At 70.8% G+C, this 56,776-nt stretch carries 52 protein-coding genes (2 of these 52 only partly in view); 31 read left to right on the forward strand and 21 right to left on the reverse strand.

Going from position 1 to position 56,776, the window contains the following annotated elements:
• The 8 genes in view from ACQP2T_RS14285 to ACQP2T_RS14320 are tightly spaced (at most 55 nt apart) and all read left to right on the forward strand, a layout consistent with a single transcriptional unit that may run on beyond the window.
• Nucleotides 1-158, forward strand: the final stretch of a protein-coding gene (locus tag ACQP2T_RS14285) for an ABC transporter substrate-binding protein (RefSeq protein WP_433516632.1). It extends 988 nt beyond the left edge of the window; only the last 158 of its 1,146 coding nucleotides appear in the window; its start codon lies off the left edge, out of view; the stop codon is at nt 156-158.
• Between the two features lie 17 nt (nt 159-175).
• On the forward strand, nt 176-1,924 hold the full coding sequence (locus tag ACQP2T_RS14290; RefSeq protein ID WP_433516633.1) for an ABC transporter permease: 1,749 nt from the start codon (nt 176-178) through the stop codon (nt 1,922-1,924).
• A complete protein-coding gene (locus ACQP2T_RS14295) occupies nt 1,917-3,026 on the forward strand; it encodes an ABC transporter ATP-binding protein (RefSeq protein WP_433516634.1) in 1,110 nt (369 codons plus the stop codon). The genes ACQP2T_RS14290 and ACQP2T_RS14295 overlap by 8 nt, the downstream gene beginning before the upstream one ends.
• A complete protein-coding gene (locus tag ACQP2T_RS14300; RefSeq protein ID WP_433516635.1) occupies nt 3,023-4,105 on the forward strand; it encodes an isocitrate/isopropylmalate dehydrogenase family protein in 1,083 nt (360 codons plus the stop codon). Before ACQP2T_RS14295 ends, ACQP2T_RS14300 begins: the two co-directional genes overlap by 4 nt.
• Nucleotides 4,102-4,749: an aspartate/glutamate racemase family protein gene (locus ACQP2T_RS14305; RefSeq protein ID WP_433516636.1), complete on the forward strand. Its 648-nt coding sequence runs from the start codon at nt 4,102-4,104 to the stop codon at nt 4,747-4,749. The genes ACQP2T_RS14300 and ACQP2T_RS14305 overlap by 4 nt, the downstream gene beginning before the upstream one ends.
• On the forward strand, nt 4,746-5,843 hold the full coding sequence (locus tag ACQP2T_RS14310; RefSeq protein ID WP_433516637.1) for an Ldh family oxidoreductase: 1,098 nt from the start codon (nt 4,746-4,748) through the stop codon (nt 5,841-5,843). Before ACQP2T_RS14305 ends, ACQP2T_RS14310 begins: the two co-directional genes overlap by 4 nt.
• Complete coding sequence (acnA, locus tag ACQP2T_RS14315) at nt 5,840-8,428, forward strand: aconitate hydratase AcnA (protein WP_433516638.1); 2,589 nt, start codon at nt 5,840-5,842, stop codon at nt 8,426-8,428. Before ACQP2T_RS14310 ends, acnA begins: the two co-directional genes overlap by 4 nt.
• Before the next feature lie 55 nt (nt 8,429-8,483).
• On the forward strand, nt 8,484-8,741 hold the full coding sequence (locus tag ACQP2T_RS14320) for an antitoxin (RefSeq protein WP_433516639.1): 258 nt from the start codon (nt 8,484-8,486) through the stop codon (nt 8,739-8,741).
• Between the two features lie 88 nt (nt 8,742-8,829).
• Here ACQP2T_RS14320 and ACQP2T_RS14325 read toward each other — a convergent pair whose 3' ends face one another.
• Nucleotides 8,830-11,001, reverse strand: coding sequence for a helicase-associated domain-containing protein (locus ACQP2T_RS14325; protein ID WP_433516640.1), 2,172 nt, complete (start codon nt 10,999-11,001; stop codon nt 8,830-8,832).
• A gap of 114 nt (nt 11,002-11,115) precedes the next feature.
• Here ACQP2T_RS14325 and ACQP2T_RS14330 point away from each other — a divergent pair, with 114 nt between their 5' ends.
• The gene (locus ACQP2T_RS14330) at nt 11,116-12,351 is read left to right on the forward strand and encodes a PP2C family protein-serine/threonine phosphatase (RefSeq protein ID WP_433516641.1); all 1,236 of its coding nucleotides are present in this window, start codon (nt 11,116-11,118) and stop codon (nt 12,349-12,351) included.
• 34 nt (nt 12,352-12,385) lie between these two features.
• Nucleotides 12,386-13,873, forward strand: a complete 1,488-nt coding sequence (locus tag ACQP2T_RS14335) for a cobyric acid synthase (RefSeq protein WP_433516642.1) — start codon at nt 12,386-12,388, stop codon at nt 13,871-13,873.
• On the opposite strand, the gene ACQP2T_RS14340 is transcribed toward ACQP2T_RS14335, so the two are convergent.
• Both ACQP2T_RS14340 and ACQP2T_RS14345 read right to left on the reverse strand, forming a co-directional pair.
• Entirely contained in the window at nt 13,860-14,870 is a 1,011-nt protein-coding gene (locus tag ACQP2T_RS14340; RefSeq protein ID WP_433516643.1) for a 1-acyl-sn-glycerol-3-phosphate acyltransferase, read from the reverse strand. The two genes, ACQP2T_RS14335 and ACQP2T_RS14340, sit on opposite strands and share 14 nt — an antisense overlap.
• 29 nt (nt 14,871-14,899) lie before the next feature.
• Complete coding sequence (locus tag ACQP2T_RS14345) at nt 14,900-15,712, reverse strand: patatin-like phospholipase family protein (protein WP_433516644.1); 813 nt, start codon at nt 15,710-15,712, stop codon at nt 14,900-14,902.
• A 75-nt stretch (nt 15,713-15,787) separates the two neighbouring features.
• Between ACQP2T_RS14345 and ACQP2T_RS14350 the strand changes: the two genes are divergently transcribed.
• The 4 genes from ACQP2T_RS14350 to ACQP2T_RS14365 all read left to right on the forward strand — a co-directional run bounded on the left by ACQP2T_RS14350 (nt 15,788) and on the right by ACQP2T_RS14365 (nt 20,051).
• A complete protein-coding gene (locus tag ACQP2T_RS14350) occupies nt 15,788-16,513 on the forward strand; it encodes a DUF3592 domain-containing protein (protein WP_433516645.1) in 726 nt (241 codons plus the stop codon).
• 138 nt (nt 16,514-16,651) lie between these two features.
• A complete protein-coding gene (locus ACQP2T_RS14355) occupies nt 16,652-17,329 on the forward strand; it encodes a vWA domain-containing protein (protein WP_433519773.1) in 678 nt (225 codons plus the stop codon).
• A 23-nt stretch (nt 17,330-17,352) separates the two neighbouring features.
• Nucleotides 17,353-18,282, forward strand: coding sequence for a protein phosphatase 2C domain-containing protein (locus tag ACQP2T_RS14360; RefSeq protein WP_433516646.1), 930 nt, complete (start codon nt 17,353-17,355; stop codon nt 18,280-18,282).
• Nucleotides 18,279-20,051 carry a hypothetical protein gene (locus ACQP2T_RS14365; RefSeq protein ID WP_433516647.1) on the forward strand — a complete coding sequence of 591 codons (1,773 nt, stop codon included), beginning with the start codon at nt 18,279-18,281 and terminating at the stop codon, nt 20,049-20,051. The genes ACQP2T_RS14360 and ACQP2T_RS14365 overlap by 4 nt, the downstream gene beginning before the upstream one ends.
• 35 nt (nt 20,052-20,086) lie before the next feature.
• Here the strand turns inward: ACQP2T_RS14365 and ACQP2T_RS14370 are convergent, their stop codons facing one another.
• The 11 genes from ACQP2T_RS14370 to ACQP2T_RS14420 all read right to left on the reverse strand — a co-directional run bounded on the left by ACQP2T_RS14370 (nt 20,087) and on the right by ACQP2T_RS14420 (nt 30,918).
• Entirely contained in the window at nt 20,087-20,698 is a 612-nt protein-coding gene (locus ACQP2T_RS14370; protein ID WP_433516648.1) for a LysE family translocator, read from the reverse strand.
• Between the two features lie 75 nt (nt 20,699-20,773).
• On the reverse strand, nt 20,774-21,721 hold the full coding sequence (locus ACQP2T_RS14375) for a quinone oxidoreductase family protein (protein WP_433516649.1): 948 nt from the start codon (nt 21,719-21,721) through the stop codon (nt 20,774-20,776).
• A 59-nt stretch (nt 21,722-21,780) separates the two neighbouring features.
• Nucleotides 21,781-22,635 carry a Vgb family protein gene (locus tag ACQP2T_RS14380; protein ID WP_433516650.1) on the reverse strand — a complete coding sequence of 285 codons (855 nt, stop codon included), beginning with the start codon at nt 22,633-22,635 and terminating at the stop codon, nt 21,781-21,783.
• A 6-nt stretch (nt 22,636-22,641) separates the two neighbouring features.
• The gene (locus tag ACQP2T_RS14385) at nt 22,642-24,348 is read right to left on the reverse strand and encodes a serine/threonine-protein kinase (RefSeq protein WP_433516651.1); all 1,707 of its coding nucleotides are present in this window, start codon (nt 24,346-24,348) and stop codon (nt 22,642-22,644) included.
• An 11-nt stretch (nt 24,349-24,359) separates the two neighbouring features.
• Entirely contained in the window at nt 24,360-24,935 is a 576-nt protein-coding gene (locus ACQP2T_RS14390; RefSeq protein WP_433516652.1) for an RloB family protein, read from the reverse strand.
• 62 nt (nt 24,936-24,997) lie between these two features.
• Complete coding sequence (locus ACQP2T_RS14395) at nt 24,998-26,263, reverse strand: AAA family ATPase (RefSeq protein ID WP_433516653.1); 1,266 nt, start codon at nt 26,261-26,263, stop codon at nt 24,998-25,000.
• 67 nt (nt 26,264-26,330) lie between these two features.
• Nucleotides 26,331-26,939: an HAD family hydrolase gene (locus ACQP2T_RS14400; RefSeq protein ID WP_433516654.1), complete on the reverse strand. Its 609-nt coding sequence runs from the start codon at nt 26,937-26,939 to the stop codon at nt 26,331-26,333.
• A gap of 100 nt (nt 26,940-27,039) precedes the next feature.
• Nucleotides 27,040-28,116, reverse strand: a complete 1,077-nt coding sequence (locus ACQP2T_RS14405; RefSeq protein ID WP_433516655.1) for an ABC transporter ATP-binding protein — start codon at nt 28,114-28,116, stop codon at nt 27,040-27,042.
• Nucleotides 28,113-28,964: an ABC transporter permease gene (locus ACQP2T_RS14410; RefSeq protein ID WP_433516656.1), complete on the reverse strand. Its 852-nt coding sequence runs from the start codon at nt 28,962-28,964 to the stop codon at nt 28,113-28,115. The genes ACQP2T_RS14405 and ACQP2T_RS14410 overlap by 4 nt, the downstream gene beginning before the upstream one ends.
• Nucleotides 28,952-29,770 (reverse strand): ABC transporter permease, encoded by an 819-nt coding sequence (locus ACQP2T_RS14415; RefSeq protein ID WP_433516657.1) that lies wholly within the window; start codon nt 29,768-29,770, stop codon nt 28,952-28,954. The genes ACQP2T_RS14410 and ACQP2T_RS14415 overlap by 13 nt, the downstream gene beginning before the upstream one ends.
• Nucleotides 29,767-30,918 (reverse strand): ABC transporter substrate-binding protein, encoded by a 1,152-nt coding sequence (locus ACQP2T_RS14420; protein WP_433516658.1) that lies wholly within the window; start codon nt 30,916-30,918, stop codon nt 29,767-29,769. Before ACQP2T_RS14420 ends, ACQP2T_RS14415 begins: the two co-directional genes overlap by 4 nt.
• Before the next feature lie 112 nt (nt 30,919-31,030).
• Between ACQP2T_RS14420 and ACQP2T_RS14425 the strand changes: the two genes are divergently transcribed.
• The 3 genes from ACQP2T_RS14425 (at nt 31,031) to ACQP2T_RS14435 (ending at nt 35,743) form a co-directional block, all read left to right on the forward strand.
• Entirely contained in the window at nt 31,031-31,777 is a 747-nt protein-coding gene (locus tag ACQP2T_RS14425; RefSeq protein ID WP_433516659.1) for a GntR family transcriptional regulator, read from the forward strand.
• Nucleotides 31,778-31,856: 79 nt separating this feature from the next.
• Nucleotides 31,857-32,123, forward strand: a complete 267-nt coding sequence (locus tag ACQP2T_RS14430) for a DUF6504 family protein (RefSeq protein WP_225292491.1) — start codon at nt 31,857-31,859, stop codon at nt 32,121-32,123.
• A complete protein-coding gene (locus tag ACQP2T_RS14435; RefSeq protein ID WP_433519774.1) occupies nt 32,123-35,743 on the forward strand; it encodes a DNA polymerase III subunit alpha in 3,621 nt (1,206 codons plus the stop codon). The genes ACQP2T_RS14430 and ACQP2T_RS14435 overlap by 1 nt, the downstream gene beginning before the upstream one ends.
• Before the next feature lie 184 nt (nt 35,744-35,927).
• On the opposite strand, the gene ACQP2T_RS14440 is transcribed toward ACQP2T_RS14435, so the two are convergent.
• Together ACQP2T_RS14440 and ACQP2T_RS14445 are read right to left on the reverse strand one after the other, a co-directional pair.
• Entirely contained in the window at nt 35,928-36,659 is a 732-nt protein-coding gene (locus tag ACQP2T_RS14440) for a DUF4328 domain-containing protein (protein WP_433516660.1), read from the reverse strand.
• 63 nt (nt 36,660-36,722) lie between these two features.
• A complete protein-coding gene (locus ACQP2T_RS14445) occupies nt 36,723-37,373 on the reverse strand; it encodes a response regulator transcription factor (protein WP_358183259.1) in 651 nt (216 codons plus the stop codon).
• A gap of 135 nt (nt 37,374-37,508) precedes the next feature.
• Here ACQP2T_RS14445 and ACQP2T_RS14450 point away from each other — a divergent pair, with 135 nt between their 5' ends.
• Both ACQP2T_RS14450 and ACQP2T_RS14455 read left to right on the forward strand, forming a co-directional pair.
• Nucleotides 37,509-38,186, forward strand: a complete 678-nt coding sequence (locus ACQP2T_RS14450) for an ABC transporter ATP-binding protein (RefSeq protein ID WP_357953625.1) — start codon at nt 37,509-37,511, stop codon at nt 38,184-38,186.
• 43 nt (nt 38,187-38,229) lie between these two features.
• Nucleotides 38,230-40,167 carry an FtsX-like permease family protein gene (locus tag ACQP2T_RS14455; protein ID WP_433516661.1) on the forward strand — a complete coding sequence of 646 codons (1,938 nt, stop codon included), beginning with the start codon at nt 38,230-38,232 and terminating at the stop codon, nt 40,165-40,167.
• A 110-nt stretch (nt 40,168-40,277) separates the two neighbouring features.
• Here the strand turns inward: ACQP2T_RS14455 and ACQP2T_RS14460 are convergent, their stop codons facing one another.
• Entirely contained in the window at nt 40,278-41,279 is a 1,002-nt protein-coding gene (locus tag ACQP2T_RS14460; RefSeq protein WP_433516662.1) for an LLM class F420-dependent oxidoreductase, read from the reverse strand.
• 144 nt (nt 41,280-41,423) lie between these two features.
• Here ACQP2T_RS14460 and ACQP2T_RS14465 point away from each other — a divergent pair, with 144 nt between their 5' ends.
• Nucleotides 41,424-42,803, forward strand: coding sequence for a sulfatase family protein (locus ACQP2T_RS14465; protein WP_433516663.1), 1,380 nt, complete (start codon nt 41,424-41,426; stop codon nt 42,801-42,803).
• Here the strand turns inward: ACQP2T_RS14465 and ACQP2T_RS14470 are convergent.
• Nucleotides 42,792-43,553 carry a helix-turn-helix domain-containing protein gene (locus ACQP2T_RS14470; protein WP_433516664.1) on the reverse strand — a complete coding sequence of 254 codons (762 nt, stop codon included), beginning with the start codon at nt 43,551-43,553 and terminating at the stop codon, nt 42,792-42,794. The two genes, ACQP2T_RS14465 and ACQP2T_RS14470, sit on opposite strands and share 12 nt — an antisense overlap.
• 52 nt (nt 43,554-43,605) lie before the next feature.
• Between ACQP2T_RS14470 and ACQP2T_RS14475 the strand changes: the two genes are divergently transcribed.
• Nucleotides 43,606-44,448, forward strand: a complete 843-nt coding sequence (locus ACQP2T_RS14475) for an NAD(P)H-binding protein (protein ID WP_433516665.1) — start codon at nt 43,606-43,608, stop codon at nt 44,446-44,448.
• 24 nt (nt 44,449-44,472) lie between these two features.
• Here ACQP2T_RS14475 and ACQP2T_RS14480 read toward each other — a convergent pair whose 3' ends face one another.
• Nucleotides 44,473-45,165, reverse strand: coding sequence for a FadR/GntR family transcriptional regulator (locus tag ACQP2T_RS14480; RefSeq protein ID WP_433516666.1), 693 nt, complete (start codon nt 45,163-45,165; stop codon nt 44,473-44,475).
• 69 nt (nt 45,166-45,234) lie between these two features.
• On the opposite strand from ACQP2T_RS14480, the gene ACQP2T_RS14485 reads away from it, so the two are divergent.
• Genes ACQP2T_RS14485 through ACQP2T_RS14495 form a run of 3 tightly spaced genes read left to right on the forward strand, consistent with a single transcriptional unit; the run spans nt 45,235 to nt 47,931 of the window.
• The gene (locus ACQP2T_RS14485) at nt 45,235-45,972 is read left to right on the forward strand and encodes a (Fe-S)-binding protein (protein ID WP_433516667.1); all 738 of its coding nucleotides are present in this window, start codon (nt 45,235-45,237) and stop codon (nt 45,970-45,972) included.
• Nucleotides 45,969-47,360, forward strand: coding sequence for a lactate utilization protein B (locus tag ACQP2T_RS14490; RefSeq protein ID WP_433516668.1), 1,392 nt, complete (start codon nt 45,969-45,971; stop codon nt 47,358-47,360). The genes ACQP2T_RS14485 and ACQP2T_RS14490 overlap by 4 nt, the downstream gene beginning before the upstream one ends.
• A complete protein-coding gene (locus ACQP2T_RS14495; protein ID WP_433516669.1) occupies nt 47,347-47,931 on the forward strand; it encodes a LutC/YkgG family protein in 585 nt (194 codons plus the stop codon). The genes ACQP2T_RS14490 and ACQP2T_RS14495 overlap by 14 nt, the downstream gene beginning before the upstream one ends.
• Here the strand turns inward: ACQP2T_RS14495 and ACQP2T_RS14500 are convergent.
• Nucleotides 47,921-48,934 (reverse strand): Vms1/Ankzf1 family peptidyl-tRNA hydrolase, encoded by a 1,014-nt coding sequence (locus ACQP2T_RS14500; RefSeq protein ID WP_433516670.1) that lies wholly within the window; start codon nt 48,932-48,934, stop codon nt 47,921-47,923. The genes ACQP2T_RS14495 and ACQP2T_RS14500 overlap by 11 nt on opposite strands.
• Nucleotides 48,935-48,937: 3 nt before the next feature.
• On the reverse strand, nt 48,938-49,153 hold the full coding sequence (locus ACQP2T_RS14505; RefSeq protein WP_433516671.1) for a DUF2795 domain-containing protein: 216 nt from the start codon (nt 49,151-49,153) through the stop codon (nt 48,938-48,940).
• Nucleotides 49,154-49,242: 89 nt separating this feature from the next.
• Between ACQP2T_RS14505 and ACQP2T_RS14510 the strand changes: the two genes are divergently transcribed.
• From ACQP2T_RS14510 to ACQP2T_RS14540, 7 genes are all read left to right on the forward strand, one after another.
• Nucleotides 49,243-50,307 (forward strand): GNAT family N-acetyltransferase, encoded by a 1,065-nt coding sequence (locus ACQP2T_RS14510; protein WP_433516672.1) that lies wholly within the window; start codon nt 49,243-49,245, stop codon nt 50,305-50,307.
• 126 nt (nt 50,308-50,433) lie between these two features.
• The gene (locus tag ACQP2T_RS14515) at nt 50,434-51,609 is read left to right on the forward strand and encodes a bifunctional cobalt-precorrin-7 (C(5))-methyltransferase/cobalt-precorrin-6B (C(15))-methyltransferase (RefSeq protein WP_433516673.1); all 1,176 of its coding nucleotides are present in this window, start codon (nt 50,434-50,436) and stop codon (nt 51,607-51,609) included.
• Nucleotides 51,610-51,674: 65 nt separating this feature from the next.
• On the forward strand, nt 51,675-52,517 hold the full coding sequence (locus ACQP2T_RS14520; RefSeq protein ID WP_364002020.1) for a sirohydrochlorin chelatase: 843 nt from the start codon (nt 51,675-51,677) through the stop codon (nt 52,515-52,517).
• Nucleotides 52,518-52,537: 20 nt separating this feature from the next.
• Nucleotides 52,538-53,608, forward strand: a complete 1,071-nt coding sequence (gene cobT, locus ACQP2T_RS14525) for a nicotinate-nucleotide--dimethylbenzimidazole phosphoribosyltransferase (protein WP_433516674.1) — start codon at nt 52,538-52,540, stop codon at nt 53,606-53,608.
• Between the two features lie 10 nt (nt 53,609-53,618).
• Nucleotides 53,619-54,632 (forward strand): agmatinase, encoded by a 1,014-nt coding sequence (gene speB, locus ACQP2T_RS14530; protein ID WP_433516675.1) that lies wholly within the window; start codon nt 53,619-53,621, stop codon nt 54,630-54,632.
• A gap of 69 nt (nt 54,633-54,701) precedes the next feature.
• Entirely contained in the window at nt 54,702-55,934 is a 1,233-nt protein-coding gene (cobA, locus tag ACQP2T_RS14535) for a uroporphyrinogen-III C-methyltransferase (protein ID WP_433516676.1), read from the forward strand.
• Nucleotides 55,931-56,776, forward strand: the beginning of a protein-coding gene (locus ACQP2T_RS14540; RefSeq protein ID WP_433516677.1) for a dynamin family protein. It continues 1,668 nt past the right edge of the window; the window shows 846 of its 2,514 coding nt (coding positions 1-846); its start codon is at nt 55,931-55,933; the stop codon falls past the right edge of the window. Before cobA ends, ACQP2T_RS14540 begins: the two co-directional genes overlap by 4 nt.

Raw genomic sequence — 56,776 nt, forward strand, 5'->3', positions numbered from 1 at the left:
ATCGCGACGGGGTCCCCGCCGGTGACGGCCTGCACACCTACCAGGAGCTCGTGAAGTCGGTCGGCGAGGCCAACGTCATCGTCGCCAAGTACGCGAAAGTCCCCGACGCCCAGGTCAAGTCCTTCACCGCCAAGTGGAACGGCCCGCTCGGTCGCTGACCGTGAAAGGAGCGAAAGTGACCACCCTGTCCCCGCCGCGTCAGACGGCGCATCCGCCGCCGCGCTACCGCAGGCCGCTGGGGCTGGCGCGGGAGAGCTGGCTGCAGTACGGCGTGCTGCTCCTGCTCGCCGTACTGGTGCTGGCACCGGTCGTCCCGACGCTCTACCAGTCCTTCCTGGACCGGCCCCTGTACGAGGCGGGCGGCGTGCTGAGCGCCGGCAACTACGCGCGACTGTTCACCGAGGCGGGCTTCGGCCACGTCGTGCTCAACACGGCGCTGTTCGCCGGGCTCACCACCGTGCTCAGCCTGCTGATCGCGGTGCCGATGGCCGTGGTGGTGGTCCGCACCAAGCTGCCCGGCGGCCGGGTGTTCGCCGCCGCCATGCAGTGGCCGTTCTTCATCTCCTCGCTGATCCTCGGTTTCGGCTGGATCACCATGTACGGCCCGGCCGGGTTCGTCAGCGTCGAGGTGCGCAGGGCCCTCGGCTTCCTGCCGTGGAACCTGTACTCCATCCCCGGCATGGCGGTGACCGAGGCCGTGGCGCTGGCCCCCATCGCCTACACCTTCTGCGCCAACGCCCTGCGTCAGAGCGACGCCTCGCTGGAGGCCGCCGCCCAGGTGTGCGGGGCCGGGCCGCTGCGCATCCTGCGCTCGGTGATCCTGCCGCTGCTGCGCCCGCCCATCGTCTACAGCTCGATCCTGCTGGTCAGCATGGCGGTCGAGACGTTGAGCGTGCCGCTGCTGTTCGGCCAGCCGGTGGGCATCGACGTCTTCTCGACCTTCCTCTACCGCAACGGCCTGCAGTCGATCAGCCCGGACTACGGAGTGCTCGGCGCGGCGTCGGCGATCATCCTGCTGGTCACGATCAGCCTGGTGGCCCTGCAGGCCAAGCTGCTGAAGAACGCCCAGCGGTTCGTCTCCGTACGCGGGAAGGCCACCCGGCCGCGCCGCCTGGACCTGGGCTGGCTGAAGTGGGTGAGCGTGGCCGTCATCGGCTTCTATGTGGTGATGGGCGCCCTGGTGCCCATCGGCGGCCTGATCTTCCGCTCCTTCACGCAGATCTTCACGCCGCTGCAGTCACCGTTCAAGACCCTCACCGGCGACAACTACGAGCGGATCTTCACCTATCCGGTGTACGTCCAGTCGATCGTCAACAGCCTCCTGGTGGCCGCGATCGGCGCCGTCCTGGTGAGCGCGTTGTCGCTGCTGGCGGTGATGGTGTCGCGGCGCTCGGCCTTCCGCTTCGCCCGCGCGGTGGAATATCTGGCGCTCGCGCCGCAGGCGATGCCCGGCATCATCGTCGGCATCGGCCTGTTCTGGGCGCTGGCCTTCGCCCCCTTCGGCCTGGGCACGCTCATCCAGGGGACGCTGTGGGCGCTGGTCATCGGCTTCGGGCTGCGCGCCCTGCCCAGCGGGTTCGGCTCGATCTCGCCGTCGGTCATGCAGATCGGCCGGGAGCTCGACAACGCCGCCCGGGTCTCCGGCGCCGACTGGGTGCGCACCTTCACCCGCATCCTGGCGGCGCTGCTGCGACCGGCGTTCGCCGGCGCGCTGATCCTGACGTTCGTGACGCTGCTCAAGGAGTACTCGCCCGCGGTGTTCCTGGGCTCGGCGGACTCCAACATCATCGGCACGACGATGCTCGAGCTGTGGGTCCAGGGCAACACCGGCTCCGTGGCCGCGCTGGCCAGCCTCCAGATCGCCATGACGGCGGCTTTCGTCGGGATCGCCGGACTACTCCTTAAAGGACGCAACGATGCCTGAGGTCAAGGTCGACGGCCTGTGCAAGCAATTCGGGGACAACGCCGTACTGCGCGAGGTCACCTTCACCATCAACGACGGCGAGTTCTTCACCCTGCTGGGCCCCAGCGGCTGCGGCAAGTCCACCACACTGGCCTGCATCGCGGGCCTGGAGCGGCCGAGCGGCGGCACCATCGCCGTGGGTTCGGCCGTGTTCGCCGACGACAGTACGTTCGTCCCGCCGGAGGGCCGTAACCTCGGCATGGTCTTCCAGTCGTACGCGCTGTGGCCGCACATGACCGTCGCCCAGAACCTGGCCATGCCGCTGAAGATCCGCAAGGTGGACCGGCGGCGCCAGGACGAGCTGATCAGCGAGGCCCTGGGCAAGGTGGGCCTGGCCGAGCTGAAGGACCGCTATCCGCACCAGTTGTCCGGTGGCCAGCAGCAGCGCGTCGCGCTCGCCCGCGCCCTGGTCTACTCACCGAGCGTGCTGCTGCTGGACGAGCCGCTGTCCAACCTCGACGCGCAGCTGCGCGAGCAGGCCCGCGCCTGGCTCAAGCGGCTGCAGGAGGAGCTCGGCATCACCACCGTGTACGTCACCCACGACCAGGAAGAGGCTCTGGCGCTGAGCGATCGGATCGCGGTGATGTCCAAGGGCGACATGGTGCAGATCGGCACGCCCACGGAGATCTACGAGAGGCCCGCCACCGCCGAGGTGGCCGCCTTCGTCGGCCGGTGCAACTTCCTCAAGGGCACGATGACGACGCCCACGGAGGTGCGACTGGACTGCACCGGCCAGACCATCGCCGTTCCGCCCGGCGCCGCCGCCACCGGGCAGGCGGTCAGCGTGGCCATCCGCCCCGAACGGCTGGAGATCCTGTCCGCCGGACGCACGCCCCCCGACGACGTGAACGTGCTCAGCGCCCAGGTGCTCACCAGCTCCTACATCGGCTCCCGCTACGAGTACGGCCTGCGCCTGGGCGACCACGTCATCCAGGCCGAGACCACCCGTCCGGGGCTGACCGGCGAGGTCACGCTCGTCGTCGAGCCCGCCGCCTGCCTGCTCTACCCGACCACCGACGCCCTTCCCAAGGACGTCGAAGCACTCATCACCATCGCACAGTGAGGATCTCTGTGACTTCCTACCGTCTTGGCGTACTCGAAGGCGACGGCATCGGCCCCGAGATCGTCCCCGCCGCGATCCTGGTCGTGGACGCCGCGCTCGCCGCAGCGGGCGCGCCCCCCGTGGAGTGGGTGGAGCTGCCGCTGGGCAGCTCGGCCATCGACACCCACGGAGACCCCATACCGGACTCGACGCTGACCGCCCTGGAAGGGCTCGACGCCTGGCTGCTCGGCCCGCACGACAGCGCCGCCTACCCCGAGCCGTACCGCTCCCGCCTCAATCCCAGCGGCACCATCCGCAAGCATTTCGACCTGTTCGCCAACATCCGCCCGGCCAAGTCGTTCGAGGGGGCCGATGCCGTCGTCCCGGGCACCGACCTGGTCATCGTCCGGGAGAACACCCAGGGCTTCTACGCCGACCGCAGCACCTACAAGGGCACCGGCGAGTTCATGCCCACCCCTGATGTGGCCATCGCCATGGGCATCATCACCCGTCCGGCGGTCGAGCGGATCGCGGTCGAGGCGTTCGAGCTGGCCGCCCGCAGGCGCGGCAAGCTCACCATCGTGCACAAGGCGAACGTGCTGAAGCTGACCACCGGCCTGTTCCGCGATGTCTGCCAGGAGGTGGGCGCCCGTTACCCGCAGGTCACGGTGGACGACTTCCACATCGACGCGATGACCGTGCACCTGGTGCGGCGGGCGGACGACTTCGACGTGATCGTGACCGAGAACATGTTCGGCGACATCCTGTCCGACCTGACCGGCGAGATCGCCGGGTCGCTCGGCATCGCCCCGTCCATCAACGCCTCCCACGAGCGCGCCATGGCCCAGGCCGCCCACGGCTCCGCCCCCGACATCGCCGGGCAGGACCTGGCCAATCCGATCGCGATGATCCTGTCCAGCGCCATGTTGCTCGATTGGCTCGGCGCCCGCCACGAGGACATCACCCTGAGCCAGGCCGCCGCGCGGATCGAGGCGGCAGTCGCCGACACCGTCCGGTCCGGCACCCGTACCCGTGACATGAGCGGCACAGCCGGTACCCGCGCGTTCGCCGAGGCCGTCGCGGCCGGTGTCAAGCGATGACCTTCACGGTCGCGGTCGTCAACGCCACCCCCGCCTCCGTCCAACCGGCCACCGAGGGCCTGCGCGAAGGATTCCCGGAGGCGGCGGCCTGGCACCTGATGGACGACCGGCTCGTGACGGAGGCGGACGCGGCGGGGGGAATGACCCCTGCGCTGACGCGCCGGATGCTCGCCCTCATCGACTACGCGGTACGCGGCGGCGCGGACGCCGTACTGCTGTCCTGCTCGATGTACGGCCCGGTCGCCGAGCTGGCCAGGAGGCTGTACGAGGTGCCGGTCACGGGCTCCGACGAGCGGATGTTCGCCGAGGTCGCGCGGCGCCGCCCGGGCAGGGTGCTCGTGCTCAGCTCGCTCGACTCCGCCGCCGCCGATTCGGCACGGCGGCTCCAGAACGTGGCCGAGGGCGTCGGCGTGCGCGCGGTCGCCGCGCCGGGAGCCGCCGCCGCGGCCACCGCCCGCGACTGGCCGGCCCTGGCGGACGCCCTCGTGCGGGCCGCCGAGTTCGCCCTCGGCCCGGCCGAGCTGGTGCTGCTCGGGCAGTACTCCATCAGCCCCGTGCACGCCGAGCTGGCAGACCGGCTCGGCGTGCCGGTGCTCAGCCCGCCGCTCATGGCGGCGCGGGCGCTACGAGAGGCACTGGCATGAACCCCTCGCCCCTCGGCAAGGAAGGCGACATGATCCGGTCGTCCGACCTCGTCGCGTTCGGGACCGCGGTCCTGACCTCGCTCGGCGTGCCCGAGCAGGACGCGGCGCTCGTGGCCGACAGCCTCGTCACGGCCGACATGTGGGGACATCCCTCGCACGGCATGCTGCGCCTGAGCTGGTACGCCGACCGCCTCCACTCGGGCGTCATGCGCCCCGTGACCGTCGTGGCGACCGTGCTCGACGGCGGGGCCGTCGCCGTCCTCGACGGTCAGGACGGGATCGGCCAGGTCGTGACCGCGTACGCGGCCCGCGAGGCCGTACGCCGGGCCGGCGAGCACGGCGTCGGCGTGGTGGCCGTGCGCGACAGCAACCACTTCGGCACCGCCGCGTACTTCACCCGGATGATGGCCGCCGAGGGCTGCGTCGCCATCCTCACCACCAACGGCAGCCCCGCCATGGCGCCCTGGGGCGGCAGGGAGAAGACCGTGGGCGCCAACCCCTGGTCGATAGCGGTCCCCGGCGGGCGGCGCGGCCCGGTCGTGCTCGACATCGCCAACACCACGGTCGCCCGCGGCAAGATCTACGCCGCGCTGGAGCGGGAGCGGCCCATTCCCGAAGGCTGGGCCCAGGCGGCGGACGGCACTCCGACGACCGATCCGCGCCAGGCGATCGACGGGCTCATCCTGCCGATGGCCGGCCACAAGGGGTACGGGGTCTCGTTCATGATGGATGTGCTGTCCGGCGTGCTGACCGGCAGCTCCTACGCCACGGACGTGACCGGTCCGTACGTACCCGACCGGCGCAGTGGGTGCGGCCACCTGCTGTTCGCGCTGCGAATGGATGCGGTGGCCGACCCGGACGACTACGCCAGGCGGCTCGACGACCTGATCGACCGCACCAAGGCCGTGCCGCTCGCCCCCGGATTCACGGAGATCTTCTATCCGGGCGAGATCGAGGACCGCAACGCGGAGCAGGCCGCGGCCACCGGAATCGTGCTGCCGGACCGGACGCTGCGCGGCCTCGAACGGCTGGCGGAGACCTGCGGCGTCCGGCTGCCCAACAGCTCGACATCCCGCCAAGGACCGGCATCGTGACCTCCATCCTCACGGTGGGAACCCGCCACTACCGCATCCACTCAGTCGGCGACGCCGCCCGCCTCCCGTACAGCCTGCGCATCGTCCTGGAGAACCTGCTGCGGCACGGCGCCCCCGCCGAGCAGGTGCGGGCCGTGACCGGATGGGAGCCGCGCGCGGACCGGACCGCGGCCGTGGACCTGCATCCCTCCCGGGTGTTCCTGCACGACACCAACGGCGTGCCCGCGCTCGCCGACCTGGCCGCCATGCGTGACGCGATGGCGCGGCTCGGCGGCGATCCGGACCGCGTCAACCCGGCCATCCCCGCAGAGCTCGTCGTCGACCACTCGATCATCGCCGATGCCTTCGGCCGCCCGGGCGCTCTGGCCCGCAACGCCGAGCTGGACTACGAGCGCAACGCCGAGCGCTACCGCTTCCTGCGCTGGGGGCAGGCGTCGCTGCGCGGCTTCACCGTGGTGCCGCCGGGCAAGGGCATCATGCACCAGATCAACGTGGAACACCTGGCCCGCGTGGTGATGCGCCAGGACGGAGCGGCGTTCCCCGACCTGTGCCTGGGCACCGACTCGCACACCACCATGGTCAACGGGATCGGCACGCTGGGCTGGGGGATCGGCGGCATCGAGGCCGAGGCGGCGATGCTCGGCCAGCCGGTGTCCGTCATCGTGCCCGACGTGGTCGGGGTACGCCTGCACGGCGCGCTCCCTCCGGCCGCGACCGCGACCGACCTCGTCCTGACCCTCACCGAGTCGCTGCGCCGCCACGGCGTGGTCGGCAAGATCGTCGAGTTCCACGGGCCGGGCGTCACCGCGCTGCCGGTGACCGACCGGGTGACGATCTCCAACATGAGCCCCGAGTTCGGCTCCACCGCCGCGCTGTTCCCCATCGACGCCGAGACCATCCGCTACCTGCGCTTCACCGGCCGCGACGCCGAACACGCGGACCTCGTCGAGTCGTACGCCAAGGCGCAGGGCCTGTGGCACCACCCGCAGTCGCCGCCCGCCTACACCGCCGACCTCGACCTCGACCTGTCCACCGTGGTGCCGTCCATCGCCGGGCCGCGCAGACCGCAGGACCGCGTCCCGCTCGACGCCGCCAAAGCCGCCTTCCGGGCGCAGGCGCGGCCCGCCGCGCGGGCCAGGCTGGAGCGGAGCGGCCAGGAGATCGGCCATGGAGCCGTCGCCATCGCCGCGATCACCTCCTGCACCAACACCTCCAACCCCTCGGTGATGGTCGCCGCCGGGCTGCTGGCCAGGAACGCCGTCCGGCGCGGCCTGCGCGCCCAGCCGTGGGTGAAGACCACCCTGTCACCCGGCTCGCGCGTCGTCATGGACTACTACGGCGAGGCGGGCCTGACCTCCTCCCTGGAGGAGCTCGGCTTCCACCTGGCCGGATTCGGCTGCATGACCTGCATCGGCGCCTCGGGGCCGCTCATCGAGGAGGTGTCGAGGGCGGTGGCCGAGCACGACCTCGACGTGGCCGCGGTCCTGTCGGGCAACCGCAACTTCGAGGGCCGCATCCAGCCGGAGGTCCGCTCCAACTACCTGGCCTCGCCGCCGCTCGTCGTCGCCTACGCCATCGCCGGCACGATGGACCGCGACCTCACCACCGAACCCCTCGGCACGGACCCCGACGGCAGGCCCGTCTACCTGCGCGACGTCTGGCCCACGGCCGAGGAGGTGCGCGGCGTCGTCGAGGAGGTGATCCGGCCGTCGATGTTCACCCGCGCCTACGCCGACGTACTCGACGGCGACGAACGCTGGCAGCGGCTGGAGGCCCGGAGCTCCGCCACCTTCCCCTGGGACCCGGCGTCCAACTACGTGCGCCGCGCGCCCTACCTGGACGGCATGCCCCTCGAACCCCCGTCCGTCACCGACATCGCCGACGCCCGCGTACTGGTCAAACTCGGCGACTTCATCACCACCGACCACATCTCACCCGCCGGCGCCATCCTGCCCGGCAGCCCCGCCGGCCGCTACCTCACCGACCTGGGCGTGCCACGTGGCCGGCTCAACACCTATGCCTCCAGGCGCGGCAACCACGACGTGATGATGCGCGGTGCCTTCGCCAACGTACGGCTGCGCAACCAGCTGGCCCCTGGCACCGAAGGCGGGCTCACCCCGGACTTCCTCGACGGCGGCACGATCACCACCGTGTACGACGCCGCCCGCGGCTACCAGGCGGCGTCGGTCCCGGCCGTGGTGCTCGCCGGTGAGGGCTACGGCGCCGGCTCCTCGCGCGACTGGGCCGCCAAGGGACCCGCGTTGCTGGGCGTGCGGGCCGTCATCGCCAAGTCGTACGAACGCATCCACCGCTCGAACCTGGTCGGCATGGGCATCCTCCCGCTGCAGTTCCTACCCGGCCAGGGCGCCGACGAGCTCGGGCTGACGGGCCGGGAGACCTTCACGATCCGCGGCCTCGGCCCGATCGGCGACGGCCTGGTCCCGCCCACACTGACCGTCGCCGCCGACGACATCACCTTCGAGGTGAAGGTCCGGCTCGACACCGTGCGCGAAGCCGACTACTACCGGCACGGCGGCATCATGCCCTTTGTCCTGAGAGGTCTCATGTCGCGGTCATCGGTGTGACCTCGCGCCGCCTCTGGGTAGGGGGCGACTGTAAGGCACGAGGAGGGGAACACTCATGAGCCGCATCGGAGAATGGCTGAAGAAGGCCGAGGACCTGGCCAGAGGGCACTCCAAGCAGGCTGACCAGGTAGTGGATCGCGCCGAGCAGTTCGCCAAGGAGCGGACCGGCCACAAGTACGACGACCAGGTCGAAAAGGGCGCGGACGAGATTCGGCGCCGCTACGGAGGAGGCGAACCGCAGGGCGAGCAACCGCCGACACAACCCGGCCAGCCGCCGACACAGCCCGGTCAGCCGCAGCAGCCGCCGGAGTAGCGCGTTCGGCGCCCGGACTGACGACGCCTTGCCGAAGCGCGAGCGGCCGGCGCGGCGTCCGCCGAATGGCGGCCGCGGCTAGCGGGTCCTAGCGGCGGCGCCCACGCGGGTCGGGGGCGCGCCGGGTGGCGGGCTGTTCCACCAGCGTGGCGCCCGTCTCGGCCTCCACGGCCGGGGCGTAGCCCGCCGCTCGCAGGGCGCTCACCGTCTCCCGCTCCGGGCTGGCGCTGATCAGCACGGTCGGGGCGATCAATCGCAGGCCGAGCGCGCGCAGCGGCTTGGCGTGGACGAGCTCGGCCAGCAGTGCCTCGTCGTCGGAGCGGATGCAGCAGCCGGACCTCACCACCCGCATCCGCCCATGGGTCCGTCCGACGTCCTTGACCAGGTATTCCAGCGGCTGCGGCAGCTCGCCCTCCGCCACGGCCCGGAGCTGGTTGAGCAGGGCGGCCGGCTGGTGGCCGGAGTCGAGGGCGTGGCGTACAGAGGCGTGGCTGATGCGCCACACCACCGCGTGGCCTTCCGATTCGCGCACGCCGACCGTGTTGAGCAGGGCGGCCAGTTTCGCCTCAGGGGCGCCGCCCACCACGGCGGTCAGGTCGGTCTGGAAGCGGGCCGTGGTCCTGGGCGCGGGCAGTATTTCGGTCAGGACCGGGGCGAGCGCGGCGTCCGCGCTCTTCCATGCCTCGCCGGTACGGAGTAGATCGAGCACGGTGTGGCCGAGCCGGGTCAAGGCGCCCTGGCCGATGACGCCGAGGAGCGCGGCCTCGCGGAGCGTGGACTCGATGCGCTGGGCACCGGCCGGGCCCCGCGGAATCCGTGCGGGGCGGTGCCAGGTCGCCGCGGGCACCAGGTACGGCGGCGCGTCGGCCGCGCGCAGCGAAGGGGCGGCGCCCAGGGCCTCCAGCAGCGCGTAACGCAGACTGACGGCGTCCGGGTCGTCCAGGCCGGCCAGCGCGACGGGCGTCTGGTCGGGGTCGGGCCACCAGAGCGGGATGTCGCGGCACACGGTCCAGGCGGCGATGATCGGCACCAGCCGCTGGGCGGGAGTGCGCGACAGCCAGCGGTCATAGGCCGTGGTGGGCAGGACGACCTGAGGGGGCGGCGGCACCTTGGCGCGGCGGTTCGCGGGCGGCTCGGCAGGCTCGGCCAGGAGGCCCAGCAGGCCGGCGCGGAAGCAGAGCTCCAGCAGGAAGCGCACGGTCTCCGGGTCGGCGATGTCCTTGGCCAGGCGTTTGGTGTCGCGCACCGCGACCCCGCCGGATTTGCGGAGGGTGAGCGGCTGTTCGGCGCAGTCGGCGAGCAACCGTTCGAGTTGCCAGGTGAGCGTGCCCAACGCCGCCGCGGCCGCGGGCTCGACGCCCTCGGCCCGTGCCAGGTCGTGCGGCTCGGGAGGGTAGGGGGTGAACGTCGCCCGCAGCTCGCCCCGGACCGCGATGGCGACCTCGGCGGGCAGCTCGGCTATGTGGGGCACGCCCGCCGGGAGCAGCAGCCCGCGCGCCGCCAGCCAGTCCGCGCCGGCGTGCCCCGACCCGCCGGCGAAGAAGGCGTACTTGTTGCTCCCGTACGACCCCGCCTGGTGGAAACAGTGGGCCTCGACCATGGGCCCCTCGTAAGTGAGCCGCTCCAGCAGCTCTGTCGCCGAGGCGGGCGCCTTGTCCAGCAGGGCGTGCAGGAGTGCCGGATCCGTCAGGTGGGCCACGACGGCGCGTTCGGCGGCTTCCCGGCTCGGCGCCTTGTCCAGCCCCAGCGCGGTGGCCAGCCGATGGACCTCGGGCGCGTTGAAATAGCGGGCGACGAGGTAGGCGACGGAGCGGCCCAGCCCCATGCCGTCCGCCAGGTTCCGGTGGACGTAGGGCGCCACCGCGCACTGCTCGCCATGGGGCGGCTGGAGCAGGGCCTGCTCGGCCAGTCGTTCCAGGGCGGCGTCCGCCTCCGCCCGCAGGTCCTGGTCCTGCCCTGCCAGGAGGGTCAGCAGCTCGGCCCGGGGAACCGGGCGTGGATCGGGGGTGCGCCAGTAGTCGTCGGGGAAGGGGCCGTAGCGCTGGGTGGCCAGCCAGGCGATCGCGCGCAGGACCTGAAGCTCCGGGAGCGTGCAGAAGCTCACCAGCCGGGACACCACAAGATCCTGGTTGAGCAGGCGGGCGTAGTCCTCCAGCGACGGCTCACGACCGCGAACGCGCAGCGCGCCGCGATCGGCCACGAGCGCCAACTGCTCGGGAGCGCGCGAGGTGAGCCAGTCCATGAGGGCGTCGCGGGGCATGCCTGGCAGCGTAGTACGCGGCGGCCGCCGACTCTTCCCCGTCGCGGAGAAACGGCAGGTCTAGGGGCTCTCATCGGGGTATGAAGCCTCAGGGGAGACGTAGGAGGCGCGCCTATGCGAGGTGAGGGAGAGGCCATGCTGGGCGCCCTGCTGGACGCGAGCCACCTGGCCGCGATCGAGGACCTGCCGGCCCTGGTCGCCGCGCACGCCGAACCGGCCGGGTTCTCCAACGCCACGATCTACGTGGTCGACCTGCAGCAGCAGTACCTCGTCCCGCTGCCCGGCCAGCGCGACGCCGCGGGGGAGTCGCTGCAGGCGATCCGCATCGACTCCACGCTCGCCGGGCGGGCCTATCGCAATGTGGAGATCGTGCACGCCAAGCTCGCCGTCGAAGGGGAGCCGGAGCCGCCGCCCGACGAGGACCGGCGGCGGCTGTGGGTGCCGCTGCTCGACGGCACCGAACGGATCGGCATGCTGGCGGTGACCGTCTCCGCCGGCGACGAGGCCGCCGACCCGCTGGTCAAGCAGCTGGCGGGCCTGGTCTCCCTGATGGTGATCAGCAAGCGCTCGATCAGCGACACCTACGCCTCGCTGGTGCGCGCGGAGTCGATGACCCTGTCGGCCGAGGTGCTGTGGAACCTGATGCCCAACAGCAGCTTCGCCAACGACAAGGTGGTGGTCAGCGCCGCCCTGGAGCCCGCCTACGACGTGGGCGGCGACGCGTTCGACTTCGCCATCGCCGGAGACACGCTGCACCTGTCGATCTTCGACGCCATGGGGCACGACACCTCCGCCGGGCTGACCGCGACGATCGCCGTCGGCGCCTGCCGCAACAACCGGCGACGGGGGACCGGCCTGCTGGCGGCGAGCGAGGCCATCGACGAGGCGATAGCCGACCAGTTCGACATGACCCGCTTCGCCACGGGCATCCTCGCCGACCTGAATCTCAAGACCGGCGAGCTGACCTGGGTCAACCGCGGGCACTACCCGCCGCTGGTGACCCGGCGGGGCCGCCGGGTCGCCATCCTGGAGACGGTGCCGTCACCGCCGATGGGCTTCCGGCTGGGCCTGTCGGCCGGTCTGGAGCACTACCAGCTCGAACCCGGCGACCGCCTGCTCTTCTACACCGACGGCATCGTCGAGGCGCAGAGCCCGGAGGGGGAGATGTTCGGGCTTGAGCGGTTCACCGACTTCGTCGTGCGCCGCGAAACCGATGGCGTCTCGGCGCCGGAGACACTGCGCCGGCTGATCCAGTCGATCCTCGCGCACCAGCACGGCCGTCTCCAGGACGACGCCACGGTGCTGAGCGTGGAGTGGCGCGGCGAGAAGGAGCACCGGCTCACGATGTGAGCCGACATGGGAGCACCGCCCTACGATGTCAGCCATGAAGAGCGGAGCGCTGCTGGTCGCGGGCACCACATCGGACGCGGGCAAGAGCGTCGTCACCGCCGGGATCTGCCGCTGGCTGGCCCGCAAGGGTGTCCGCGTGGCGCCGTTCAAGGCCCAGAACATGTCACTGAACTCGTACGTCACCGCCGACGGCGCCGAGATCGGCCGGGCCCAGGCCGCGCAGGCGCGGGCCGCGGGTCTCGAACCCGTCGCCGACATGAACCCGATCCTGCTCAAGCCGGGCAGCGACCGCCGCAGCCAGGTGGTCCTCATGGGGCAGCCGGTGGCCGACGTCGACGCGATGGAGTACGGCCGGCTCAAGGACCTGCTCCGCGAGAGCGCGCTGGCCTCGCTCGACCGGCTGCGAAGCTCGTACGACGTGGTCATCTGCGAGGGCGCCGGCAGCCCCGCGGAGATCAACCTGCGCCGGGGCGACATCGCCAACATGGGCCTGGCCAGGGCGGCCGACCTGCCCGTGATCGTGGTGGGCGACATCGACCGCGGCGGCGTCTTCGCCGCCTTCTACGGCACGGTCGGCCTGCTGGACGCCGCCGACCAAGCCCTCATTTCCGGATTTGTCGTGAACAAGTTCCGAGGCGCCGTCGAGCTGCTCGAACCCGGCCTGGACCAGCTCAGAAGCCTCACCGGCCGCCGCGTCTACGGTGTGCTGCCCTGGCTGGACGGCCTCTGGATGGACGTCGAGGACTCCCTGGCCCTCGGCAGCCGCTCGATCGCCCCGCTGCGGCCCCACGGCGACCAGACGCTCCGCGTGGCGGTGGTCAAGCTGCCGCGGATCTCCAACTTCACCGACCTCGACGCCCTGGCCGCCGAGCCGGGGGTGCTCGTCCGCTTCGTGACCGACCCGGCGGAGCTCGACGACGCCGACCTGGTGGTTCTGCCCGGCTCGCGCGCGACGGTGGACGATCTGGCCTGGCTCCGCGACACAGGGCTGGCCACCGCCGTCCAGCGGCGTACCGGGCCCGTTCTCGGCATCTGCGGCGGTTACCAGATGCTCGCCCGCGAGATCCACGACGACGTCGAGTCGGGCGCCGGCCGGGTCGACGGCCTGGGCCTGCTTCCGGTCCGGGTGCGGTTCGCCGTGGGCAAGACGCTTGGCCGCCCGGCCGGTCACGCCTACGGGCAGCCGGTGAGCGCGTACGAGATCCACCACGGCGTCGCGACCGTCGAAGGCGGCGAGCCGTTCCTCGACGGCTGCCGCGTGGGCGACGTGTGGGGCACCACCTGGCACGGCGCGCTGGAGAACGACGGCTTCCGCCGCGCCTTCCTCACCGAGGTGGCCGAGCGGGCCGGGCGCGCCTTCGTCCCGGCGCCGGACACCGACTTCGCCCTGCTGCGCGAGAGCCGCCTGGACGCGCTCGGGGACCTGGTCGAGCAGCACCTTGACACGGACGCCCTGCTCGACCTCATCGAGAACGGCCCGCCCGCCGTCCCGCCGCTGCCGCCGGGGGCTAGTGCAGGGTGAGCCGCTGGGCGCTGATCCAGTCGTCGATGAGCTCCCACTGGTCGTACAGCCAGCGGATCCGCGCCTCGCGCGCCACGGGGATCCGCGAGGCGGGCACCCGCCACCACTTGGCGGTGATGTGCGCGCTGACGGGCAGCTTGCGCCACACGTCGCCCATCGTGATGAGGTCGTCCAGGCCGGTGTGCGCGACGAAGATGACGTCGGCCGCCGGGCAGGACTCGATGGCCGCGATGGCGCCGCCGGGGCGGGGCGGCAGCAGATGGTCCATGCCGCGGGCCCGCGAGGCCTCCTCTTTCAGCCCCTTCTCCTCCAGCCGCCGGATCGCCAGCCGACGGCGGCGCGGGGTGAAGTTGCCGCCCTCAGGGAAGATCACCAGCGCGTCGTCCTCGTCCATGGGCGCGGACAGCCGCCTGATCTCGTCGATGATGCCGCTCTCGGCGGTGCGGCGGGGCACGAAGGCGTTCGGCAGCCGGTTGATCACCACGTCCAGCGACGGGTCGAACTGCAGCGCGGCCTTCATCACGATCCGGGGCCGCCGGCCGTACAGGGCGAGGAGATGGTAGATCAGCAGGAAGGAGTCGCCGGGACCCGCGTGACGGGCCAGGACGATCACCGGGCGGGTCAGGCGGGCGGCCTGCTCCTCCTCGGTGAGCGGCGGTTCTTGGATGTCGACGGTGAGCCGGAAGATCCGTACGGCGGCGCCGTACACCTTGGTCAGGAACCACCTGATCAGCGCGTAGTGCCGCTCCTGATCCCGGTCGCGGCCGAACGCCCCCGCCACCCAGAGCCCGAGGCAGGCGATGAGCACCGCCGACTCCAGCGTCAGCCAGGCCACCCCGAACCAGACGAAGCGCAGCCCACGGCGCTGCGGCGGCGGGAGCCGCAGTGAGGCGGCGAACGTCACTCCGACCCACACCGGCAACGTGATGAGCACGACCACGGTCACCACGATGACCAGGGGGGCGAGGATGAGCCGTCGCAGGATGCGTGGGGGCAACAACGTCGGCCTCCAGGATGTTCAGGTCTTCATCGTCCTCCTGTCCGCAGGTAACGGGAAGATGCGTCATAGGCGCGTTCGATGTAGTGGGAGATCTGTGACAGGTCGCGGTAGCGCAGGTTCGACAGGGGCCGCGTCACTCCGGCGGGCAGCACGTGCACCTCGACGTCGGGCGGCAGCGTGGCCATCTCCTCGGCGAACCGGTGCCTGCGCGCGATCTCGAAGGCCACCATGCCCACCTCCCAGGGCCGCCGCGGCACGGTGAGCGGGCGCTCGATCCGCCCGACGTGCAGGACGTAGACGCGCTTGGCCCCCAGTTGCACGGCCCGGCCGACGGGGATGCTGTGCACCAGACCGCCGTCGAAGAAGTGCTCACCGCCGATGGACACGGGCGGCAGCAGACCGGGCACCGCGCACGAGGCCAGCACGGCGTCGACCAGCGGCCCCTGGTCGAACCAGTGGGCGGTGGCCCGCTCCACCGAGGCCGCCACGCACTGGAACGGCACCGCCAGGTCCTCGATCTCTGAAACCGGCAGCATCTCGCTCAACAACGCTCGAAGCGGCCCGATCGGGTGCAGATGGGTGCCGGTCTTCGCCAAGGTGGACAGCCGGGTGACCCACGAGCCGGCGAACGCCGTACGCACCACATCGGACCGCCACAGCGACGACAGCAGCTGCACCGCGCGGCCGGGATCGGCGGCCAGCAGCACGCCGTTCAGGGCGCCGACGGACGTGCCGACCACGAGGTCGGGCACGATGCCCTCCTCGTCGAGCGCCTGGAGCATGCCCACCTCGTGCGCGCCGAGCACGCCGCCGCCACCGAGCACGAACGCCGTCTGCACAGCAGCACGTTACCGGGATCCGGAAGTCCACCGGCACCTGGCCCGACAGGTACCCGCGTCGGGCAGACTCGTCCCATGCGGCGCGTACGGCTCTTCACCATCATCGGCGGGATCTTCGGTCTGATCGGGCTGGTGCTGCTCAGTGTCGGCATGGCGCTGGCCGCATCTACGGCAAGCTTCATGGCCTCGGCCCAACGGACCGACGGCACCGTGGTCGCGATGACCGCACGGAACACCACGACACGCGGTTCCGACGGCCATACCCGCAGGCGCATGTCGTGGTACCCGACCGTGGAGTTCACCGTCGAAGGCAGGCGATACTCGTTCCGGAGTTCCACCGGAAGCAACCCGCCGTCCTATGAGACGGGCGAAAACGTTCCCGTCGCCTACGACCCGGGCAACCCGTCCGACGCACGCATCGCGTCGTTCTGGTCAGCGTTCCTCGCTCCGCTGAGCGTCGGCGGGCTGGGCGTGGTGTTCACGCCGATCGGCGCGGTGCTGTTCGTCAAGGGACGACGGATGGCTCGGCTGCGAGCCTGGTTGTGGAAGCAGGGCCGGCCGGTGTGGGCGGAGATCGAGCATGTCGGACGCGACTTCACCGTGCGGGTGAACAACCGGCACCCCTACGTCGTCCATGCGACGTGGCAGGATGAGCAGACGGGCCGGACGCACACCGCGGTCAGTGACTATCTCCGCCATGATCCGAGCCCCCGGCTCCAGGGCCGGACCCACGTACGCGTGCTGTACGACCCGGCCGACCCGGATCGCAACCTGGTCGACCTGGACACCCATCCGTCGTAAAGCCCCGAAGTTGGCACCCGAGAAAGCGTTATGCGGGTGAACATGCCGACAAATCCTGGCTTCGATGCCTTTGATCGACAGCACAAGGAGGCTAGGGTCTCCCGACAAGGGCATAGCCGAAGGGGCGGTGTGCGCACGATGGCCGAGACGCGGGGAGTGCTCCTGCCCGCCTACGTGGTGGCGGACGAGTCGGCATCGATGGGCCCGTACTACCAGGATCTGTCCGGAGGGCTGGCGGCGCTGTGCAACGGGTTACGCGCCGAGCCGATGATCGCCGCGAAGGTGCGGCTCGCGATCCTCGGGTTCTCCGACGACGTGCAGCTGCGGCAAGGGCTGAGCGACATGCGGATGGTCGAGAGGCTGCCGCAGCTCGCGGTCCGCGGGGCGACGAATTACGGCGCGGCCTTCGCCGACCTGTCGCAGCGCATTCCCTATGACGTGCGGATGCTCAAGAACGACGGCTACAAGGTGCACCGTCCGGTCGCGTTCTTCCTGAGCGACGGCCAGCCCACGGACGGCCGGCACTGGCACGACCCGCACCGGATTCTCGTCGACCGGAACACGCAGCCGTTCGCGCCCAACATCATCGCCTGCGGGATCGGGTCGGCGCGGGCCGACACGATGCTGCAGGTGGCGACCCGCCAGGAGTTCGCCTTCGTCGCGCTGCCCAGCGCCAACATCGGCCAGGCCATCGCGGAGTTCTTCCACGCGTTGACGGCGAGCCTGGTCGCGTCCGGCCGGGCCATGGCCGACGGCAACCCAACGCTCGTGGTGAACCGGCCGGAGCAGTTCCGGCTGGCCATCGACGAGGTCTGACGCCGACGCGAGCTCAGGAGGTCGTGTACGTGCAACGGCAGGCCGACCACATCCAGCCGTGGCGACGAGTCGTCATCGACATCCCCGGCCCGGAGTTCGAGCCGGCGCCCCCGCGCCTGGTGGGCGGCACATGCCCCGACTCCGAATGTGACGGATGGTCCACCGCCGAGCTGACGCTTCGATGGGCTTCGGTGCGGGGCGAACGGCACCGCTACTACCGTCAGCCCCGGCAGGACGCCACCTTCGCCGTGCTCCACGAGGGCACGGGCACCGTGGTGTTCGCTGTGGCCGACGGGCTGTCCAGCGCCACCGCGGCGACGGTCGGAGCGGCCGAGGCCTGCCGATCGGCGGTCTGGGCCATCCTCGCGCAGCTCGACGAGGGCCGTCCTGGCCCCGATTTTTCGGCACTAGATTTTCCGGCACTAGATTTTTCGGCAGTCGTCTCGTACGTGGTGGAGACGCTGAACCGGCAGGCGGCGGCGCTGCTGCGACAGGAGGATCCGGACCTGGCGCAGGTGGAGGAGCTGCTCGCCACCACTCTCGTGGCGGGCACGGCTCGCCCTGGCGCGGAAGGCATCGAGCTGTCCCTGTTCCGCGTCGGCGACTCGGGCGCCTGGGTGCTCGAGCTGGTCCGGCCGCGGTTCCATCCCCTGTTCGCGCTGAAGACCGAGGGAGAGGTGGTCGCCGGCTCGGTCTTCGCCCTCCCCAGGGTGCCGAGGCAGCTGGAGCAGTGGTCCGGGAAGCTGGTGCCCGGCCAGGCCCTGCTGGTGGGGACCGACGGGTTCGGCGATCCGCTCGGCGACGGCGGGGGCCAGGTCGGCGCGTTGTTCGCCGAGCACCTGACCGTGCCGCCGTCCCCCATGTGGCTGGCCCATCTGCTCGACTTCTCCCGGGAGACGTTCGACGACGACCGGACCCTGCTCGCCCTCTGGCCGCGGAGCGAGGGCCGATGAGCCGTACGGACCGCGCCGCCCTCAATCTTGGACGACGCCTCGGCCAAGGCGGCCAAGGGACGGTCCACGAGGTGCTCGACCGCAAGATCAACCGCCAGTGGGACGTCGCCTACAAGGAGTACGATCCGGACGTTCTGCGCCGGCTCGACATCACGGCCCTCACCGCGATGACGGACCTGATCGACGGGCTTCAGGGATGGGACGCCGCGTGGTTGTGCGACAAGACGGCCTGGCCCGCCGGGCTCGTGGAGGCGGACGGCGCCGTCACCGGATTTCTGATGCGGTCCGTGCCCCACAGGTTCTCCTTCGACCTGCGGACGCTGTCGGGCACCGTACGGAAACTGACGACGATGGAGTTCCTGCTCAACGATGACGCGTACGTCGGCCAGATCGGCCTGCGGGTCAGCGAACGCGACCGCCTGCTGCTGCTGGCCGACCTGGCCGACACGCTCGCCCGGCTGCACTCGATGGACATCGTCGTGGGCGACCTGTCCCCCAAGAACCTGCTGTTCTCCACCGAGGGGTCGCCGGAGTGCTTCCTCATCGACTGCGACGCGATGCGGCTGGGCGGGGCGGAGGCACTACCTCAGGTGGAGACGCCTGACTGGCAGATCCCCGCCGACGAGCAGACGGGCACGCCGCAGAGCGACGTCTACAAGTTCGCGCTGCTCACCGTCCGCGTCTTCGCCCGCGACCAGGCCTCCACGGACCTCGGCCGGCTGGCCGCGGTCAGCCCCGCGCTGGCCGACCTCGCGGCGGCGGGGCTCCACCAACCCCCGTCCGAGCGGCCGGCTCTCGCGCAGTGGGGCACGCTGCTGAGGCAGACCGCGCTGTCGGCCTCAACCGCACCCACCGATGTGGCACCGCCGCCGCCACCTCCTCCCGGCCCCCCTGGTGCGCCCGGCCCCTTCCCCCAGATCCCGCCGCGGCCCAGCGGCAGCCCCGTCTCGGCCAAGGTGCTCGGCCTCGTCGTCGGTGCGGGAGTGCTCGTCCTGGTGCTGGTCTTGGTGGTCGTGAACGCCGCCCTCAAGGGCCTGACCTCGAACACGCCATCCTCCGGCGCCTCGTTAACCCTCGCCGAGCCCTCCTACACCTCCTCCCCCTCCCCGGTCTCTCCCTATCCGGTCTCTCCCTATCCGGTCTCCTCCTCCCCGACGCCTTCAGAGTCTCCGACAGAGAAACCGACAGAAGAGCCCACCGAAGAGCCGTTCAGCACCGCTGACCTCGACAGGGCGAGCACCGACTCGACCCCGCTGACGGCGACGGCTCTGCTCCCGGAGTCCTTCACCTCCGCCAAGGGCGTGCGCTACAACCTCAAGGCGAGCGGGGTGAACAAGTGCCCGGGTTCGTACCACAACAGCAATGTCCGCAGTGCTCTGCGTAAAGCGCACTGCACCAAGATGGTCACAGGTGCCTACGTCAACCCGCACGCGTCGGCGAACCGGCGGATCATGGTGTCCATCTGGGTCGTTCCGCTGAAGAACGCGGACAGGGCCGAGACCGCGTACTCCAGGCTCGACACCGCTTACGCGGCGGACGACTGGGGCGTCGTGTGTCCCAGAAAGGGCCCCGGGGCCGGGCTCTGCGACTCGGGCACCTGGAACCGCGCGCAGACGTGGGGGTGGGTCGGGTCCACCCACCGATACTTGCTGCACACCATGGCCATCTACACGAACCGCGCCTCCTCCACCAGCGTGCGGCCGTGGCTCAAGGATGCCTCCAAGGCGGCGTTCAAGGCGGTCGGGCCCATGGTCTATCACGACAACTGACGGCCGGGCAGGCGAGGCGGCGGATCGCTCGATGCCTAGTTGTCCAGAGCCAGACGGAGGCCGAAGGCGACGATCACGATGCCCGTCACGCGGTCCAGCAGCCGTTTGACGGCCGGAGTACGCAGCGCGCCGCTCATGAGGGCCGCGAAGCCCACCAGCACGGTGCTCCACACAAGGCCCTCGGCCACGTGCACCCCGGCCAGGAGCAAACCCATGGCGGCGTGCGGGGCGTCCGCCGGGATGAACTGCGGCAGCATCGCCACGTAGAAGGCGCCCACCTTGGGGTTCAGCAGGTTGGTGAGCAGGCCGCGCCGGAAGCCGGTGCGGAAGCCGGTCTCCGGCGAGCCCTCCTGCGCGCTCGCCTTGGTCACGAGCATGCGGATACCCATCCACACCAGGTACGCGGCGCCCACCCAGCGCAGGACGTCATAGGCCAGTTGGGAGGCGGCCAAGAGCGTGGACAGGCCCACCGCGGTCAGCAGGCCCCAGGAGAGGGTGCCCAGCTGGATGCCCAGCACGACGCCCCAGGCCGGGCGCCTGCCGGACAGCAGTGACGTACGCAGGATGAGCGCCGTGTCGAGGCCCGGCGTGATGGTAAGGAGGGCGACCACTGCGGCAAATGACCAGATGGAGGGGGCGATGTCCATGTTCGGCAGCGTAGTTCACGCCCCTCGTACGGCGGGAGGCGGCCATGCGCGCGCCACCTCCCGACGCCTCAGGGCTCAGGGGATCAGAAGCAGCTTGCCCGTCGTACGGCGGGCGGCGAGGTCCTCGTGCGCACGCCCCGCCTCGGACAGCGGATAGCGCTGCGAGATGTTGATCTTCAGCTGCCCGTCGGCGATCCACCCGAACAGGTCGGAGGCGCGCCACAGCAGCTCCTCCCGCTCGGCGATGTAGTTGACCAGCGTCGGCCTGGTCAGGAAGAGCGAGCCCTCCTTGTTGAGCCGCTGCGGATCGACCGGCGGCACGGGCCCGCTGGCCGCCCCGTACAGCGCCATGAGCCCGCGTGGCCGCAGCGCCGCCAGCCCGCCGTCGAACGTGGCCGCCCCGACGCCGTCGTAGACCACGTCCACCTGATTGCGCAGCACGTCGACGAAGTCGTCGTAGCGCAGCACCTCGTCGGCCCCGGCCGCGCGGGCCACCTTCTCCTTCTCCTCGCTGGAGACGGTGGTGTGCACGGTCGCGCCCCTGAGCTTGGCGAGCTGGATGAGCAGCTGGCCCATGCCGCCGGCGCCCGCGTGCACGAGGACGCTGTCGCCCGGCTGCACCTCGTACGTGGAGTGCGTGAGGTAGTGGGCCGTCATGCCCTGCAGCATCGCCGCGGCGGCCACCTCGGCCGGGACGCCGGCGGGCACGGGCACCACCCGGTCGGCCGGGACCACGGCCTTCTCGGTGTAACTGCCGAGCACGCTGGCCCAGGCCACGGTGTCGCCGACGGACACGTCCGACACATCGGGGCCTACGGCGGAGACGACACCCGCCCCCTCCGACCCGATCGGGCTGGGCAGATTGAGCGGGTACGCCCCGGAGCGGTGGTAGATGTCGATGAAGTTGACGCCGCTGGCCGCGACATCGACCACGATCTCCCCGTCACCTGGAACCGGGTCGGGACGCTCTACGTACTCGAGGACCTCTGGGCCGCCCTGGGCGGTGATGACTATGGCACGCATGTCCTAGTCAACCCCTCTCCGCCACCCTCGATTCCACCTTTCCGGCAATCTTGAGTGGTTCACCCGATCCTGGCCAGGGCGCCCGCCTCCAGCGCGACCCAGATCGCGCCGTCGGGGCCCACCGTGAGCCCGTGCGGCTCGGCCTGGACGCCGCGCGCGGGCAGCTCGTACTCCTTGAGGTCGCCCTCGGTCGTGATGCGGCCCACGCGGTCGGCGGCCCATTCGGTGAACCAGAGGGCGCCGTCCGCCCCGGCGATGATGGCGTGCGGCCGGCAGGCGCGATCCGGCAACGGATATTCAGTAATTTTTCCGGAAAGGTCCACGCGGCCGATCTGGCCCGCGCCGATCTCCACGAACCACAACGCCCCATCGGGACCCGCGGTGATGCCCACCGGCGCGGCCCCCTCCGTCGGCAGCTCGTGGATCGTCACCGCGCCCGACAGCGCGATGCGGCCGATGGCGTTGCCCTGATTGAGGGCGAACCAGAGGGCGTCGTCCGGCCCGGCGGTGATGGCCGCGGGCATGCCGCCCATCACCGGGATCTCGAACTCGGTCCGCGTCCCGTCCGCCGCGATCCGCCCGATCTTGTCGGCCCGCATCCGCGTGAACCACATGGCTCCGTCCGGCCCGGCGGCGATCCCGTAGGCGCCCTCCGCCTCGAACGACGTCACCTGACCCGACCCGGTGATCCGCCCCACCCGGCCGCCCTGGAACTCGGTGAACCACATCGCTCCGTCGGCTCCCGGCACGATGACCGTCGGCCCGCCGTCCGCCGGGTCGAGCTGGTGGATCACGGGTTCCGCACCCGGCACCAGCCTGCCGACCCGGCCCTGGTGCACGAGTGTGAACCAGAGCGCGCCGTCAGGGCCGGTGGCGATGCCGTACGGGGCGCCGTCAGAGATCTCGATCAGCATGTGTGGTCAGGGTTCCTTTCTCCCACGTAGCTCGAAGTCGTCGAAGGTGGTCTTGAGCACCGATGTCGCGTCCTTGGACGTGCGCGCGAACAGGCCCACATAGCCGTTGCCGATGCCGTTGGGGTCGTCGACCTGGTGGACTTTCTCGCCGTTCACCCACATGGTCAAACGCACGGCGCCGCCGTCCTGCTCGCAGGAGGCCTCGATCCTGGCCTTCCTGTCCTTCTGCAGGCCGTCCACCTGGACCGGCTGGGCCAGCGTGCCGCCCGAGCCGTCGGAGATGCGCCGGATGCGAGCCATGCCGGAGGTGTTCAGGGCGAACTCGTAGTAGGTGCCGTCGGCGCTGTTGTGGCAGAAGACGCCGTACTCGCCGGTGCCCACGGACCGCTTCACCTGGGCCGTCACGCCGACCACCACCGTGTGGGGCAGCATCGGCGTGGGCGTGGCCGACGGGCTGGGCGCCGGGGTGGGCGTGGCGATCAGGAACGGCGCCGGGGCCTTCACCAGGTGCTCTTCGTCGTCGTCGGCCACGTCGAGCCCGTACATGCCGTCGGTGCGGTAGCCGTAGCTGTACTCGTCGGTCGGATCGTAGGTGCCGTCCCAGCCGCCACCGGTCTGCGTGAAGTCCTCCCGGTACAGGACGGGGAGCTGCGGCGGCCCACTGTCGCGGAGCGTCGCCCAGGCCGTGACACCCCCGGCGACCAGCACCGCCACGGCCGCGGCGATCCCTCCGGCCACGACCCGGCCGCTCCGGCGCTTTCCGACCGGCCGCTCCTGCTCCGCGGTGAACGCCGTGGTCCCGTGCTGCCAGGCCACCTGAGCGGTTTGGGCGGCCAGCTCAGGACGTACTCCCTGGACGGCCTGCTCAGGATGTCCCGCCTGGACGGCCTGGACGGTTTGGATGGCTTGCTCTGGCGCGACCGAACGCCCCACAAGATGGTCGAGCAACTGCTGCGCGGTCGGCCGCGCGGCCGGATCCTTGCGCAGCGCCGCCCTGACCAGCTCCCGCAGCCCCGGCTCGACCGCGTCGAGCACCGGCTCGGTGTTGAGCACCTGGTAGACGGTCGCGGGCAGCGTGTCGCCGCCGAACGCCGACTTCCCGCTCGCCGCGTACACGATCAGCGAGCCCCACGAGAACACGTCGCACGCGGGCGAGACCGGCTCACCACGCAGCACCTCGGGCGCCATGTACCGGGGCGTGCCGATGAGCTCGCCGGTCCCGGTGACCCCGCCCAGCGTGTCGAGCGCCCGCGCGATGCCGAAGTCGATCACCCGCGGTCCGACGGGGGACAGCAGCACGTTCGACGGCTTGAGATCGCGATGCACGACCCCCGCCCCGTGGATCGCGGTGAGCGCGGTGGCCACGCTGACCGCCAGCGCGTCGAGACTGGACCCCTTGAGCGGCCCCGACTGCCGGACGGCCTCCTCCAGATTGGGCCCCGGCACGTACTCGGTGACGACGTAGAGCTGATCACCGTCGAGCGCCGCCTCGAGCACCGCGGCCGTACAGAACCTGCGCACCCGCTGCGCGGCGTCGGCCTCCCGCCGGAACCGCATCCGGAACTGCTCGTGCTGGCTGAGCTCCGGGTTGATCACCTTGATGGCGACCCGCTGCCCAGCGGGGTCCTCGGCCAGGTGGACAGTACCCATCCCGCCTCGGCCCAGCACGCTCAGCAACCTGTAGCGCCCGATCTGGGGGGATTCACCGCTCACGGCGGGCTAGCTTACCGACTTCTACCTGATTGGCGGATGACCTCGACTATCAGCCAGGCATTGGTGGACGGGTTACGTCCTTTGCGGTTGGGCGTGCAGTGATCTGGATCAGCGCGCTGGGCGCGATCACGCGCGACCTCATGGTTCGCGAACGGGAATGCGCGGCCGAGATGTTTGTCATAGTCCTTGATGTGTTTCCTGAGCTTCCGCTTGATCGAGTCGGGGCCGCAGGCGGCGGCGCACTCCTCGAAGTGATAAAGGACCCACAGCTCGAAGCACGGGAGGGAGATCGCCAGGTTGATCCCTCCTTGGCGCGCCGCGATCAGAGCCTGGTCGAGCGTCTTGTGGTCGTCGACGTCCACGACGCACCAGACTTCGTCGTAGGCGATGTTGGCATCCCGCTGGGCGCGGGCTTCCTTCTCCTTCTTGTCGCGTTCGCGGATCGTGTGGTCAACAAGAGAGCCTGGGTCACGACCCAGCCCGATCACCTTGCAGCTGCGGATGTCGACGGGGAGGGAACGGAAGTAGTCGCGGATCCCTTCGAAGTACTCGACCTCGGTGACCTGGCCCTCGCAGACGACGAGCACCCGTTTTTTCGGTGATCGTCGGTCGGTGGGGCGGTCAAGGCGCGGGGGGCTACGCCTGGGACTCATAGCGTCTCGTCTGGTCCCTTCGTGAAGATCTCCCGGATGCTGTCGAAGTTGATGTAGGGCACGGCTCCGTAGCGGCCCTGCAAATAACCCCGCTCGATGTTCTCGTCGCGCCGAGGGTGGAATTCCGCTAGAGAGTAGAGGCTGGTCGCGCCAGAGGAGTCCTTCTCGGTGAACCAGACCTCGTCTCTGTCGATGACCTCTTCTTCCAGCATCGAGCCGAGGAGCGTGGTGTCATGCGAGGCGAAGACAAGTTGCGCCCCCATCCTGTTGATCACCGGATCTTTGAAAATGCGGATGAGCGTGGAACTCAGTAGCGGGTGGAGGTGAGAGTCGATCTCATCCGCCACCAGCGTCCCGCCCGAAATGATTGCTCCGACAGAATGCCCGAGAAGCGATAGCCAGACCCGGGTGCCGGCGCTCTCTTCGCTCAGTTCCAGCACGGCCCCAGATGTCCGGCGGAGTCGGATGTCCGTCCGCGAACTGCTGGCGACCACTCTCTGCCCGATGTCGGCGGGTCGGCTGGCGATCTCGTCTCGCACCGGATCTTCGGGAGCATTGATGATCTCGGCTGTTTCGACTCCGAGGTCCGCGATCCTCACCAGGCGGTTGATGAGGAACGCCACAGAATCATTGTTCAGCAGCTTTTTGACCAAAAAGAGCCGTGATCTTTCATCGCGATCGCCGTGCTGCGCGAAAAAGATGTCCCCTCTGATGCGGTCGTACAGGGTGGTCAGAAGTGGGTGGTTGTTGGCCGCCGCGGTGGAGAGGTAGAGAGAGTTCGGGCGGGTCAGCTTCAGAATCCTCTGGGTCTCACCAATAAGGCTACGGCCGAACGTGACGCTCGTCGGGCCGGTGCGGTCGAACAGCTTCTTCGTCCTCCCCTTGGGAAAGGTGTTCAGCCATTCGCCAAGAATCTGCCTGTCGTCGACCTCGAAGCCGTATGAGTATCGGATTCCCTCGTGTAGAAAGTCCAGCTCGTAGAAGGAGGGGGGGCTTGACTCCCCGCTGGGGAGCCTGAAGGGATCGCGAGGCACACCCTTGGACGGGCCCCACAGTTGGTGGGAGTCGGAGATGGCGAACTGCATCCACTTCAAGGCGGACAGGACGTTCGATTTTCCTGAGGCGTTCGCCCCATAGATCCCCGCCACCCGGACGGTCGACAACTCCTTTGGTCGCTCACCACGACGTGGCACCGAGACGAGGGACAGCGTCTGCTCGTCACGGATGGACCGATGATTGGCGACCCTGAACCGCAGCAGCATGGCGCCCCCTACCTGAATCTGCTCCAAGCTTACACTTTCAATCCAGGCTGGGAAGGACACCGTCGTATCATGGCTTGAAATCGCACAGCGAGCGCAGATCCGGAAGGCCACGCCGAGAGTCGACTGTCATGACGCGGCAACCGGCGGCCGTGGCGGCGGCGATGCCGGGCGGGCTGTCCTCGATCGCGACGCAGCGCCGAGGCTCCACGCCGAGCCGCCTGGCCGCCTCCAGGTACGGGTCCGGGTGGGGTTTGCCGCGTGGCGTGTCCTCGAAGGCCATCACCAGGTCGAAAGGGTGGTCGAGGCGGGGGAGGACGAGGTCGACGATGCTTCGTGGAGAGGCGCTGACCAGGGCGGTGGGGATGGCCTGCGCGTGGAGTTCGGCGAGCAGGGCCAAGGCGCCGGGGATCACCGTCACGCCGCCGCCGACGCGTATGGCGAAGGCGTCGATGAGGCGCTGGGTGATCTCCGGCGGGTCGGGACGCGAGGTGGCGGTCGTGAGCAGGTGAGCCGCCACGTCCTCGGCGGTGCGTCCCAGGACCTGGGGAGTGTCGGCGGGGCCCAGTTCGACGCCGAGAGTCCGTGCCACCGCGGCCGTGGCCTGCCACCAGAGTCCCTCGGTGTCCACCAGCGTGCCGTCCATGTCGAACAGGACGGCCTGCAGTCCCGCTGACACCGATGCCGCTCCCGACACCGATGCCGCTCCCGACACCGATGCCGCTCCCGACACCGATGCCGCTCCCGGCAACGGTGCCGCCCCCGACGACGGTGACGGCTCAGACGGCATCGGCCGGTTCCGAGGCGGGGGAGGGGACCGTGACCGTTCTCTCGGCCACCAGTACGGGGCGCTCCACCAGGCGGACCGTCACCCGGGTGCCGGGTGCCAGGCTCAGCGCCTCGTGACCCGGTACGTCGGCCAGCACCTCACCCCCCGACAGCGCCACCCGGAGCCGGACCGAGGCGCCGCGGAAGGAGGCGGCGAGCACCTCCGCCGTGCCCTCCGGAGCGGGGGTCACCTGGACGGCCTCGGGGCGGATCAGGACGTCCACCTCCAGGGTGCCGGGAGGCTCGCCGTCCACCGGCAGCAGTTGGCCCAGCACCGTCACCTGGTCGCCCGAGACGTGTCCGGCCAGGTGGTTCATGGTGCCGACGAACTCGGCCACGAACGGGGTGGCCGGGCGGTCGTAGACCTCGGCGGGCGGCCCGCACTGTTCCAGACGGCCGTTGCGCAGGACCGCGACCCGGTCGGCGATCGACAGCGCCTCCTCCTGGTCGTGGGTGACGAAGATGGTGGTGATGCCGAGGTCGAGCTGGAGGCGGCGGATCTCCTCGCGCAGCGAGACCCGTACCTTGGCGTCGAGTGCCGACAGCGGCTCGTCGAGCAGCAGCACCCGCGGCTCCAGCGCCAGCGCGCGGGCCAGGGCGACGCGCTGCTGCTGGCCGCCGGAGAGCTGGTGCGGGAAGCGGTCGGCGTGGGAGGGGAGGCCGACGAGTTCGAGGAGTTCGTCCGCCTTGGCGCGCCTGGTGGCCACGGGCACCTTGCGTACGCGCAGGCCGAAGGCGACGTTGTCGCGGGCGTTGAGGTTGGGGAAGAGCGAGTAGGACTGGAAGACCATGCCCGCGTCGCGCTTGTTGGCGGGCACATCGGTGATGTCCTTGCCGTCGACGAGCACGGCGCCGGAGTCGGGCCGTTCGAACCCGGCCACGCACCGCAGCGCCGTGGTCTTGCCGCAGCCGGAGGGCCCCAGCAGCGCGACGAACTCGCCCGGCGCGATCGTCAGGTCGAAGCCGTCCAGCGCCACCGTCTTGCCGAACACCCGCCGCAGCCCCCGGAACTCCACCTGAGCCGTCATTTCCGCTCCTTTCCGGAGAACGCGGTGGACACCGCGAGCAGTAGCAGCCAGATGAGCAGCAGGCTGAGGATGGACACCGCGACCGACACCTGGCCCTTCGACCCGGAGATCGTCACGATCCACACCGCGAACGGCTGGTAGCCCAGCAGCCTGGCCACGGTGAACTCGCCCAGCACCAGGGCGAGCGTCAGGAACGACGCGCTGGCCAGGGCCGAGCGCAGGTTCGGGATGATCACCCGGAACAGCACGTGCGGCCATGACGCGCCCAGGTTGCGGGCCGCCTCGACGAGCGTGCGCACGTCCATGGTGCGCAGCCCGGCGTCGAGCGAGCGGTAGACGAAGGGCAGCACGAGCACCACGTACGCGAGCACGAGCACGACGGGGAACGCCGGGTTCTGCACCGCGATCAGCGTGGCCCAGAACGGTGTCGGCGCGAGCACGTCCGTGCCGGTGCGCAGCGACGTGGTGAGCCCGGCCACGAACGTGATCGGCGGCACCACCAGCGGCAGCGTGCAGAGCACCTCCATCACGGGACGCAGCCGCGGCGCGCTGAGCCGTACGGCCAGCATCGCCGGCAGGGTGAGCAGCAGGGCCAGCACGATCGTCGCGACGGCCAGCGACATGGACAGCAGCAGCGACGACCCGAAGCCCTCGGCCGTCAGCAGCTCCCCGTAGGCCGCGAACGACACCCCGGCCGTGGGCGTGTAGATCGTGTACCAGAGGGAGGCCCCGAGCGGAATCAGGAAGTACGCGGCGGACAGCAGGAACACCACCCCGCGCCACAACCTGGGCCGCGACGGCGCGCGCGGCGGAGCGGTCACCGGCTCCAGCCCGGTCAGCGCAGCCATCGGGTGCTCCTCTTCTGCAGCGGCAGGTAGATCGCCATGACCAGCCCGGCCACCACGATCATGTCGAGGCTGAGCGCGAGCGCGATGTTCTCGTAGCCGATCAGCACGTCACCCGTGAGCGCGCTGGCGATCTTCAGGGTCACCAGCGGCACCACGGTCCCGACCATGGCGTTGGCCGTGGCGAAGGCCGCGAACGCGCTGCCGAACAGCAGCACCACCCCGCCGAGCATGGCCGGGGTGAGCACCGGCAGCCCGACGAAGCGCCAGAACTGCCAGGCCGTCGCGCCGTTGTTGGCCGCCGCCTCCCGCCACTGCGGCCGCAGCCCGTCCAGCGCGGGCGCCATGACCAGCACCATCAGCGGGATCGCGAAGTACAGGTAGACGATCACCAGCCCCCAGAAGGTGTACAGCGCGCCGGACGGCAGTCCGAGCAGCCCGCTGATCACGCCGGAGTTGCCCAGCGTGGCGATCCAGAAGAAGGCCAGCGGCACGCCGCCGAAGTTGGCCAGCACGCCGGAGGCCGTCAGCACCGCCTCACGCAGCAGGGCGAACCGGGAGGTCACCACGGCCTGGGCGAGGAACGTGCCGAGCACCGCCCCGAGCAGCGCCACCACGGCCGAGAGCTGGACGCTGCCGGCCATCGCGGTCAGGTAGCCGCCCTGGAGGCTCTGGCCGATGTTGGCCAGGCTCGGCCGGCCGTTCGCGGTGAACGCCCCCGCCACCAGCGCGATGGCGGGGATGCCGAAGACCAGCGCGAAGAAGACCAGCAGGGGCAGCGCGCCGAGCCACCCCTTGGCGCGGGTCATCCCGAGACAGCGGCGTCCCAGCCGCTCGCCAGTTTGGCCTTGGCCGCGTCCACCTGCTCGGGGGTGGGGAACGTGGGCGTGCCCTCGACCTTGGGCAGCGCGTCGGCGGCGGTCTTGTCGACCGAGCCGTCGGTGGTCATGGACGGCAGGAGCACCGGCCTGGCGAAGCCCTTGAGGTAGAGGTTCTGGCCCTCGGCGCTGTAGAGGTATTCCTGCCAGAGGCGGGCGGCGGCCGGGTGGGGCGCGTCCTTGTTGACGGCCTGGGCGTACATCTGGAAGTACTTGCCGTCCGAGGGGACGTTCACCTTCCAGTCGAGGCCCTTGGCGGACATCTCGGGCGCGTAGGCGGCGTTGTTGTAGTCCCAGTCGATGCTGATCTGGGTCTCGCCCTTCTCGATCGTCGCCGGGGTGGTCTCGACCGGGTTGTAGTTGCCGGCCGCCTTCAGCTTCTTGAAGAACTCCAGGCCCGGCTGGATGTCGTCGAACGAGCCGCCGTTGGCGATCGACGCGGCGTAGACGCCGGCGAAGGCCGAGCCGGACTTGGTCGGGTTGCCGTTCATCGCGACCTTGCCCTTGTACTCGGGCTTGAGCAGATCGGCGAAGCTCGTCGGGCAGGCGCTGATCTTCTTGGCGTCGCAGCCGATCGACACGTAGCCGCCGTAGTCGTTGGTCCAGAGCCCGGTCGGCTCCTTCTGCCCCTCGGGGATCTTGCCGAACGCCTGCACCTTGTAGGGCGCGAACAGGCCCTCCTTGGCGCCGCTGATCGCGAACGACTGGCCGAGGTCGAGCACGTCGGGCGCGCGGTCCTGGCCCTTGCGGGTCTTCACCGCGGTGATCTCGTCGGCGCTGGCCGCGTCGGGGTCCTCGCTCTCGATCTTGATCCCGTACTTGGCGGTGAACCCCTTGATGATCTCGCCGTAGTTGGCCCAGTCGGGCGGCAGCGCGATGACGTGGAGGTTGCCCTCCTTCTTCGCCGCCTCGACGAGTTTGTCCAGGCCACCGAAATCTGCGGCGGAGGTGGCGGTCTTCGCGTTCACCCCGCCCTCTGACGCCTTGGTCTCCTGTGTGCCAGGGGCGGCGCCACACGCCGCCGTGGCTACGGTAAGGGCTGCGATGACGCCTGCCGCACGGGTACGAGGTGTGAACACGTTGGCTCCACTCTCCGGGGGGTGTGGAAAGAAGCTAGAGGAACTTGTACAAACAAGCCAGCACAAGTAAGTCCCATGAAGATTGCTCTTTCATGAATGCGAAAGGTCGCGGATGGTTGCGCGTTATGAACGGATCGCCGGTGAGCTGCGGGATGACATACTCGCCGGCGTACATCCGATCGGCTCGCAACTGCCCACGGAGGCGGAGCTGGCCGCGCGCTACCGAGCCGCCCGCGGCACCGTACGCCAGGCGGTCGCGGTGCTGGTCGCCGAGGGGATCGTCGGCTCCCGGCAGGGGGCCAGGCGCATCGTGCTGGGCAAGGTGCGCAGCCAGAGCTTCGCCGAGCTGCACAGCTTCGCGCAGTGGGCGCGCGCCAACGGCTACCGCTACGGCGGCCAGGTGATCGCCCAGAAGCGCAGGGCGGCCGGCCCCGCCGAGGCCGCCAGGCTGGGCACCGACGAGGTGCTCGACGTGCTCCGGCTGCGCACACTGGAGGGCGAGCCCGTCCTGGTCGAGCGCACGGTGTACGCGGAATGGGTGGCCGCCGCCGTCGAAGGGCTCGCGCCCGGCTGCGAGTCGGTCACCGAGGCGCTGTACGACTCGATCGGGCTGGTCTTCGCCTACGGCGAGCACCTCATCGACGCCGTCTCCGCGGGTGTCCAGGACGCCGGTCTGCTGGGCGTACGGCGTGGCAGCCCGCTGCTTCGCCAGCGCCGCATCACCACCACGCACGAGGGCAGGCCGGTGGAGTGGTCGGACGACCGTTACCGGGCGGGCAGCGTGGTCTTCAGCATCCGCAACTCGATCGACGCCAACCCTCTGGTGCGGCAGGCAGGCGACTTGCGTTTCGGGGCGTAAGAACATATGTTCGAGACATAAGCGCCCGCCTTCCCCCGGGTGGCTCAGCATAGGCACCAGAGCCGCGGGGAGAAGCGTCTTGAGCAGACTCTATGGCGATCCGATAGAGGTGTGGACCCGGGACGGGCAGCCGACCCAGTTCGTCTGGCGCGATCGCCTCTATCTCGTCCGCCGGGTCCTCGACCAGTGGGTGGTGGCCCGCGAGTGGTGGAAGATCGACGAGAACGATCCCGGTGAGCGGCAGTTCTGGCGGGTGGAGGCCAGCCCCGGGCGCGAGGTCGGGTCCTACGAGTTGCGGTTCGACACCGCCAGTGGCGGGTGGCTGCTCCTGCGGGCGTGGGACTGATGGCGCCGCCGTTCCCTCACCTGAACGTGAGCTCCGCCTACTCGATGCGCTACGGCACCGCTTTTCCGCGGGCACTGGTGCGCCGGGCGGCCGAGGACGGGATGGACATCCTCGCGCTGACCGACCGCGACGGTCTCTATGGCGCGATCAAGCACGCCCAGGCGTGCGCGGAGGCCCGGATCGCCTCGGTGTTCGGGGTCAACTTCGCGCTGGCGGGTTCCGTGGCGCGCCCAGGCGCGCACGGAGGTGCCGGGCCGGGAAGCTGGGAGCGGGCCGGCGCCGGGCCGGCTGGCCGGGGGCGGGCCAGGACCGGGCCGGGGGCTCAGGACCGGGTCACGGTGCTGGCCAAGGCGGGCGGCTGGTCCTCGTTGGTGCGCCTGGTCACGGCCGCCCACTACGCGGGCGAGCGCGGCGCGCCCGAGGTGACGCGCGACCTGATCGCCTCCGTGGCCGGGGGCGGGCTGACGGTGCTGCTCGGGCCGCGTTCCGACGTGGGCCGCGCCGTGGCCGAGCGGCGTGACGAGCACGCCAGGGCGCTGCTCGACCTGTGGCTGGCCACCGTGCCGGGCGTGGTGATCGAGCTGGTCGACCAGTACGGCTTCCGCGACGCCACCACCGCCGTCCGGATGCTCGCCCTGGCCGAGTCCCGGGGCGTGCCGGCCGTGCTCACCAACGCCGTCAGATATCTGGACCCCGCCGACCACCAGGTGGGCGACGTGCTCGACGCGGCGCGGCAGCTCGTACCCCTGCACCCGCGCCACCTGGAGCGCACCACCTCGCACGCCTACCTCAAGGGCACCAAGGAGATGTGGCAGGTGGCGGCCAAGATCTGCGGGACCGACCCCGACCGGATCGGCCGCCTCCTGCACGCCACCCGCACGCTGGCCGAGGCGTGCGCGATCAACCCGGTCGACCTGCTCGCGCTGAAGCACGACCCGCCGAACCTGCACCTGCCCGAGGTCGGCCGCGACCCGGTGCCGCTGCTGCGGCACCGCGTCGAGGACGGGCTGAGCTCGCGCGGGCTGGATCGCTCCGCCGACGCCAGGGACCGCCTGCGGGCCGAGATGGACGTCATCGAGCGGAAACGTCTGTCCGGATATTTCATAGCCGTGGCTGGCATCACCGACATGATCCGTGGCATGGGCATCCGCTGCGCGATCCGCGGCTCGGGAGCGGGCAGCCTGGTCAACTACCTCATCGGCATCGGGGAGGTGAACCCGCTCGAACACGGCCTGCTCATGGAACGCTTCCTGTCCGACGGCCGCATCGGGCTGCCCGACATCGACGTGGACGTGGAGTCCGCGCGCCGGCTCGACTGCTACAAGGCCATCTTCGACAGGTACGGCGAGTCGCGGGTGGCCTGCGTCTCGATGATGGAGACCTACCGGGCGCGCAGCGCGATCCGGGACGTGGCGGGGGCCATGGGGCTGCCGCCGTACGAGATCGACGCGATCGCCAAGGCGTTCCCGCACATCAGGGCCAAGCAGATCACCGCGTCGCTGAACGACCTGCCCGAGCTGCGCGACAGCCGGCTCGGCGAGGCCGGGCTGGAGCGGGTGTTCCGGCTGGCGGAGCGGCTCGACGGGCTGCCCAGGCACATCGCGCTGCACCCGTGCGGGGTGCTCATCGGCAACGCGGGGCTGCGCGACAGGACGCCGGTGGAGCGGAGCCTGCTGGAGTTCCCGATGTCGCAGTTCGACAAGGACGACGTGGAGGAGGCCGGGCTGCTCAAGCTCGACGTGCTGGGCGTACGGATGCAGTCGGCGATGGCTTACACGCTGAGCGAGATTCAGCGGGTGGACGACGTCGTGGTCGAGCTCGACACCCAGCACGGATCGGAGCCCGGCGTCGAGTACGTCCCCCACGACGACCAGGCCACCTACGACATGATCTGCGCCAGCCGTACGCTCGGCTGCTTCCAGATCGAGTCGCCCGGCCAGCGCGAGCTGGTCGCCAAGCTGGAGCCGCGCAAGATGCACGACCTGATCGTGGACATCTCGCTGTTCCGGCCGGGACCGGTGAACTCCGACATGGTCACCCCCTACCTGGAGGCCAGACATGGATGGCGCAAGCCGCACTATCCGCACGAGCGGCTGCGCGGCGCGCTGAAGGAGACGCACGGCGTGGTGGTGTTCCACGAGCAGGTACTCAAGATCATCGAGGTGATGACGGGCCGCGACCTGTCCTTCGCCGAGACGCTGCGGCGCACGCTGGCCTCGCCGGAGGGCCGCGAGCGGGTGCGCAAGCACTTCGTGCCGCTGGCCAGGTCCAACGGGTTCGGCGACGCGGCCGTGGACAAGGCGTGGAAGGTGCTCGACGCGTTCGGGGCGTTCGGGTTCTGCAAGGCGCACGCGGCGGCGTTCGCGCTGCCCACCTACCAGTCGGCCTGGCTCAAGCGGCACCACGCGGCCGCGTTCTTCGCCGGGGTGCTCACGCATGAGCCCGGCATGTACCCGCAACGCGTGCTCATCGACGAGGCGCGGCAGTGCGGGGTCGAGATCCTGCCGCTCGACGTGAACAGGTCCGGCAAGGACTGGCGCGTGGAGCGCCTCGGCCCACGGGTGCGGCTCAGGATCGAGCCGGGCGACTTCCGGGTCGGGGAGATCGGGAAGGGCTACGCGCTGCGCGTGCCGTTCTCCGCGATCAAGGGGGTGAGCGAGGCGGAGGTGGGGCGCATGGTGGCCGGCCAGCCGTACACGTCGATCGCCGACTTCTGGGACCGCGCCCGCCCGTCGCGGCCGGTCATCGAGCGGATCGTCCAGGTGGGCGGCCTCGACGACCTGCACGGCCTGCGTCCGGGCGGGGCGCGCTGGCGGCCGGGGCGGCTGACCCGCCGCGACCTGATCGCCCAGGTCGGCGTCCTCGAACGGGCTTCCACATCGGGCGTCAAGCCGTCCGCCGCGAAGTCCAAGCGCTACACCCCGCCCGCCGCTCGTCTTGTCGCCAAGCCCGAGGAAGCGGCGGTGCAGCTCCCGCTGGGCTTCGCCGAGCACATCGCGCCCGGCGAACTGCCTGAGATGACCGAGAGCGAGATGGTGGAGGCCGAGCTGGAGATCCTGGGCATCGACATCAGCCGCCACGTCATCAGCTTCCACGACGAACTGCTCGACGCGATCGGGGTGGTGCGCTCCAAGGACCTGCTGACCCTGCGCAACGGGGTCGAGGTGCTGGTCGCCGGGGTCAAGGTGGCCACCCAGACGCCCGCCGTACGCTCGGGGCAGCGCGTCATCTTCACCACGCTGGACGACTCGACGGGGCCGATCGACCTGACGTTCTTCGAGTCGGTGCAGGGACGGTGCGCGGCGACGGTGTTCGGATCGTGGCTGATGGTGGCGCGGGGCGTGGTCCGGCGCACGGGGACGCGGGCGATCTCGATGCGCGCGGTGGACTGCTGGAACCTGGTCGACCTCGACGCCTTGTGGCGATCGAGCGGGATCGAGGCGGTCAGGGCGCTGCTCGACCAGGCGCCCGAGGATGCGGGCGGGGTCGGCGGGCGCCGCATCGAGTACGCCAACGGCTTCCGCCTGTCCCCGTACGCGGACCTGGGGCCGGTGGTCGCACCGCCCACCCGCCGCCTCTGGCACGCCAGCCAGGGGAGTTCAGGTCCAAGCGCCGCTTAGTTTTTCCTTTTTTACGGCACAGCCGCCCCCACCGCCACCCGCCGACCGTGGCCGGGGGCCTCCAGGAAGACGCCCGCTGACCGGCACGTGGCCGGCCGCCGTTACGGCGTCTTCTTGGCCGTCTCCGGGGTCATGGCCGGCCGCCGGGCGGGACTGAACCCGCCGCTTGTGCTCGGGCTGGGACTCAACCCGTCTGCTCGAGTGGGGTGGGCTCCGTGGGTGGTGTGGGGAGTTGGGTCACGGTGCCCGTGGTCCGGAGGCGGGTCCGGCCCCGGCCGCGGGCGCGGGAAGAGGAGCACTGGATGCGGGTGATGTCGCGGACCGTGGCCGCGCACAGCAGGGCGGACACCGTCGCGCAGGCCAGCTCCGGGAGGCCGATGCCCGTCAGGTCGCCCGACGAGGAGCCGAGCGGGAGGCGGACGGTCACCAGGGCGAGCATGGCGAGCCAGGTCAGCCACCAGGCGGCCAGCAGGGCGAGCCAGCGGGGCCGCCGGTCGTTGGGCGGGCGGGCGCCGCGCCACACCTGGTCCAGCAGGAGCGGCGGCGCGATCAGGTTGACACCGGGGATCAGCCAGGCGGCGGCCACCGGACCCGTGGGGGCCGAGCGGTCGTTGGCCTGCCGGGCCCGGACGAGCCAGGTGACGTAGGCCGCGGCGGCGGCGATCGCCGTGCCCGCGACCAGCATCATCAGCACGGCGAACACCGTCACGGCCCCGACCACCGCCTGGGCGTCGGCGCCGTGCGGGCGGCCGCCGAACGCCGCGAGCTGGGTGGCGAGGCGACGGCCACGGGCCTGTTCGAAGACCACGAGAGCGCCCAGGGAGAGGACCTGTGCGGCAAGGGTCACGTAGACGACAGAAGCGGCCCTAGTGGGCGGTGCCTGGGCGTAGCGCACGTTGTTCTCCCCCCGGGCCATGCGCTGAGGTTCTGCTTCACTTCTATCCCGCCAGGCTCCTTGTTAATCAGCTGAGGCCATTTATCAGCCGACGACACCGGATTCCCACGCCCAAGCTGCGATTCCCACCCGATTACGGACACGGAGCTTCCGCTGAATACTCCCAAGATGGGTCTTAACCGTCGAAAGTGAGACAAACAGCTCGCCGGCCACTTCCTGGTTCGTCCGGCCCCGCGCCACCAGCCGTACGACGTCCAGCTCGCGGTCGGTCAGCGGGTCGTTCAGCGGGACGGGGACGCGGACCTTGGGCTGGGCCAGGTGCTGCAGCAGCCGTACCGTCACCGAGGGCGACACCAGCGAGTCACCGCTCGCCGCCGCCTTGACCGCCTCGATCAGCAGGGTGGGCCCGCTGTCCTTGAGCAGGAACCCGAGGGCTCCCGCCCGCAGCGCGCCGTAGACGTACTCGTCCAGGTCGAAGGTGGTGACGATGACGACCCGCATGGGGTTCTCGACGCCGGGACCGGCCAGGGCGCGGGTCACCTCGATGCCGTCCAGCTTGGGCATCCGGATGTCGAGCAGGCAGACGTCCGGCCTGAGTCGCCGGGCCTCGGACACCGCCTCCGCGCCGTCGGCGACCGCCGCCACGACCTCCATGTCCGGTTGCGCATCCAAAATCATCTGAAATCCGGTACGTACAAGCTGTTGATCGTCGGCGATGAGCACGCGAATAGTCACGCCCACAACTCTAGGATCAGCCCGCGCCCCCGACTCTGGGATCAGCCCGCCGCCCTAGGATCAGCCGTTCGGCCGATGGGGAACCGGACGTCCGGCTGATCCGCCGGGCCCCTCCCCGGCGAGAGGCTCGACACCATGAACGACGTGCTTGTTGGACGAGCCCTGGCCAAGCGGTTCGGGCAGACGGTGGCCCTGGGCGGAGTGGACCTCGCGGTCCGCGCCGGGGAGGCCGTGGCGATCATGGGCCCGAGCGGCTCCGGCAAATCAACCCTGCTGCACTGCCTGGCCGGCATCATGAAGCCCGACTCCGGCGAGGTACACCTGCTCGGCCAGCGCATCGACAACATGCGCGAGCGCGGCCGCAGCGCGCTGCGCCGTACCCGCTTCGGCTTCGTCTTCCAGTTCGGCCAACTGCTGCCCGAGCTGCCCGCCGAGGAGAACGTGGCCCTGCCGCTGATGCTCGGCGACGTACCGAGGGCGCAGGCCGTACGGCAGGCCCGTGACTGGTTCGGGCCCCTCGGCCTGCACGGCATGGAGACCCGGCGGCCCGGCGAGCTGTCGGGCGGTCAGGCGCAGCGGGTCGCCATCGCCAGGGCGCTGGTCACCAAGCCCGCGGTGGTCTTCGCCGACGAGCCGACCGGCGCGCTCGACCAGACGACCGGCCAGGAGACGATGCGGCTGCTGGTCGAGGCGACCAAGCACAACGGCGCCTGCCTGATCGTGGTGACCCACGACCCCAACGTGGCCGGCTGGTGCGACCGCACGGTCGAGGTCCGCGACGGCCACCTGCTCGCGGGCGGGGTACGCGCGTGAACCTGAACGTGATCTGTCAGCTGCTCAAGGGTGGGGTACACGCGTGAAACTGGACCTGACCTGGCGGCTGCTCAAGGGCGGCGGACGCAAGGGCCTGCTGGGCACCTGGCTGACCCTGGGGGCCGTCGCCGTCTCCATGGCGCTGCTGCTGTTCGCGGTGGCCGCCAACTACGCCTTCGAGGCCAGAGCCGACCGGAGCGCCTGGCGCAACCCGGTCGCGACCACGGGTAAGGCCGTGGCGATCGAGGCGTCCCGTCATGACTTCGTCCGCGACAAGGACATCACCGTCGTCGACCTGGGGGCGCTCGGGGCGGAGGCGCCCGCGCCGCCGCCCGGCCTGGCCCGCTTCCCCGCGCCCGTCGAGGTCTGGCTCTCCCCGGCGCTGAAAGAGCTGGCCGAGCGGCTGCCCGCCGACCAGCTCGCCGCCCGCTTCCCGGGCACCAAGGGTGTACTCGGCGAGGAGGCGCTGCTCTACCCGGGCGAACTGGTCGCGGTCGTCGGCCACAAGCCGGACGCGCCCGAGCTGACCGAGCGGCGGAGCGACGACTGGATCATCGCCAAACCCCCGGTGAAGGTGGCGAGCCTGGCGGGTGAGCCGACCGAGGATGCCGAGGCCTACCAGGTGCTGGCGCTCATCGCCGGAGTGCTCATGGTCGTGCCGCTGCTGGTGTTCGGGGGCGCGGCGGCCCGGCTCACCGTGGCCAGGAGAGATCAGCGCCTGGCCACGCTCAGGCTGGTCGGCGCCACGCCCGGCCAGGTGGTCGGGATGACCGTGGCCGAGGCGATGATCGTGGCCTTCGCGGGGGCGGTCACGGGTACGCTCGCCTACGCCCTGGCGGCGCCGCTGCTGGCCGGGATCCAGATCGGCGGCGGGCCGTGGTTCGTCTCCGACTTGTGGCCGAGCCCGCTGGTCCTGGGAGGGCTGCTGGTCGCGGTCCCCCTGCTGGTGGGGCTCTCGGCCGTGGTGGGGCTGCGGCGGGTCGTGGTCAGCCCGCTCGGGGTGGCCAAGCGGGAGACGCCTCCCGCCATGCGCTTCGTCAGGGTCGTCGCCCTGCTCGCGGTGCTCGCCGCCGTTCCGCTGCTGAGCCGGGGCAACGCCGTGGGTCCCATCGCGGTGGTGATCGGCCTGGCCTTCCTCTGCGTCAACCTGGTCGGCCCGTGGGTGGTCGGGATCATCGGCCGCGTCACGGCCAGTCAGGCGAACCGGCCCGCCCGGCTGCTGGCGGGCCGGCGGCTGGTGGACGATCCGCGCTCCGCGTGGCGCACGGTGAGCGGGGTGGCCATGACCGGCTTCGTCGCCGGGTTCCTCTGCCTGCTCAGTCCGGGCTCCTTCAACAGCACCGGCGTTGCGGGGCAGCTCCAGATAGCCGTCCCGGCGGACCAGACGGCCGCCGTGGCCTCGCAGGCGCGTACCCGGCTGAAGGAGGCGGGGATCACGGCCACGGTGAAGCCGGTGAAGAAGGTCGTCGCCGTCGCTCTCGGCACCTCGGCCGACGCCGCGACCATCGACCGGGCCCGTACGGCGCTGGCCGGGCTGGTTCCCGGGCACACGCCCACCACGGACGCCGACGACGGGCACTTCGGCGTCCAGATCCTGGCCGACATCCGCGCGGGCACGGTGGTCGTGCTGTCGGTGTCGTTCCTGGTCGCCATCGCCAGCGCCGGGATCACGGCCGCGTCGTCGATCCTGGACCGCCGCCAGACGTACGGGCTGCTGCGCCTGGCGGGCACGCCGCTGGAGGTGCTCGACAAGGCACGCAGGGCCGAGACGCTCATCCCGCTCACGGTGATGGGCGGCGGCGCGATCCTGGTCGGCGCGTTCTGCGCGTCGCCCTTCATGATCGGCGCGGTGAACTCGACCGGGGTGATCACGTTGCTGGTCTGCGTCGGACTCGGCTTCGCCGGCGTGATCGGGGCAGGAGCACTGAGCAGACCCCTGCTCAACTCGGTCACCACCGACCCGGCTCCCCGTCCCGACTAGCGCGCCATTCGCCGCCCTTCCGCTCCCCCCCGGAGGGGGTATCCCACCGAGGGACCTCAGCCACAACGGACCGCCACAGGGACCGAGACGGTGGTCACAGCACAGGCCGGTCAGTTCAGGACCAAGTCGCGGATGATTGTCAGTGACCGCTCGTCCCGCGGCCCCATCACCAGCAGGCTGGTGACCGGGCTCTGACGCCAGAGTTCGAGACGTTCCTTGATCCGCCCCGGCGGCCCGACGAGCGAGATGCCGTCGGCCAGCTCGTCCGGGATCGCCTGGAAAGCCTCATCCTTCTTCCCGGCCAGGTACAGCGCCTGGATGCGCTCGGCGGCCTCGGCGAACCCCATCCGGCCGATGATGTCGGCGTGGAAGTTGCGGTGCTTGGCGCCCATGCCGCCGATGTACAGCGTGAGCATCATCTTCACACCGTCGAGCGCGGCCCGTACGTCGTCCGAGATCACCACCATGACCATGGCCGCGACGTCGAAGCCCGGCGCGGCGCCCGACAGCGCCTCGCCGTACATCTCCTCGATCTTGGATGGGAAGGCGAACAACGGGAGCCAGCCCTGACCGAGTTCGGCGGCCAGGGCTACGTTCTTGGGGCCTTCCGCCCCGAGATAGAGGGGGATGTCGGGCCGCAGTGGATGGGTGATGAGCTTGAGCGGCTTGCCCAGCCCGTCGGCCAGGGGGAGCGGGTAGTGCGGTCCTTCGCTGGTCACCGGCTCCTCGCGGCGCCAGACCTGGCGCATGATGTCGACGTACTCGCGGGTCCTGGTCAGCGGTTTGGCGAACGGCTGGCCGTACCAGCCCTCGACCACCTGGGGTCCCGAGGCGCCGATGCCGAGCAGCAGCCGCCCGCCCGTGAGATGGTCGAGCGTCATCGCGGTCATCGCCGTGGTGACGGGCGGCCTGGCCGACATCTGGGCGATCGACGTGCCGAGCTTGATGCGCGAGGTACGCGCGCCGTACCAGGCCAGCGGGGTGAAGACATCGCTGCCGTACGCCTCGGCGGTCCATATCGAGTCATAGCCGAGACGCTCGGCCGTCAGGACGGTTTCGGTCGCGTCGTCCGCGTTTCGCTGCCAGTAGCCAAGCTGTAAACCGAGCTTCATGTGACACCTCCGGAATTTAGTTCTATTACGGCTGCGGCGGAGCCGGGTGTCAATGCATGATCTTCCGGGGAAGTCCCACTCGTGGTTAACGTTCTGTGTCGACTCGCTTGCGCATTGCTGATTCTTTCGGCAGGTGCGCTCCCGGTGATTCGTCCGGCGGAGGCCTCCGGGGCGAGCCGGCCGAACATCGTCATGGTGATGGCGGACGATCTGGAGTACGGGGCGCTCTCCTACTTTCCCGCGATTGACCAGCAGCTCGTGCAGCAGGGCGCCTCGTTCGACCGGTTCTTCGTGTCCAACTCCTGGTGCTGCCCGTCGCGCACGACGATCCTGCGCTCTCAATACGTCCACAGTCATGGCGTGCTGACCAACACCGCGCCGGAAGGCGGCTTCGACCGCTTCCACACCCTGGGTCTGGAACAGTCCACGATCGGCACCTGGATGCAGCAGGTCGGCTACCGCACGGCGCTGATGGGCAAGTTCCTCAACCACTATCCGGGCGGCACCGCCACGCAGACTTACGTGCCGCCCGGATGGCACGAGTGGGACGTGCCCGTGCGCAACCTCTATCAGGAGTACGGCTACCGCCTCAACGAGAACGGCAACCTGGTCGACTACGGCTGGGGTGAGCAGGACTACCTGTCCGACGTGCTGGCGGGCAAGGCCAGAGACTTCATCACCGCCGCCTCGGATCCGTTTTTCCTCTATCTCGCTCCCATCGCGCCGCACAACCCGGCCAATCCCGCCGTCCGCAACATGGACGCCTTCCCCTGGTCCCAGGCGCCGCGCACGCCGTCGTTCAACCAGGCGGACGTGTCGGAGGAGCCGGAGTGGCTGCGATCGAGGCCGCCGCTCTCACCGGCGGTCATCGACGAGGTCGACGAGCGCTACCGCAGGAGGCTGCGGGCCATGCTCGGCGTCGACGATCTCGTCAACTCGGTGATCACCACCCTGCACGACTCCGGCAAGCTCGACAACACCTACATCTTCTTCACCTCCGACAACGGCTTCCACCTGGGGACGCATCGCCTCCCTCAGGGCAAGACCACCCCGTTCGAGGAGGCCATCCATGTCCCGCTGGTGGTGCGCGGGCCGGGCATCGCGCCGGGCTCGAAGATCGACGAGATGACGGCGACGGTGGATCTGGCGCCGACGTTCGCCGCGCTCGGCGGGGCGGCGGTGCCGCCGTTCGCCGAAGGACGGTCGCTGGTGCCGCTGCTGCAGGGGAAGCACCCGTCGCCATGGCGGCGGAACGTGCTGGTCGAGTTCAGCCGGCCGGCCAACCGGTCGTCGGCCGCGCAGACGCCGGTGCCGTCCTATGAGGCATTGCGGACGGAGACGCATACCTATGTGAGATACGTCACCGGCGAGATACAGCTGTACGACCTCACCCGAGATCCCTACGAGTTGCACAACCTCGCCCGGTTCGCGGACCCGGGGCTGGTGCTGCAGCTCCAGGAACGGTTGTCGAGGATGCACGCCTGCTCGGGCGCCGAATGCCTGCAAGCCGACTCAGCCGGCTGAGCAGGTGGCCGGGACGGGCAGGCGGCCCGCCCGGTAGGCGCTCGGGGGCACGCCCATCACCGCACGGAACTCCGCCGTCATGTGCGACTGGTCGTAGTAGCCCGCGTCGGCGGCCAGCGAAGCGCCCTCTTCGCGACACACCCTGGCCAGCACGCCACGGACCCGGCTGATCCGGGCGAACCGCTTGGGCGGGACACCGACGCCGCCCGTGAACAGGTTGCGCAGGTGCCGCTCACTCACCCCCAGCTCCCTGGCCACCGCGACCACCGGAGGCGCCGCCGCGACACCCATCAGGTCGCCACGGTCGAGCGCCGCCTCGGCTGAGAGCAGCGCCGCCGCCGCGCCCACCAGGCCGGCGCGGTCCAGGTCGGCGGGCGACTGCGCGGCCAGCCGGTCAAGGAAGGCCGCCTCCAGGCGCGCCATCACCCGCTCCGCCCAGTCGCTTCCCGTCACCATGCCCGTCAGCTCTTCGGCCAGCCGCTCCGCCCGTACCCCCCAAAGATCCCGGAGCGGGACGACCTGGTCCACGAGCTCGCTCAGCGGCACCCCGAGCAGCGGCCGGGCGGTCCCCGGGCGCAGCCGTACCGTGACGCAGTGCGGCACGTCCTTGGGCACCAGGTACGACGCCCGCGTACGCGGCCCCAGCACGTACAGGCGCCCAGCCCCGTCCACCGTGCGGAAGGCCACCGTCGGCGTGGTGTCGGGCTCCCGGACGTGAATCCGCCGGGTTCCCAGGAGTGCTCCATCCATAGTGCCGATTCTTCCTATAAGCGACGCCAGGTGCGCTGTCAGCCTGGCTGACATGATTCTGATCACCGGTGCCACGGGCACCATAGGCAGCCAGACCGCCCGCCTGCTCATCGAGCGCGGCGAGGCCGTACGGTCGATGACCCGGGACCTGTCCCGCGCGCCCGGCGGCGAAGCCGTCCAGGCCGACTTCGAAGACCCGCGATCACTGCGGCGGGCGTTCGAGGGCGTGTCGGCCGCCCTCCTGCTGACCGGGTTCGGCGGGCGGCTGAAGGAGCACGACCAGGCCATGATCGAGGCGGCAGCGGCGGCGGGCGTCAAGAAGGTGGTGAAGCTCTCGGCCATCGGCACGGGCGACTCCGACGACCCCGGTGATGTCAGGTCGTGGCACGTGCCGGGCGAGGAGGCCATCAAGGCGAGCGGCATGTCGTGGACCATGCTGCGCCCGGCCGGCTTCGCCTCCAACTCGCTGGGCTGGGCGGAAGCCGTCAGGTCGGGCGGCCCGGTCCCCAATTTCACCGGCGACGGCGTGCAGCCCATCATCGACCCGCGTGACATCGCGGCCGTGGCGGTGGCCGCTCTCACCACGAGCGCGCACGACTCGCGCACCTACGACCTCACGGGCCCGGAACTGCTCAGCGTCCCCGCCCAGGTGGCGATCCTGGCCAAGGTGCTCGGCCGCCCGCTGGAGACCGTCGAGATCCCCATCGAGGCGGCCAAGGAGCAGATGCTCGCCTCGGGCGCCGATCCGAGCCTGGTCGCGGTCGCGGCCACGGGTTGGACCATGCTCAAGGAGGTGGGCTGGCCGCGTCTCTCGTACGACGTCCAGTCGGTGCTGGGCCGCCCGGCCACCTCCTACGAGTCCTGGGTCCGGGACCACCGGGCCGCGTTCAGCTAAAGGAGCGTTCAGCTAAAGAGACGTTCAGCTGAGCGAGGGGTAGGCGTGGGCGAGGTGCTCGGCCACCGCGTTCGCGGCCTCGTCGGGATCGCCCGCTCGTACGGCCGCGAGGATGCGTTCGTGGTCGGCGCGCAGCACGGACGTGTCGCCGAGCCGTGTCACCGCCTCCACCGCGTAGCGTCTCATCGAGTCGCGCAGCGACCGCATGATGGCCGCGATCAGCCGGTTCCCCGACGCGTCGGCCAGCGCGCAGTGGAAGGCGGTGTCGTGCTCGACGAACTCCTCGGCCGACGTCGCCGCGTCCATGCCCGCCAGGGCCGTGGCGAGGCCCGAGGTGTCGGATCGGGCCGAGGCGGCGCGGGCCGCCGCCCAGCGTTCGATCATCAGCCGGGTGTCGATCACCTCGCGCAGCTCCAGGCTGGCCAGTCCCAGATGCAGCCGGAGCAGATCGGTGAGCGCCGTGTCGGGGCGGGAAGTCAGCACCGCCCCGGCGTCGGGACCCCGCCCCACCTGCGAGGACACCACGCCGAGCGTCTCCAGCACGCGCATGGCCTCCCGTACCGACGAGCGGCTGACCCCCAGCTGCTCGGCGAGGCTGCGCTCGGCGGGCAGCCGGTCGCCCACCTTGAGACCGTCTTCGGCGATGCGCTGTTCGATCTGTGCGATGACGTCCTCGAACGTACGGGTCCGCCGGACGGGCTGCCAGTCGGCCACCATTGTCCCCCTCGTGCGGCTTCGATATGGTCTGACCATACTGTGGTCAGACCATACATCGGAAGGAGAGCCGTGCGAGTCGCCCTGTTCATCACGTGCGTGAACGACACGCTCTTCCCCGGCACCGGCAAGGCCGTCGTGTCGCTCCTGCGCAGGCTCGGCTGCGAGGTGGACTTTCCCACCGCCCAGACGTGCTGCGGCCAGATGCACGTCAACACGGGCTACCGCGACGAGGGCGTACGGCTGGCGCGCCGCTTCACCGAGGTGTTCGCCGGGTACGACGCGGTCGTCGCGCCGTCCGGATCGTGCGCCGCCATGGTGCGCGAGCAGTATCCCAAGCTGGTCCGGCAGGGGAGTAGGGGAGCGGCGGCCATCGCCGAGGTCGCGCCCAAGGTCTACGAACTGTCCGAGTTCCTGCTCGACGTCCTCAAAGTCGACGACGTAGGCGCATATTTCCCGCACCGGGTGACATATCACCCGACGTGTCACTCGCTGCGCGGCCTTCACCTCGGCGACCGTCCGACCAGGCTCCTCCAGAACGTCCGGGGCCTGGAGCTGGTCCCGCTCCCAGGAGCGGAGGAGTGCTGCGGCTTCGGCGGCACCTTCTCGGTCAAGAACCCGGCCGTCTCCGCCGCCATGGGCGCCGACAAGGCACGCAGCGTGCTCGACACGGGCGCGGAGGTGCTGTGCGCGGCCGACAACTCGTGCCTGATGCACATCGGCGGCACGCTCGGCCGTCAGCGGACCGGCGTCCGGGTCATGCATCTCGCCGAGATCCTCGCCTCCACCGAAGAGGGCGGTGCCCAATGAGCGCGACATTCCTCGGCATGCCAGGAAATTTCCCGAAAAATGCGGCAGAGGCCGTACAGAACTCTCAGCTCCGCTACAACCTCCGCAAGGCCACGCACACCATCCGCGGCAAGCGCGCGAACGTCGTCGGCGAGCTCCCCGACTGGCAGGAGCTCCGCGCGGCCGGCAAGGCGATCAAGGACGACACCCTCCGCCACCTCGACCGCTACCTCATCCAGCTGGAGGAGGCGGTGACCAGGGCGGGCGGCCACGTCCACTGGGCCCGCGACGCCGACGAGGCCAACCGCATCGTCACCCGGCTCGTCCAGGCCACGGGTGAGAGCGAGGTGGTCAAGGTCAAGTCGATGGCCACCCAGGAGATCGGCCTCAACGAGGCGCTGGCCGCGCAGGGCATCACCGCCTACGAGACCGACCTGGCCGAGCTGATCGTGCAGCTCGGCGACGACTTCCCGAGCCACATCCTGGTACCCGCGATCCACCGCAACCGGGCCGAGATCCGCGAGATCTTCCTCGACAAGATGCGCCCGGTCCCGGCCGACCTCACCGACGAGCCGCGCGCGCTGGCCGAGGCCGCCCGGCTGCACCTGCGCGAACGCTTCCTCAAGAGCAAGGTCGCCGTCTCGGGCGCCAACTTCATGATCGCCGAGACCGGCACGCTGGTGGTGCTGGAGTCCGAGGGCAACGGCCGGATGTGCCTCACGCTGCCGGAGACCCTGATCAGCGTGGTCGGCATCGAGAAGCTGCTGCCCTCCTGGCGCGACCTCGAGGTCTTCCTGCAGCTGCTGCCGCGCAGCTCCACCGGCGAGCGCATGAACCCCTACACCAGCATGTGGACCGGCTCGGCCGAGAGCCAGGACTTCCACCTGGTGCTCCTCGACAACGGCCGCACGAACGTGCTCGCCGACGAGGTGGGCCGCCAGGCGCTGCGCTGCATCCGCTGCTCGGCCTGCCTGAACGTCTGCCCGGTCTACGAGCGCGCGGGCGGCCACGCCTACGGCTCGGTCTACCCGGGCCCGATCGGCGCGATCCTCACCCCGCAGCTCAGGGGCATGTCGTCGGAGCTGGACGCCTCGCTGCCGTACGCCTCCAGCCTCTGCGGCGCCTGCTACGAGGTGTGCCCGGTCGCGATCGACATCCCCGAGGTGCTCGTGGACCTGCGCGCCAAGGTCCACCACGCGCCCGCCGAGCGGGCGGGCATGCGGGTCGCGGGCTGGATACTCAACGACGAGGTACGGCTGGCGAAGGCGCAACGCCTGGCCACCCGCTTCCGCAAGGTGGTGCCGAAACGCCTGCCGGGCCCCCTGGCGGCCTGGACCGACACCCGGGACCTGCCGGAGATCCCGGAAGAATCATTCAGAGACTGGTGGGAGCGGAATGAGCGCGCGTGACGAGATCCTGGCCAGGGTCCGCCGAGCCGTGGCAGGCGCCCCCGAGGTGACGATCCCGCGCGGCTACCGTACGGCCACGCAGGTAGAAGACCTCGTGGGGTTGTTCGCCGAGCGGGTGGACGACTACCGCGCCGTCGTCCACGTGCTGCCCGCGGCCGAGGTGCCCGGCAAGGTGGCCGAGCTGGTGTCCGGCCGGCGGATGGTCGTGCCCGAAGGGCTACCGGCCGAGTGGCAGGTGCCCGGCGCCGTCGCGGGCGGCTCCGTGGCCGAGCTGGACGCCGTCGACGGGGTGGTCACCGGCTGCGCGGTGGCCATCGCCGAGACCGGCACGATCGTCCTCGACTCGGGCCCCGGCCAGGGCCGCAGGGCGCAGACCCTGGTGCCCGACTACCACCTGTGCGTGGTCCGCGCGGACCAGATCGTGGCCGGCGTCCCCGAAGCGGTCGCCCGGCTCGACCCGGCCCGCCCGCTGACCTGGATCAGTGGCCCGTCGGCCACCAGCGACATCGAGCTCAACCGGGTCGAGGGCGTACACGGGCCGAGGACACTGGAAGTGATCATCAGTACCTGATGACCGCCGCCGCGTCCGAGATCTCCGGGCTGAACCACAGCTCGGCGTCCGTCATGGTCGCGGCCCTGGTCAGCGCGGAGTCCGCGCGCTCCGGCACCGGATCCTCCACCCCCCAGCCGCGTAGCTCCTCGGGGGCGGTGGCCAGCTGTGTGCCGCCTCCGCCGCCGATCCACATGGGTTTGGTCACCTCGCCCGGCATCAGCACCGCGTGCACCCTGCCCTCCCGCAGGGCGTGCGCGACCTCGGCCAGCCCGGTGGGCCCGCCGGTCTCCCGGTAGCGGTCGAGCAGCTCCGCCCGCCGCCGGTCGAGGTAGGAGTCGAGCGCGGTCTCGACGTCTCGTGCGAACTGCTCGTGGTCGGCGCGGCTGCCGTGTTCGACCATCATCACGCGGTCCACGGACTTCGTACCGAGATGATCGCAGACCAGCGAACGCGACTTCGGATCGCCGGCCACCACGACGACTTCGAGGCCGAGCCGCCGGACCTGCTCGTCGATCTCGTGCGCGACGGCTTTCGCGCTCTCCTCCCACGTCTCCTCCATGTCGCGCTCGAACCGCCGCCGCGACCAGCCACCCCAGCTGGTCCTGTGCAGCGGCCACGGGGTGGGCTCCTCGGTGGCCCGCCGGGGGGAGCCGCTGCCGAAGACGGTCAGCTCGGTGCCCGCGTGGTCCACGATGGCCCGCAGGTGCGGCACGTTCTCTCCGCGCAGCATCAGCATGGGCGTGACCAGCGGCAGCGGGCTGTACGCGGCCAGCTCCGGCACCTCGGCGAGCGTCTCCGCCAGCACCACGTCGCCATGGGTGGCGAACATCACCCGCGCGGCCACCGACCCCGCCGCCTCCGATTCCAGAGCGTCGAGCGTGTCCGGGTCCACCTCGCCGCGCAGCCGGGCGCGCAGGTCATGCCAGTGCCTCTCGCGGTCGCGCCCGGCGAGGGTGCTCAGATAGACCGAGGCGTACGGCCCGCGACGTTCATAGAGCGGCCGGATGAAGTCGAGCCGCACCACTCACCACCTCCGCTTCTCCATGCTGAGCCCGAGCGCCTCCGTGGCCTGCCCGATGGTGTGGTACTGCCGCTCCGGGAGGGAGTGCAGCAGCTCCAGCACCTCGTCGGGCGCGTGCCGATGCTCGGCGTGCCGCAGCAGGTCCTCCCTGGATGAGGGGAAAGAGGTGTCATTGACCCATTCGAAGAGCTCGGCGCCCTCGGCGTGCGTGGGTTCCATGGTGGTCACTCCTCTCTAGGGCGACCTACCCCCGCTTTCATGGGCAAACATCGCGGCTGTGTACCCTGCCGAGCGTGTTCGATCCCGGTGTGAGAATCACCACCGCGCGGCTCGTGCTCCGGCCTTTCGGCGTCTCGGACGCCGACCGGATCCGCTCGATCGTGCAGTCCGGTGCCCAGTTCCTGCCGCCCGGCACCCCCGCCAAGGTGTCGGGCATCGCGCAGTGGCTCAAGACCGGCGTGCACGAGCTGCGCCGCTCCGGGCAGGGCACGCACCTGGCGATGGCCGACGCCGACGACCGCGTCGTGGGCGCCATCAGCCTGTTCAAGACCGCGTGGGGCGCGGGAACGACCGAGGTCGGGTACGGCGTGCACCCCCTCTACCGGGGCCGCGGGTTCGCGCCCGAAGCCGTACGCGGGCTGGCCGAGTGGGTGTTCGCCACCACGGAGCTGCGCAGGATCGACCTGACGGCCAACCTCGACAACCTGGCCTCGCTGCGCGTCGCACAGAAAGCGGGCTTCACCTGGGAAGGCGTGCTCCGCGACGCCGCGATGGAGGACGACGGGCCGCACGACCTGGTGATGTTCGGCCTGCTGCGCGGCGACAGCCGCGTCCCCTCGGACACGCTGCCCCGCACCGAGCTGCGTACCCGGCGGCTGCTGCTCAGGCCGCCGGCCGAGGCCGACGCGGCGGACCTGGCGGCCACGGGCGCCGACCCGCTCACCCAGGCCGAGACTGGGCTGCCGCGCGGCTACACGGTGGCGGACGCCCGCGCGTTCATCGGCGCCGCCGAGCGGATCCGGACCCGGGGACAGGGAATCGCCTACGCCGTGGAGGAGTTGGCCGGCGGCCGTTTCGTGGCGAACGTGGACCTCAGGGACGCCGACTGGGCCAACAGATCGGCGGAGGTCGGCTACATGACCGCGCCCTGGGCCCGCGGCCAGGGGTACGCGGGGGAGGCCGTGCTGGCCATCGCCCGCTGGCTGTTCGTCACGCAGGGCTTCGGACGGCTGCAACTGCGGGTGGCGGTCACCAACCTGGCCTCGCAGCGGGTCGCGGATAAGGCGGGCTTCGTCCGCGAGGGCGTGGCGCGCAACGCGCTCCAGGGGCGTGACCTGGTCGTCTACAGTCTCACCCCGGCCGATCTGGCGTGACGGATCCCACCGGTCCGGCCGGTCAGGACGGGGTGGTTCGTGCGGACAGGCACACCGGACAGGCGTTCGTACCCTTTGTGAAACACCGCGGCACCCGTCACCCTTAGTGGTGAGGCGGTGGTGCGCATGATCACAGTGGTCGGGTGGGACGGATCGGAGCTGTCGGCCAGGGCGGTCGAGCGGCTGCGCGGGGCGACGCTCGTGGTGGGGCCGGACGCCATCATCGGGCAGCTCAGGCTGACCGCTTCGGTCGTGGCCGACGGGTCGCTGCTCCAGACCCTCGACAGCCACCTCGAACAGGGCGAGGGCGCCGCCGTGGTCGTCGCCGAGGGTGATCCCGGCTTCTTCGGCGTGGTGCGCAGGCTGCGCGCCCACGGGCTCAAGCCCGACGTACTCCCCGCCACCTCGCTCGTCACCCGCGCCTTCGCCCGCGCGGGGCTCAACTGGGAGGACGCGCTCGTCGTCGCCCCGGCCGGCCCGCACCAGCTCAACCGGGTCGTCAACGCCTGCCGGGCGCACCCCAAGGTGGCCCTGCTGGTCGCGCCCGGCGTCGGGCCCGGCGACATCGCCCGCGAACTGGCCCCCACGACCCCGCGCGAGCTGATCGTCTGCGAGGACATCGGCGGACCCGACGAGCGGGTCACCCACAGCCGCATGGGCGAAGCCACCACCCGGCCGTGGAAGGACCCCGACGTGGTGCTCGTCATCGACCCCCTCCACCAGGCCAGGGAGCCCGGCTGGGTGGCGGGGGCGCAGCCGGGACCGGCCGAGTGGGCGCTGCCGTTCGAGAGCTCGATGCCGGCCGAGGTCAGGGCGTACATCCTGGCCAAGCTCGGCCCGCGGCTCGGTGACCTGGTCTGGGACGTGGGCGCGGGCTACGGTGAGATCGCCGTCGAGTGCGCCCGGCTCGGCGCCGCCGTCGTGGCCGTCGAGCGGGACGAGGCGGCCTGCGCCCGGCTGCGCGCCACCGTACTCGAACACGGCGTCAAAGTGGCCCTGGCCAGGGGACAGGCACCACCCGCGCTCGAACCGCTGCCCGACCCCGACGCCGTCTTCGTCGGCGGCGGCGGAACCGACGTCATCGTGGCCTGCGCCGCCCGCCGGCCGCGCACGCTGGTCTGCGCGCTGAAGACGGTCGAACGGGTCTCCGCGGTGCTCGACCGGCTCCGCGAGCACGGCTATCGTGCCGAGGGCACCCAGATAATCGCCTCAAAGCTCACCATTCAGCCGGACGGATCGCATAGCCTGGCCGCGGCCGACCCTGTCTTCGTCGTACACGCGACCCCCTCGCGTGTGGCGTGACCTGTTTCAACCGGCACGCATCGGTTATCCTCGCGTGTCTTGCCTACGCACCGGAGATTCCCTCAATGAAGCCCCCGCTCCTGCTCATCGGGCAGGGCTCGAACGATGACGCCGACTCCGCAGAGTTCGGCAGGTTCGTCCACAGGCTCCGATGCCGCCTGGACCAGCGGGCCGCCGACGTCTCCGGAGGCTATCTGGAGCGAGCCACGCCACGGGTGAGCGAGTCCGTCGCCTCCCTGGTCGCCCGGGGCCACCACCGTCTGGTGGCGCTGCCGCTGAGCCTCAGCAGGGTGGGCGCGGAGTTCCCCGCCGCCATGGCCAGGGTGCAGGAACGCCACCCGACCCTCATGTGCGACTACGGCCGCCCGCTGGGCCCCGACCCCCGCGTGCTCGCGCTGCTGGCCGAGCGCCTCAACGACGCCGCCACCGAGATGCCCAAGCTGCGCCCGCTGGAGCTGGTCGGCGGCCGGCCGCGGCTGCGGGCCGTCGACTCGGCGACCACCGAGCTTCCCCTGCACGTCGAGCCGGGGGAGACCGCGGTCGTCCTGGTGGGTGAGGGCTCCACCGACCCGGCGGCCAACGCCGAGATCCACCGTGTCTCGCGGCTGTTCTGGGAGACGCACGCCTACGACTTCATGACGGTCGAGACCGCCTTCGTCTCGGTCACGCCGCCCGGGGTGCCCGGCGGGCTCGAGCGCTGCCGCCGGCTGGGCGCCAAGCGGGTGATCGTCGTCCCCTACCTGCTGTTCGCGGGCGGGATGCTGGAGCGCGTGTGGGCGCAGGCGCTGGCCTACGGCGCCGGCCACCCCGATCTCGACATCCGTTGCGCCGAGGTGATCGGCGACTGCGAGACCCTGGCCGATGTCGTCATCGACCGTTACGAGGAAGCGCTCCAACTGGTCCCCTGACCCCTACTCGGAGGTAAGCCGTGCTCGCTGAGACGCTCGCCGCGATTCGCCCCGCCGACCCGCGCGCCATCGCCGACGCTCGGGCCTACCAGGACCGCCTCACCAAGCCGCGCGGCTCGCTCGGCGCGCTGGAAGAGGTCGCGGTACGTCTGGCGGGCGCCGCCGGCACCACCCCGCCGCCCATGCCGACCCCGGCGGCCCTGGCCATCTTCGCGGCCGACCACGGCGTCCACGCCCGGAACGTCACCCCGTGGCCGCAGGAAGTCACCCTCCAGATGGTGGCGAACTTCCTGTCCGGCGGCGCGGTGGCCAACGCCTTCGCCAAGCAGGTCGGCGCGACGGTGACCGTGGTCGACGTGGGCGTCGCGGCGGACCTGCCCGACGCGCCGGGCCTGGTGAAGCGGAAGATCGGCTACGGTACGGCCGACCTGGCCGCGGGGCCCGCCATGACGGTGGATCAGGCCGTACAAGCTCTGGAAGCCGGCATCTCGGTGGCCCGCGACCTGGTGGCGGGCGGCGCTCGCTGCCTGATCACCGGCGACATGGGCATCGCCAACACCACCGCCTCCGCCGCGCTGATCTCCGCCTTCACCGGCCGGGACCCGGCCGACGTGACGGGCCGGGGCACCGGGATCGACGACGAGACGCACGCCCGCAAGGTGAGCGTGATCCGTGAGGCGCTGCGCGTGAACGGCGTCAACTCCGTCATGTCCCTGCCCAACGACGCCCTGCGGGCCCTGGCCGCCGTGGGCGGGTTCGAGCACGCGGCGCTGGTGGGCTTCATACTCGGCGGCGCCGCGGCCCGCGTGCCGCTGATCCTCGACGGGGTCATCGCCGGGGCGGCCGCCCTGGTGGCGGCCGCGCTCGACCCCGCCGCGCTGGACCACTGCGTAGCCGGGCACCGCTCGGCCGAGGTGGGCCACACCGCCGCCCTCGAACACCTCGGCCTGCGCCCCATGGTGGACCTGGAGCTGCGGCTGGGGGAGGGCACCGGCGGGCTGCTCGCCTACCCGCTCGTCTGCGCCGCCGTACGCGTCATGCACGAGGTCGCCACCTTCGACTCGGCGGGAGTGACCGAAAAACACGTGTGATGATGGGGCCATGTCGAGATACGGCCCCATGTACGGGCCCGATATCACCTTCCTCGGCGTCGAGCGGTGCGACGTCGGCGACCCCGCGACGTACGCGGGGGCCGACGTCGTGATCATCGGGGCTCCGTTCGACGGTGGCACCTCCAACCGTCCCGGGGCCAGGTTCGGCCCGATGGCCCTGCGCCAGGCCTGCTACCTGCCGCACGACGGCTCCAGGCCCAGCCTGGCCCTGCGCGTCGACGCGCTGCGGGACCTGCGCGTGCTCGACGCGGGCGACGTGGAGTGCTACTCCGGCGACGTCGAGTCCTCGCTGGCCGCCATCGAGGACGCGGTCCACCGCGTCGCCGCCGCCGGGGTCATACCGCTCGTCCTGGGCGGCGACCACACGGTCGCGCTGCCCGACGCCAGGGGCACCTCCAGGGCGTACGAGCCGGGCCGCACCTCGATGATCCACTTCGACGCGCACGCCGACACGGGCAACATCGCCTTCGGCCACCTGTACGGCCACGGCCAGCCCATGCGCCGCCTCATCGAGTCCGGCGCCATCCGCGGCGACCGGTTCCTGCAGATCGGGCTGCGCGGCTACTGGCCGGGCCCCGAGACGCTCGGCTGGATGGCCGAGCAGAACATGCGCTCGTACGAGATGACCGAGATCGTCACCCGAGGGCTCGAAGAGTGCCTGACGGAGGCGTTCGGCATCGCGCTCGACGAGTGCGACCAGATCTTCCTGTCCGTCGACATCGACGTCTGCGACCCCGGTCACGCCCCCGGCACCGGCACCCCGGAGCCGGGCGGGCTGTCGGCCAGGCAGCTTCTCGACTCGGTCCGGCGGATCTGCTACGAACTGCCGGTGGCCGGCATGGAGGTGGTCGAGGTGGCTCCGCCGTACGATCACGCGGACATCACCGCGTTCCTCGGGAACCGGGTTATCCTTGAGGCGCTGTCAGCGATGGCCAGACGCCGGAAGGACGATAATGGCGGGCCCCGCTGGGATCCTCACCAGCCGCTCCTTGACGGCCGATAAATCTCTCGGTAAGACCCGGTAGGTTTACCTTTTAACACACCAAGCTTCGCGAACGGGAGATTCCCCAGCATGGGCCCCTACCTCCTCGGCCTGCGGCTTTCCGGGCGCAGGGTCCTCGTCGTGGGCGGCGGGCGCGTCGCGCAGCGGAGGGTGCCGGCGCTGCTGGAGGCAGGCGCCGAGGTCACCGTGGTGTCCACGAGCGTCACGCCCGCGCTCGACGACCTGATCGCCTCCGGCCGGGTCACCTGGCACGCCCGCCCCTACGAGGTCGGCGACTGCGACGGCGCCTGGCTCGTCCAGGCGTGCACCGACGACAAGTCCGTCAACACCGCCGTCGCGGCCGAGGCCGAGGCCAAGCGGATCTGGTGCGTGCGCGCCGACGACAAGGACGCCTCCGCCGCCTGGACACCCGCCTCCGGGCGGGTGGACGAGATCACCGTGGCCGTGACCGCCGGTGGCGACCCGCGCAGGGCGGCCGGCATCAGGGACGCGGTCGTGGGCGCGCTGCGCGACGGCACGGTCGACGCCCGCCGCAGCCGCACCAAACCCGTCGGCGTCGCCCTGGTCGGCGGCGGCCCCGGCGATCCCGGGCTGATCACCGTGCGCGGTCGGCAACTGCTCGCGCAGGCCGACGTCGTGGTCGCCGACCGGCTCGCGCCCCGCGCCCTGCTCGACGAGCTGGCGCCCGACGTCGAGCTCATCGATGCCGCCAAGGTCCCCTACGGCAGGTCGCTGTCGCAGGAGACCATCAACGAGTTGCTCGTCGACCGGGCCAGGCAGGGCAAGTTCGTGGTCCGGCTCAAGGGCGGCGACCCGTTCGTGTTCGGGCGCGGCGGCGAAGAGATGATCGCCTGCGCCCAGGCGGGCATCCCGGTCCTCGTGGTTCCCGGCATAACCAGCGCCGTGGCGGTGCCCGCCTCGGCCGGGGTTCCGGTGACGCATCGCGGGGTCAGTCAGGAGTTTCACGTGATCTCCGTGCACGTCGCGCCGGACGACGACCGGTCGACCGTCGACTGGCCGGGGCTGGCCCGTTCGCAGGGCACGCTGGTGCTCATGATGGCCGTCGAGAGGCTGGCGAAAGTGGCCGAGGCACTCCTGAGAGATGGACGCCCTCCGGAGACTCCCGTAATGGTGGTACAGGACGGTACTCTTCCGACCCAGCGGGCGGTTGTGGCTCCACTTTCCAGCGTGGCCGACCGCGTGTCCGCGGCTGGTATACGGCCGCCGGCGATCGTCATCGTCGGCGACGTCGTAAGGGTCGGCCAGGAGGTCGAGATGGTCAGAGCGGAGCGCCTGCCGTGAACACGGCCATGGATGACGGGCGGCAGGAGTCGCCTGGGGAGCAGACGTTGAGCTTCCGCGCCTTCACGGACGAGTCCGCGGCGCCGGCGGCGGCATCCGTTGCTGACGAGGAGGCTTCGGGCTCGGGCTCGGCTGGGGAGTTGCCCGGCGAGACGGCGGAGCTCGAAGCGTCGTCGGCCGGTGACGAGCCCGCTGACGAGGCTGAGGCGTCGGCTGACGAGCAGCCGTCTGACGAGGCCGAGGCGTCGTCCGATGAGCAGCCGTCTGACGAGGCTGAGGCGTCCTCCGATGAGCAGCCGTCTGGCGAGCCTGAGGCGCTGGCTGACGGGCTTGAAACGCCGTCTGACGAGCCTGAGGCGCTGGCTGACGAGGAGCCCTCTGACGAGCCTGAAGTGCCGTCTGAGGAGGAGGCTCTTGGCGGTGGTGCCGAGGCGTCGTCGGAGGAGGAGCCTGAGGCTCTGTCTGACGAGGAGCCTGCGGAATCAGCCGAGCCCGCAGGGCCCGACCAGCCCGCGGAGCCGGCCTGGCTCAGGGAGCTCGACGAGGCGGAGGCGCGGGCGGAGCTCGCGGAGACCGATGAGCCTGAGCAACCGGCCGGGTTCCTGACACTCGATGAGCCGCAGGCGCGGGTCGAGCCTGCGGAGACCGGCGAGTCTGCCGAGGACGAGCCTGCGGGATCGGCGGATGTCCGCCCGGAGCCGTCCGCGTGGCACTTCCCGGACCCCCAGGCCGAACAGGACTCGGACGCGCAGGCCGTAGAGGTCTCGGACGATGCGCAGGCCGTACACGATGAGCCCGTGGAGCCTGCGGTGGCCGTCGGCGCGGAGCAAGCCGCGTCTGGA

It is taken from the genome of Nonomuraea sp. CA-143628, assembly GCF_050942315.1.
Taxonomy (GTDB): domain Bacteria; phylum Actinomycetota; class Actinomycetes; order Streptosporangiales; family Streptosporangiaceae; genus Nonomuraea.

Bases quoted from the DNA above. Each gene is read 5' to 3' on its own strand.
- ACQP2T_RS14310 (WP_433516637.1), top strand. From the start codon at position 4,746: ATGAACCCCTCGCCCCTCGGCAAGGAAGGCGACATGATCCGGTCGTCC.
- ACQP2T_RS14325 (WP_433516640.1), bottom strand. From the start codon at position 11,001: ATGCCCCGCGACGCCCTCATGGACTGGCTCACCTCGCGCGCTCCCGAG.
- ACQP2T_RS14480 (WP_433516666.1), bottom strand. From the start codon at position 45,165: ATGGTGGCCGACTGGCAGCCCGTCCGGCGGACCCGTACGTTCGAGGAC.
- ACQP2T_RS14505 (WP_433516671.1), bottom strand. From the start codon at position 49,153: ATGGAACCCACGCACGCCGAGGGCGCCGAGCTCTTCGAATGGGTCAAT.
- ACQP2T_RS14365 (WP_433516647.1), top strand. From the start codon at position 18,279: ATGAGCCGTACGGACCGCGCCGCCCTCAATCTTGGACGACGCCTCGGC.
- ACQP2T_RS14330 (WP_433516641.1), top strand. From the start codon at position 11,116: ATGCGAGGTGAGGGAGAGGCCATGCTGGGCGCCCTGCTGGACGCGAGC.
- ACQP2T_RS14355 (WP_433519773.1), top strand. From the start codon at position 16,652: ATGGCCGAGACGCGGGGAGTGCTCCTGCCCGCCTACGTGGTGGCGGAC.
- ACQP2T_RS14370 (WP_433516648.1), bottom strand. From the start codon at position 20,698: ATGGACATCGCCCCCTCCATCTGGTCATTTGCCGCAGTGGTCGCCCTC.
- ACQP2T_RS14375 (WP_433516649.1), bottom strand. From the start codon at position 21,721: ATGCGTGCCATAGTCATCACCGCCCAGGGCGGCCCAGAGGTCCTCGAG.
- ACQP2T_RS14440 (WP_433516660.1), bottom strand. From the start codon at position 36,659: ATGGCCCGGGGGGAGAACAACGTGCGCTACGCCCAGGCACCGCCCACT.
- ACQP2T_RS14405 (WP_433516655.1), bottom strand. From the start codon at position 28,116: ATGACGGCTCAGGTGGAGTTCCGGGGGCTGCGGCGGGTGTTCGGCAAG.
- ACQP2T_RS14415 (WP_433516657.1), bottom strand. From the start codon at position 29,770: ATGACCCGCGCCAAGGGGTGGCTCGGCGCGCTGCCCCTGCTGGTCTTC.
- ACQP2T_RS14515 (WP_433516673.1), top strand. From the start codon at position 50,434: ATGATCACAGTGGTCGGGTGGGACGGATCGGAGCTGTCGGCCAGGGCG.
- ACQP2T_RS14320 (WP_433516639.1), top strand. From the start codon at position 8,484: ATGAGCCGCATCGGAGAATGGCTGAAGAAGGCCGAGGACCTGGCCAGA.
- ACQP2T_RS14335 (WP_433516642.1), top strand. From the start codon at position 12,386: ATGAAGAGCGGAGCGCTGCTGGTCGCGGGCACCACATCGGACGCGGGC.
- ACQP2T_RS14495 (WP_433516669.1), top strand. From the start codon at position 47,347: ATGAGCGCGCGTGACGAGATCCTGGCCAGGGTCCGCCGAGCCGTGGCA.
- ACQP2T_RS14395 (WP_433516653.1), bottom strand. From the start codon at position 26,263: ATGCTGCTGCGGTTCAGGGTCGCCAATCATCGGTCCATCCGTGACGAG.
- ACQP2T_RS14410 (WP_433516656.1), bottom strand. From the start codon at position 28,964: ATGGCTGCGCTGACCGGGCTGGAGCCGGTGACCGCTCCGCCGCGCGCG.
- speB (WP_433516675.1), top strand. From the start codon at position 53,619: ATGTCGAGATACGGCCCCATGTACGGGCCCGATATCACCTTCCTCGGC.
- ACQP2T_RS14350 (WP_433516645.1), top strand. From the start codon at position 15,788: ATGCGGCGCGTACGGCTCTTCACCATCATCGGCGGGATCTTCGGTCTG.
- ACQP2T_RS14470 (WP_433516664.1), bottom strand. From the start codon at position 43,553: ATGGATGGAGCACTCCTGGGAACCCGGCGGATTCACGTCCGGGAGCCC.
- ACQP2T_RS14305 (WP_433516636.1), top strand. From the start codon at position 4,102: ATGACCTTCACGGTCGCGGTCGTCAACGCCACCCCCGCCTCCGTCCAA.
- ACQP2T_RS14450 (WP_357953625.1), top strand. From the start codon at position 37,509: ATGAACGACGTGCTTGTTGGACGAGCCCTGGCCAAGCGGTTCGGGCAG.
- ACQP2T_RS14520 (WP_364002020.1), top strand. From the start codon at position 51,675: ATGAAGCCCCCGCTCCTGCTCATCGGGCAGGGCTCGAACGATGACGCC.
- ACQP2T_RS14460 (WP_433516662.1), bottom strand. From the start codon at position 41,279: ATGAAGCTCGGTTTACAGCTTGGCTACTGGCAGCGAAACGCGGACGAC.
- ACQP2T_RS14425 (WP_433516659.1), top strand. From the start codon at position 31,031: ATGGTTGCGCGTTATGAACGGATCGCCGGTGAGCTGCGGGATGACATA.
- ACQP2T_RS14295 (WP_433516634.1), top strand. From the start codon at position 1,917: ATGCCTGAGGTCAAGGTCGACGGCCTGTGCAAGCAATTCGGGGACAAC.
- ACQP2T_RS14435 (WP_433519774.1), top strand. From the start codon at position 32,123: ATGGCGCCGCCGTTCCCTCACCTGAACGTGAGCTCCGCCTACTCGATG.
- ACQP2T_RS14380 (WP_433516650.1), bottom strand. From the start codon at position 22,635: ATGCTGATCGAGATCTCTGACGGCGCCCCGTACGGCATCGCCACCGGC.
- ACQP2T_RS14475 (WP_433516665.1), top strand. From the start codon at position 43,606: ATGATTCTGATCACCGGTGCCACGGGCACCATAGGCAGCCAGACCGCC.
- cobA (WP_433516676.1), top strand. From the start codon at position 54,702: ATGGGCCCCTACCTCCTCGGCCTGCGGCTTTCCGGGCGCAGGGTCCTC.
- ACQP2T_RS14490 (WP_433516668.1), top strand. From the start codon at position 45,969: ATGAGCGCGACATTCCTCGGCATGCCAGGAAATTTCCCGAAAAATGCG.